This is a genomic window from Natronospirillum operosum (assembly GCF_004768465.1).
Lineage (GTDB): Bacteria > Pseudomonadota > Gammaproteobacteria > Pseudomonadales > Natronospirillaceae > Natronospirillum > Natronospirillum operosum.
Genome location: NZ_SRMF01000005.1, coordinates 115003 through 172673 on the forward strand (window position 1 = coordinate 115003; position 57671 = coordinate 172673).

Here is a 57671-nt window from a genome sequence, read left to right on the forward strand (position 1 = left end):
GTGGCAGGGTTCCTGCTCGGACTCCGGTTCGAAGGTGCCGAACAGGCGGTCCCAGATGATCAGGATACCGGCGTAATTGCGGTCGATATAGCGCGGATTGCTGGCATGGTGGACCCGATGATGCGAGGGCGTGTTGAGCACGGCTTCCAGTGGCCCCAGGCGCCCGACCGCCTGGGTGTGCACGAAGAACTGATAGGCCAGATTCAGCAGCACCACGGTAATGATGGTGTCCGGCGTGAAGCCGACTATGGCCAGGGGAATCCAGAATACCCACATGCCGGCCAGCGGGTACATCAGGCTCTGGCGAAAGGCGGTGGACAGATTGAGCCGCTCCGAGGAATGGTGCACCACGTGCGCGGCCCACATCCAGCGGATCTGGTGACTGAACCGGTGGAACCAGTAGTAGAGAAAATCCTGCAGTACGAAGGCCAGCAGCAGTGACCACCAGGCAAAGGGCAGCTCGAACAGTCGCCAGTCAAAGAAAAACTGGTACACGCTCAGAATGAAGGCCGCTGCAGCCAGTTCGCCCACCTGGTGCAGAAAGGCCAGAGTCGCATTGGAAGCTGTGTCGGCCAGGCTGTAGCGGGCAGAACCCTGATCGGGCCTGCGGCGCAGATACAGAAACTCCCAGCCGATGAAAGCCAGGAAGATCGGCGCCAGTGCCAGCAGTATGAAATGCGGATCAAAGGGTGTCATGAGCGCGCCCGTAATTGACTGAAGTGACACAGCCCTGCAGCGACTGGTCAGTACCCGATTATTCAGCCAGACTGACCTCTCTGCAAGTAACAACATTGACAGCGAACGACGAGGGTCTGTTATGAAACAGTGGCAGCAACTGCAAGCGGAAGACGGCCATGAGTTCGATCTCTATGTCAGCACCCCGGCCGGCGGCGCAGACGCGGCCGGCAAGGGCGTGATTGTGGTGGTGCAGGAGATTTTCGGCGTCAACAGCCATATTCGTTCGGTTTGTGACCGTCTGGCCGAAGCGGGCTACCTGGCGGTCGCGCCGGCGCTGTTCGACCGCTACGGGAAGGGCTACGAGGCCGGCTATTCACCCACGGAAGTCGAACAGAGCCGCGCCTTCCTGCAGGACTTCGATTTCGACGCCGCCTGTCGGGATATCGGGGCCGCAGTCGGCGCCTTTGCGGAGCGGGGGCCGGTCAGTGTGGTCGGCTTCTGTCTGGGGGGCTCACTGGCCTGGCTGATGGCGGCGCGCGATGACCGCCTGGCCGCCAGTGTCGGCTACTATGGCGGGCGCATTCCGGATTTCGTCGCGGAGACACCACAGTGTCCGACCCTGCTGCACTTCGGTGAGCAGGATCAGGGCATCCCGCTGGCGGGTGTGGAAAGCGTGCGCCGCCGACATCCCGAGGTGCCGGTCCATCTCTATCAGGCCGGGCACGGGTTCAACTGTGATCAGCGCGGCTCCTATCATGCACAGAGTGCACAGCTGGCCTGGCAGCGCACGCTGGATTTCATCGCCGCGCAGTCATGAACCGGTGTGAACCGGCCAACGTTCTGTCTACGTACCCCTGAGTTCAATGCCTGACGGGAGGACATCATGAGCCAAGGTGATCAATGGCTTCGTCATGCTGCCGGCGCGGCGGTCCTGACGAGCCTGCTGCTGGCGGGCTGTGCTGCAACGCCTGACGTGGCGGTGGACTATGCCGACATACCGGCCAGCGAATTCGAAATCGACTTTATCGTCGAAGATCTGGACCATGCCTGGGGCATGGCCATTCTGCCTGCACCCTATGCGGACTGGGCCCTGGTGACCGAACGGCCCGGCAGGTTGTCACTGGTGCATCTGGATACCGGCGAGCAGCGTGCGGTGGCCGGCACCCCGGAGGTGGTGGCCGAAGAGCAGGGCGGTCTGCTGGATGTGCTGGTCTGGGACGAGCCGGACAGCGAGCGGCTCTGGGTCTATCTGACCTGGTCCGGTGCCAACCCGGACCAGCCGGAACAATCGGCTACCCATACCGGGCGCGCCCAGCTGGATCCGGATGCCCCGGCCCTGCACGACCTCGAAGTGCTGAATGTGGCCACGCCCTGGGATACCGAAACCGCACACTATGGCTCGCGTATGGTGGTGGGAGCCGACGATCATCTATACATCAGCCAGGGTGATCGCCGTCAGCGCGATGAAGCGCAGGATCTGAGCAGCCACTGGGGCAAGACATTGCGTCTGCGCATGGACGGCAGCATTCCGGATGACAACCCCTTCGTGGATGATCTGGACGCCCTGGATGCCATCTACACCTATGGCCACCGCAATGTGCAGGCCATGGCGGTGGAACCGGTGACCGGCCTGATCTGGCAGGGCGAACACGGGGAACGCAACGGTGACGAGATCAATGTCATCGATCAGCCGGGTGGCAACTACGGCTGGCCCATCGCCACCTATGGGCGTGACTATGTCTTTCGCACCCCGATAGGGGACACGCCGCCGGATCGAGACGACACTGTGAACCCGATCTATTTCTGGACGGCCGACAACTATGACGATGATGTGGAAGGCTTTCCGCCTTCGGGCATGGCGTTCTATCAGGGCTCGGCCTTTGCAGACTGGCAGGGGCAACTGCTGATGGGCAGCCTGTGGCATCAGTATCTGGGCCGCTTTGAACGGGATGATCGCGCGATCCGCTTCGAGCATCGCATGCTGCGCGATCAGGGCTGGCGGGTGCGTGATGTGAATGTGCATCCCGCCACCGGATACATCTATCTGCTGATAGACGCCGAGGACGCACCCCTGGTGCGGGTGCGCCCTCGGCGCTGATTCGACCGGTGCGGGCTGGCCGCGTCAGGTCAGTCCGCGCAGCGCAGTACCCGGGCCTCCCAGGGCCGCAGGGTGGACGGTTGGCCGTTGTCATCCAGGTTGCCCAGCAGCCGTTCGGCGGCTTCCAGATCCACCTTGCAGGCGCTGATGTCCGCTGGCTCATCGCTCAGGTTGGTCAGCACCAGATAGCGGTCGTCGGTACCGGTGCGCGTATAGGCATAGACCTGATCATGAGTTGGCAGCTCGAGATCATAGTGACCATGGACCAGGGAACTGTGTTCTGCCCGCAGCCGGATCAGTTGCTGATAGAAGGCGAATACCGAGTTCGGGTCGCGCCGCTGCTGTTCCGCGTTCAGCCATTCGGTGTTCGGGTTCACCGCCAGCCAGGGCGTGCCTGAGGTAAAGCCGCCATTGGGGCTGCTGTCCCACTGCATGGGCGTGCGGGCGTTGTCGCGCGCACTGTTGCGGATCTGCTCCAGAATGTCCGCTTCGGTCCAGCCGTTGGCCATTTCTTCCGCCGCCAGGTTGCGTACTGCCACATCGTCGAACTGGTCCAGACGCTCGAACGGGAAGTTGGTCATGCCCAGTTCCTGCCCCTGATAGATAAAGGGCGTGCCCTGCATCAGAAAGTACATGGTGGCGATGGCCGTGGCGCTTTCCCGCCAGTACTGCTCCGCATTGCCCCAGGTGGAGACCACGCGGGCGATATCGTGATTTTCCACGAACAATGCATTCCAGCCCTGTCCTTCCAGCCCCTTCTGCCAGCGGGTCAGCGTGTCGCGCAGTGCCGGCAGGTTCAGGGCAGCATCGACATCCGAACCCCACAGCTTGATCTGCTCGAACTGAAACAGCATGTTGAACTTGTGCTGTTCCGGCGCCACCCAGTTGGGTGCATCGTCGACCGAGACGCCGGCGGCTTCGCCCACCGTCATGATGTCGTAGTGGGCAAAGGTATTGGCTCCGAGGTCGGCAATATAGGGCTGGATGCCTTCCACGTTGCGGTGCATGGGCGTGGCATTGACCACTTCCAGCCCCTTGGGGTTGGGCATGTCGGGAAAGCCCTGCTCCTTGCGAATATGGGTGATGGCATCAATGCGGAAACCGTCCACGCCCTTGTCCAGCCACCAGCGAATCATGGTGTAGAGTGCTTCTCGGACGTCCTGGTTTTCCCAGTTCAGGTCCGGCTGCTTGCTGGAAAACAGATGCAGGCAATACTGGTCCCTGTCTTCGTAGTAGCGCCAGGCCGAGCCACTGAAGATGCTCTCCCAGTTGTTGGGCGGGCCGCCGGCCTTGCCGTCGCGCCAGATGTACCAGTCGCTCTTCGGGTTGTCCCGGGACTGGCGGGATTCCTGAAACCAGGCGTGCTCGTCACTGGTGTGGTTGAGCACCAGATCGAGCAGGATGCGGATACCGCGAGCATGGGCTTCTGCCAGCAGGCGGTCGAAGTCGGCCATGGTGCCGAACTCGGCCATGATGGCCTGATAGTCGCTGACGTCATAGCCGTTGTCGTCGTTGGGTGAGCGGAATATGGGGCTCAGCCAGATAACGTTGATGCCCAGTTCCTTCAGGTAATCCAGCTTTTCGATAATGCCCGGCAGGTCACCGATGCCGTCCCCGTTGCTGTCGTTGAAACTGAGGGGATACACCTGGTACACCACGGCGTCTTTCCACCAGGGTTGGGTCATGACTGTCACCTGTGTTCTGAAATTGAAAAATTGCGAAGCTGAGCAGTTGCGAAGCCGAATGCGCTGGCGCCGAACCCGGCTTGGGTAAGCGCTTGCAGTCGAGGGCCTATGCTAGTGAGGCATGGCACGGAGAGAAAATACTTTTTTCACCGAGTGATATAGATAGAATCTATGTCGAAAGTCGAAAGTCGAAAGTCGAAAGTCGAAAGTCGAAAGTCGAAAGTCGAAAGTCGAAAGTCGAAAGTCGAAACCAGAGAGCATCGAGGCAGACCTTGGAAAAATCACTGCGCCAGTTTCTGGCCGTGGCGGAGCTGAAGAGCATCAGCCAGGCGGCCCAGAGGCTGTTCATCAGCCAGCCCACGCTGACTCACAACATGAAGAAGCTGGAAGCCTCGCTCGGGGTCGATCTTTTTGTGCGCACGGCACGGGGCGTGAGGCTGACGCCCTATGGCGACAAGTTGCTGGAGCAGGCCCGCATAATGCAGCGGGTGCATGACAATGCCATGGAAGAGCTGACCCGGCTGAAAGAGCGGCGAGAGCGCGGCATACGCATGGGCGTCGGCATGGCCTGGTGGCATCTGTTCTTTCGCGATCTGCTGCGCCAGTATCGGGCGGATCACCCGGAGGCTCCCGTGCACATCGAACTGGGCAACCACCTGCGCTCCATGGATCAGTTGCTGGCCGGTGATATCGACCTGTTCATGGGGCATCAGATTGTCGGCCTGCATGCCAGCGGCGGCGCCGAGTTCCAGCCCCTCTTTATGTGCTTTGACAGTGCCTGGGTGCGTGCCGGCCATCCACTGCTGCAGCAACCGCACTGTACCCCCGAAGACCTGCTGGCCTTCCCGCATCTGGACATTACCCCGGATGAAACGCGGTATCGGGAAGTGGTGCAGGACCTGGAACAGAAGGAGGCCCAGCGCAGCGCCTATCACCTGCGCGAGCGGGTAGTCTGGTCCTCCAGCTCCATGAGCGCCGGGCTGGATATCCTGCGCGCAAGCGACGCCGTCATGGTCTACACCTCGTCCATGGCACCGTATTTCCGTGCCCAGGGTCTGGAGGAACTGCCCATCGACCTGCCGCAGCCGTTCACGGTCGGTATCTACTGCCTGCAGGAACGCCTGGATGAACCTTCGGTGGACCATCTGATTCGGCTGGTGCGGCATTGGTTGTCCGGTCTGGATCTGGCTTGGCATCGGCTGCAGCCGTTGCCGGATGTCAGCGTTGATTCAGGGGAAGCGTTGACTGTCGAGCAATCAGGTGGGGCTCAAGAGTGATTGTCCTGAGTGGGCTATCCGGGTTTTTGATGCGGTCCAATAGTAAATCCACAGCGTTTGCACCCAAACGTTCCTTGGGCTGCTCAATTGTGCTGAGTGATGGCACCAGATAACTGCTGAGTTCGATATTGTCGTAACCGATCAGGGACATGTCATCAGGTACTCGCAAACCGGCTTCCTGCAGTGCCTTGAGGGCACCGGCTGCCATCATGTCGTTCCCGGCAATGATCGCCGTCGGGCGCTGCTTTGCCTTGAGGATTGTCTGCGCACCGCGATAACCACCAGCCAACTCAAAATCGCCCTCGGCAACCCAGTCTTTCCGAAGCTCAACCCCGGCTTCCTGCAGGGCGTCACAAAACCCTGAGTAGCGTTCATCTGCGGTTCTCTTGCCGCTGGGGCCTCGAAGTACGCCGATGGCCTGGTGGCCGAGGTCCAGGAGATGTCGCGCCGCGAGGTAACCACCGCGCCGGCCCTCTTCCTGAATCAGGTCGACATTCAGATTGGTGATACCCCAGTCGGCGACAACCACAGGCATGACAAGGTCATCCTTGCTCAGGTGAAGCGCTGGGTTGACCTGGGTGCACATCAGTATGGTGCCATCGACCTGGCGCTCCCGCAAAACCTCCAGCGCCTCTTTCAGTCTTTCGGAATTGCCTCGGGTGTTGGCAATAATCAGGCTGTAACCCAGTTCGTAGCAGCGTTGCTCCACAGCTTGCAGCACTTCTGCATAAAAGGGATTGGTACTGGTGGTGACCACCATGCCCAGAGTAAGCGTTCTGCTGGCTTTCAGGCTTCGGGCGACGCCTGACGGCTTATAGCGCAGTTCTGCGGCGGCAGACTCGACTCGAGCCTTGGTCTCCGGTTTCACTGGCCTTTTGTTGTTAAGTACATTGCTGACAGTACAGGTGGAAACGCCTGCGCGTTGCGCCACTTCTTTGATGGTGGGCATAGTGTGCTATTGCTCCAGGAACTTCTTTATATCAGGTGCCCTCGGAATGGCTGGCTGTGCACCAGCCACTGTTACGGCAAGTGCTGCTGCCGCCTGAGCATATCGAATAGCATTCTTGATTGATGTCCCCTGTGCCAGTTGGCTGACGAGAGCTCCGTTGAAGGTGTCGCCTGCGCCTGTAGTGTCCACAGCTGTCACCGTTTTTCCTGGTATCAATACGCCATCTTCATGCTGCTGGCTTAACCAGACGCCACGCGCGCCCAGCGTGACCAGCACCGTTGGTACGCCAGCCTGGTGTATAATCTCGCACGCCGCTGCCAGACTTGTTTCGTCAGACACCGGGATACCGGTAAGCGCTTCCAACTCGGTCTCGTTGGGTGTGAGTATGTCCACATCAGTCAGCATGCTGAGCTCAAAATCACGCATGGGTGCCGGGTTGAGTATCACCTGCCCTCCACTGATCTTGACCTGCCGAATGGCCGCCAGGTTGAGCGCATGAGGTACTTCGTGCTGCACCAGAAGCCAAGAGGTGCGCGCCAGCACGCCCGCCTGTTCGCTGGTCAGTGCCTGGAACTGGCCATTGGCATTGGGCACGATCGTGATGCAGTTTTCACCTTCAGCATTGACTTGAATTAGTGCCACGCCTGTTCTTTCTCCGGATAACTCCAGCACGTGATCAGTGTTTATGCCATCATCCGAGAGCGCTTGAACAAGCGCTCTGCCACCTGCATCCTGCCCAATGGCTGCAAGGAAGTGTACAGGGAGCAGAGCATCACAGGAAACTGATGCGGGCAAGGCTCGTGCGGTGGCGAGGGCCTGGTTGGCCCCCTTGCCACCATGAAATACCTCATAGTGCGTGCCTGTCAGCGTTTCACCCGGTTCGGGAAAATGAGGCACCCTGACGACATGATCCAGGTTCACACTGCCCAGAATTGTAATGCCCCTTGGCATGCTCAGTTCTCCCTCTCCGGTTTCTCTCTGTGGTTGCTGCATTAATCCGCAGTAATGACCTGCAGTGGGACGGGGATGTTGCCTTCAACGGTCTCTCCGTTCAGGTAACGTACAGCAGTTTCAACCGCCACAGCGCCAATTTCATAGGGTTGCTGGGCGACCGTTGCAGCCATGCGACCGGCTTCCACGGCGGCAATCCCGTCGTCCGTACCGTCAAAGCCGACGACCAGGATATTGGGCTGGTTGGAGGCTGCAATGGCACGCAATGCGCCCAGCGCCATTTCGTCGTTCTGCGCAAATACCGCGTCAATGTTGCGATTACCGGTCAGCAGGTTCTCCATGACATTCAGGCCTTCCGTGCGATCAAAGTTGGCCGGCTGTGATGCCAGGACTTCAAAACCGTGAGCTTCAATGGCCTGAGCAAAACCTTCACCACGCTCACGTGCTGCTGATGTGCCGGGAATGCCTTCCAACTGGATGACCCGTGCATTGGCGCCTACCTGCTGGGCAATAAAGTCGCCCGCCATACGGCCGCCCAGCACATTATCCGAGGCGACATGGGAAATATAGTTTCCAGCACTGGCGCCTCGGTCTACGGTAAATACCGGCACATCGCGGTTGTTGGCCAGACGCACGGCGTTGACCACGGAGTCCGAATCGGTGGGGTTGATGAGCAGCGCGTCAATATTGCGCTGCAACAGATCTTCCACATTGGACAGTTCGCGCGCCGGGTCGTTCTGGGCATCCACAATGCGCAGATCATAACCCAGTTCATTGGCCTTATCAGCGGCGCCGTCGCGCAGGGTCACAAAGAATGGATTGTTCAGGGTGGAGACGGATATGGCGAGGGTGCCTTCTGCAACGGCGCTTCCTGTCAATCCGGCCAGGGCAATGGTTGCCACCAATAGCTGCTTCATTGTTTTCATTGTCGTTACCTCACATGGGCTGCTTGTTATTGTGACGGACCAGGCCGTCTTTGGGTTGAGTTACTGCTTGCTTCTGGTATCCACGAGCACCGCCAGCAAAATGACCGAAGCTTTCACGATCATCTGGAAATAGGACGATACATCCAGAAGGTTGAGAGCGTTGTTCAGCACACCTATGATCAGTGCGCCGATGAGTGTGCCGGAGATGAATCCCCGACCTCCCGCAAGACTGGTGCCTCCGATCACGACCGCCGCAATGGCATCGAGTTCATACATGGTGCCGGCGGTGGGCTGCGCGGAGGACAAACGGCTGGTGACTATGATGGCCGCCAGAGCTGACATCAGACCGCTGATGGCGTAGACGCTGATCTTGACCAGATTGACATTGATGCCGGACAGGCGAGCGGCCGCTTCGTTACCGCCCACGGCGTAGATGTATCGCCCGAGTCGAGTATGGTTGAGCAGATACCAGCCGCCCAGAAAGGAGACCGCCATCAACCAGACCGGCACGGGAATGCCCAGCACATAGCCGGTGCCGAACCAGGAGAAGGCTTCTGCGGCGGGCCCGAAACCCATGGATACCGGTCGGCCATCGGTAAATACCAGGGTGACCCCGCGCAGCAAGGTCATGGCTACCAGGGTTGCGATAAAGGCCTGGACCTTGCCCAGGGCAATCACGGTACCGGTAATGCCGCCCAGCACAGCGCCGGCAGTCAACACCAGAATAAACGACAGCGCCACGTTGATATCCAGACCAATGAGTGTGGCAGCAATGGCGCCAGTGAGTGCCAGTACCGAGCCGACGCTCAAGTCAATGCCGGCGGTGATGATGACCATGGTCATACCCACCGCGATGATGGCGTTGATTGAGGTTTGGCGCAGGATATTGAGCAGGTTGTTCATCGTGAAGAACTCGGCATTCAGTATCGAGATCACCAGGACCAGCGCCAGCAACCCCAGAAGTGCCTTCTGAGCCAGCAGGAGGTCCTTTATTTTGCTGCCGGAGAAATAATGGATAAGGGCGTTCATAGTGTTACCTCTGATAAATCTGACCCTACGGCGTGGGTAAGCAGTTTTTCTTGTGTGGCATTGGCTCTGGATTCTTCCGCTACAATGCGTCCCTCGTGCATGACCAGTATCCGGTCGCTCATGCCAAGGACTTCGGGCATGTCGGAGGACACCAGAATGATGGCGAGTCCCTGTTGCTTCAGAGTATTGATGAGCTGATAGATCTCTTTCTTGGCGCCGACGTCGACACCGCGTGTGGGCTCATCCAGAATCAGTATGCGCGGCTGCGTCATCAGACCCTTGGCAATGGTCACTTTCTGCTGGTTGCCGCCGGACAGGTTGAGCATCAGTTGGGTCTGACGAGGTGTCTTGATCCGAAAGGCATCGATGTACTCTGCAACCTTGAGTGCTTCCTGACTGTGCCTGATCTGCCAGCCGGATGAGAGCTCACGCAGACTGGCCAGGGTCATGTTGTGTCGTACTGACAAACCCATGACAAGGCCGTCACCTTTGCGGTCTTCAGAGATGTAGGCAATGCCGGCTCTGAGCGCGTCGCGTGGGTTTCTCAGTCGCAACGGCACGCCCTGAACACTGACCCTGCCTGCTGTGACCTTGACCGCCCCGCTGATGGCCCGCATGACTTCCGTGCGTCCGGCACCAATGAGACCGGAAATACCCAGGATTTCATTGCTGCGGCAGTTGAAGGAAACGTCTTCAAATCCGGGGCCGGACAGGTTGTCCACCGACAGCACCGGCTCGCCTGGTGATACCTCGACATGCGGGTACTGATGTTCCAGTTTGCGCCCCACCATGCGTTCGATCAGAACATCTTCGTTGACTTCGGATACCTTGAATTCGTCGATAAACCGGCCGTCCCGCAGGACAGAGGCCCGGTCACAGACCAGAAATACCTCAGCCAGCCGGTGAGATATGTAGACGATGCCGCAGCCGTTGGCTCGAAGTTCTTGTATGACTCTGAACAGCGCCTTTGTTTCGGGCTCCGTCAACGCATCGGTCGGCTCATCCATGACGATGACGCGGGCATCGAATGACAAGGCTTTGGCAATCTCCACCATCTGCTGGTCACCGATGCCGAGTTCCCCGACACGTTGTCGCGGACTGTGGCGGACACCCAAGCGGGTCAACAGCGCCCCGGCCTGTTTGTAGAGTTGCTGCCACCGAATTTTGCCCAGGGCATTGGTGGGTTCCCGACCCAGGAAGATATTCTCGGCAATGGTCAGCTCGGGCAGCAGATTGAGCTCCTGGTGAATAATCGCGATACCCGCCTCCTGGGAGGCTCTGGGACTGGAAAACCAGGTCTGCTGTCCGTCATATCGAAGGGTGCCCGAATCAGCGGCGTATACCCCTGTGAGTACTTTCATCAGGGTTGATTTGCCCGCCCCGTTTTCGCCCAGCAGTGCCATGACCTCGCCTGGGTATACATTCAGGGACACGTCATCCAGGGCGCGCACACCGGGGAATGACTTGCTGACATGTTGCATCGAGAGAACAGGCTCAGTCATTGCCGACTCCTAAAAGGCCACGCCCGAAATTAATACAATGTTGGCAAAGGGAGTGACTTCCCCGGTGCGGATGACCGCTTTGGACCGACGGGTTCTCTCCTTGAATTGACCATGGGACACATAGTTCCGGGTTACCGCTTGGCCGGATTGTTCGGACAGGGCGTCCAGCCGTGCGCACAGTGCAGCATGGAAGTCCGGACTCTGGTCCTTGAGCTCCTCGGCCAGCAGCACGCCTTCAATCGTCAGTTCTGACAGCACGGCGTCCAGAACATCCAGTAGCCCCGGAAGGCCCGGTATGACCGCCAAATCGATACGGCTCACAGCATCCGGAACTGGAAGGCCGGCATCGCCCAGCGTCAGTTCATCCATATGCCCCTGGCGGGCAATAACACGTGAAAGCTCACTGTTGAGCAGTTTTTGATATTTCATAGCCACTTCTTGTATGTTGTTTTTTTAAAAGTTAATCGATTAACTTGTGGCTGTCAAATGGTTTGGTTTCTTGCGTGTCTGCCTGACACACAAAAGCCCGAGGGCGCCTGTTGAAGCGCGCTCGGGCTCATGGCTATGCAGGTGGTGCAGGCCAGTTCGTGGTCGACTGTGGCACAGGCTCCTGCCAGATCACCCCGCAAGCGGTGACCCCTGTTCAGTTGACGGATATCGTATAGCGCTGCGGCAATCCGTTGGGCGACTGAACTTCAAGCGTGCAGGAGCCGGGATCGTCACCATAATTGATCACAACCGGCCAGGGGCCAAACAAGGCGCCGGGCCGTTCCGGGACTTCACTGTCCAGTGCTGTAGCGCTGGCATCAGTACAGTTGATGGACAGATCGGACCCGGCCGGTGGGACATTGCCGTTCTGATCCACCATCTGATAGATCACAGTGTCGCTGACGCTCACATCAGTGGGTTCAGGATCAAGCCGCAAGTCCGAACCGCTGGCAACCAACACAATATTGTTGAATACCACTGCCCGTTCGTCGCAATGCCCGTGCTCCAGGGCATCCTCCGTGCAGCCAATTCCCTTGTAGTGGGCACCGGGGTCTGCAGGCGTATAGTCACCGGTACCACTGAGGTCCCAAAAGAAGTCGCCCGGGTCAAACTGGCCGGTGCCCTCGGTGTCAACAAAGGGTTCGCCCTGAGGCTCATAGCTCTCACCCAGATCAAACCGGCTGTTGCCATTGGTATCCACAAAGGCGTCGTTGCCATTGGTGCGGGCCAGAATGTCCACTCGGCCATCTCCCCTGGGGTGAGCCGAACGCCATTCTATGGTGCATGCGCCGTTGTCCGTGGTGCATACCGGGTCGACCAGGCCCGTACTGGCGAGGAAATTGACCTGGGTGCCGTCGGCGACCGGGTTGCGATGGATGTCGCCAAGGTGCACCGTAACCTGTACCGGGATACCGTTGTAGTCATAGCCTTCCGGGTTGAACACATCGGCAGACAAACTCATGCCATCGGTAACCGGTGCTGCCGTATGCATGCTCACAGGCTGTGTTGTTGCGACATGGACATCCTGTTCGATAACGTTGCCGTTGCTGTCGAGCAGGTCCATGGAGACTTCGACCTGGGTGGTGCCCTGGACGGTGCCGGAGCGCAGAATGGTGCTGGCGCTGCCGTCGCTTCCGGTCGTAGCGCTATCGCGCGTCAATTCCGGACCGCCCGTGCTGTCCGTGATGGCAAAGGAAACGTCATGCCCGGCCACGGGGTTCAGATCGTTGTCCAGTACCTGCACGGCCAGACGTGTGGTTTCCGGAATCTGACCCGTACCGTAACCGCGCAATGCGATCTGGTTCGGTGCCGGGTCCATGACCAATACAAACCCGACCCCGTAATCAAGTTCTACCAGGTCGCCATTGTTGTCATTCCCGCCGTTGCCGCCGCCTCCGTCTCCATTGCCGTTATCGCTGTTTCCTCCGGATTCGGTTGAGGGGTTGCAAGCGGCGAGGGCGGTGACTGCAAGCAATACAAGCAGGTGTGAGAGCAATGGCTTATGCGTACAAGGGGACATAACTGACTCCTGTCGTGGTCCAAAATCCATTTTTTGGGAAGATTAAACGAGAATGATTGCGCTTGGCACCCGCAGAGCGCCTGCATGAACGCGAAAGTGGGTGCCAATGTTTTAAAATTTGACCCAGTGCTCAATTCAGGGGATGTCATCAGATATTGGCTTGTCGCGAGTGATCATCAAGAGCCAGGCGATCAGCCTGCTGTTCTCCCGAGTCAGGATCACAGGGAAGCGGCCAGCCGGGTATCGATATCACTTCGACAGTGTTTTAATCTGCGTGTATCCGAGCGACCGGGATTGCGCGGGAGTTTGGAGATTGACCCCAATACACAGGTAGACCGATGACAGCTGCGCTGCACAACTGGAACTGGATTCGGGCGTTTCTGTCGGTAGCTGAACATGGATCCCTGTCGGCGGCGGCCGGTGCTCTGGGTCTGTCGCAGCCGGCGCTCAGCCGCCAGATTCAGCAACTGGAAACACAGACCGGGTTGCATCTGTTCAGTCGTTCCACCACCGGCCTGGAGTTGACACCGGAGGGCACTCGGCTTGTAGCTGCCGCTCGAGCCATGGGTGATGCGGCTGACCAGTTTCAGCGCCATCTGACGGGGCAGTCACCAGTACTGGAAGGCGATGTGCGGATCAGCACCAGTGAACTGATTGGGCACTATTTGCTGCCATCGGCAATGGTCGCCTTTCAGCGGCAATGGCCCGGCGTTCGGGTGGACACAGTGCTGACTGATCGCATCAGCAGCCTGAACAAGGGTGAGGCCGATCTGGCACTGCGTATGGTTGAACCCCGGCAACCGGACCTGGTGGTCAGACGACTGGGAAAGATTCCGCTCGGTTTCTATGCGTCACAGGCCTATGTGGACGAGCATGGTCTTCCCTGCTCGGCAGACGAACTGAACCAGCATCGACTCATCGGGCCGGATCAGGACCCCACTTACGAGCGTCTTGCGAAAGAGCAGGGGCTTGCCATAGAGCGCTCTGATTTCAGTTTGCGCAGCGACAGCCTGCTGATGCAGGTTGCTTACACCCGGGCCGGAGGAGGGATCGGAGTTCTGCACCAGCCTCTGGCTGCGCACTGGCCTGATCTTGTGCCAGTGCTGACTGATATAAGGCTACCGATGCTCGACCTGTGGCTGGTCTGTCACGGGGATGTACGCTACAACCATCGAGTCCGGACCCTGCAGCAGTTTTTGATCCAGTGGTTTGAGGCCGATCCCTATGGGCAGGCCCGATTGTGAATGCGCAAGCTGATGCCTTGTATCATGAGTTGTACCACAGGTCGGCGAGCGCTCGGCGAGGTGTTTTGTCCACCGGGTCGGCGTAACCCATACGGTAGAGCATCTGCACCGTGGTGTTCTCTCCGAAGCCGAATTGGCTATGGAGGCGCGCCTGCAAGGATGCCATGTCGGGGTATTCCTGCAGAATCTGACTGTGGGGATGGATGGCGATGCCCAGACGTGTTGCAGCCAGATTGAGGCGCTGATAATGGCGGCCCAGGAGCACCTGATCCCGGCGGGTGTTGCCTGTTGTGCTCAGAGCGCCGAACAAGGGCGCCGAAGCCGCGATTTCGTAATGCTGATCGACCGGAAACTGCGCCCAGCTGGAATCGGAGTCTCTGGCGGATTCCCGGGAATACAGCCGCTCCACCAGCCAGCGGCGCAAACCGGTAATGCCATTGTTGCCATAGCTGAAGCCGTCTCGATAGCGCTCCACTTCCTCTTCGTTGAAGCGGAACAGGCGCCAGGTTTCCAGATGTCGGTCATGGTCGCTGACTTCCACCGCCATGGCCTGACCGATCAATTCCGTCATCGCTTCCCGCTCGGTGTCCGTATCAAACCAGTGCCAGTGTAAGGCGAAATCGGGCTCCGGCCCCCGAGCCAATGGATAGTTTGCCAGAGTCCGCAGGCTGGAGCGTTCGGTTGCTCTCACCGGCTCGTCTGTATAGGGCCGTTTGTTGGTCTGACGATCCAGGATGGCATCAAACAGCGGATCGCTGATGTCGATGTCAGAAGGGCGAAGGTGAACATGGGCGACGGGCAGGTCTTCCAGTGTCGAGTTGTTGTATTCGCCTTCCGGAAACAGCGATATGTCGGCGACATACCCCAGAGCCCCGGCCGCGATACTGACATTTTCCAGAAAGGTACCCTGCCCGATGTGTATCTGTCGGTGCACGGGATCCGTTTCCGGCAGCAGCCGCTCCGGGTCGACAAAAAGACTGAATTGCCGGGGCGCTTCCAGACGGATCAGCCACGGCTGAATATTGTGCGGGTTGGCGGCCAGCAGTCCGTACGACAACGTCTGCAGCCGAATATCCGTTGTGTCTGGATTTGGACCCTGCCAGGGAGCCAGAGCTGATTCGGGTGTGCTCGAACAGCCCGTCAGCAGACTGGGCATCATGATGACGCCAGCGCCGCCGGCCCCCATGATCTTGAGAAAATCGCGTCGTTGCATGGTGGACACTCCTGATCAAAAGTTCATGCCCAGACCGAAGCGGAAAGCGTCGTCGGCACTGACGTCCAGGCTCCAGTCCAGAGTTGATGGAAAAGATGAGTTCGTGCGGTTTTCCAGCCGAGCAAGCGCCCGCTCTGCGGGTGTCGGTATGAGCAGGCTGGCGATACCCGATGCCAGGGAGAACACCCCGGAATACAGCGCGGTGCTGGAACCGGTGTCGTCCAGCAGCAAATAATACGAGGCCACACCGAGGTTGACCGTCCCGGCTGCCAGACGTCGGGCGCGGTTCTGATTTGCAAGCTGAAACAAAGCATCTGCGGACCTCTGTTCACGCTCAGCCGGGTCATCCAGCCTAGCTGCTCGGTCCCTGGCGCGCTCGGTTCGAGAGGGGTAGTGGTGCAACACGAGTCCGGCGCCGCCTGCAAGCGCACCGCCAGCCGCCGCGATCAGGGCGTAGTCGTTTTCTCCATGGGCGTACAGCCCGACGCTGGCTATGGCGAGTGCCCCCGATCCCAGCCCCAGCAGTTGGCTCTGGGTACGCCTTTCCTGGTAGGCAGCGGCGGACAGTTCTTCCAGTGTGCCCCAGGCTGTGGCTGGAAACTCGGTGGCTTCGACATGGGCTGACGCGAGCAGCACTGTCAGAAGCATGGCAATAGGCAACAGATGCCGCGAAGAAGGGTTGGTCATGGGCTATTCCACTCACTCACATATCAGTGAGCAGATTATTCAGGGAACAAACTGTTATGAGAATGGCATTAATTCTTTAATGGATATGCAAAATTCTATAACCAGGCTCGTCTCTGCAGACGGGAGGTTCTGCGGCCAAGGGCCCAAATGCTGAAAAGCAGCAGTTGCTACCGTGAGGCATGCTGTTGCCGGCCCGGCTCCCAGTGCGATTGAAATACGCCCACTGATCATGGAGAAGCCCGCGTACAGGAATGCGGATCCTATGGAAAAGACAACACCGCGCAGGACGTTGCTCGAGTTGACCTGCGAACAGTCAACTTCTCTTATACCTCGCTTGCCACCAGAATATGAGTTGCCCAGATTGGGGGCCATGATCGTGGCAGTTTTTCGCAGCAGAAGGTCAAAGGGTTCGGCCGCTGTGGATGCGATTTCTGACCAAATGATTGAGACCTTGCTGCGCCAGACTGCTGCTGTGTCTCCTGGAGTCAGAACCAGAGGGGCAGAGTATGGGCCTCAGACGAACGCTGTCTCTTTGAAACTTGAATACTTCGAGAAATCAACCAGCCAGTCAGCCAGAAGCGGGTAGTCATTTCCCCATTGCAATGTAGGCAGTCGAAAGTCGATATAACCCAATGCAACGGCCGTAATGATCTGACCCAGGTTAATGTCGGATTTCATAACATCGCTGTCCACCCTGCCCTCCAGCCTCTGAAGGCATCGGACGATGGCATTCCGCCTGCGGATGCCGAGGACCGTACTGTCACTGTCTTGTCCAAAGTGCTTCCGATTGATAACAGTTGTGAAGGCAGCATCGGTAAGGCCCTGGCTCAGACCACAAAGAGCAAGCACATCGGCAAAGTCAGGGTTGCGAAGCAAGCTGCGGGCCGACGAGAGCCCATCCAGATACGCGGCTATAAGAAGGGATTCTGAGATAGACTCCCCCTCATTCGTTACCAGGACAGGGATCTTTCCATTCGGATTGGCGGTGAGCAATGCCTCGTCATCCGCCCAGGGATCTACCCAGTGGAGGTCCAAATCCTGTTCAAGCTGTTTTTCGATGGCACAGATGCGGGCGACTCTTGCGTACGGCGATGTTTGGTTCAGATAGAGTTTCATATCAATTTTTCTCCATCAGGGTGGTTTTTCGGAATGGCAGGTATCGGACTGACAGCAGAAGGCATCCGCTCATCAGGAGAACGGCTCCAATCATGAATAAGGGTTCGTAAGTGCCCAACATGGCGTATACCGATGACAGGGTGTATCCGCCGGTTGCCTGAGACGCGGCGAACAGGGTGGTCGCCACACCCCACATCTTCTTGTGGCCAGCAGGCCCGAGAATTTCAGCGAGCCGCCCTGCAGTGAGCGCTACAATTCCCGGAATCATGGCCCCGACGACCAGCGATGAAATCGTGATGCTGACCATGGATACTGATATCGTCGGCAATGCGGTTGCTATCGTTTTTGCCAGAAAGCCTGACAGCAGGGCCGCGTGCCACCCGAGCTTCCTGGCAGCTCGGCCCGCAATGAAAGGGCCGAGCACAGCACCTATGCCGAGTACAGCCCATTGGTAACTTGCCATGCTCTGCCCCATGCCGACCTCACGAGCAAGATAGTCCACCCAGAACACCGTATGGGGGACGAACCCGATTCCGTCCAGTGCGTAAGCGGCCAGGACTATGCCGACACTCCACTTCTGCGCTGCGGTAATGCCAACTGCCCCATTACCCGACTGCGGAGCAGGCGGTAATGGCTTCAGTCCAACAAGGGCTCGATCACCGATGAAACCTGCAATGGCAGCAAGCATGCCGAGCCCTGCCCAAGCAAAGGTCAGCCCCCAGTTCAGCAACAGCGGAATCACCGTGGCAGACAGAAAGGCGCCCATTCCAATACCGGTAAAAACCATCGCACCGGTAACCGGTCGTTGTGACTCTGGTGTATTGGACAGTGCCAGCGATGGAGCCACGACCATCAGGGTGGCACCGGCAAAGCCGGCCAGAAACCGCCAGATGAAGAACCACATGAACCCGGCCGGGCTTAGACAAAGCAAGAAACTCAGCGCCACCGCGACATACGCCACGCCCAGCACATGACGGGGTTTGTATCGTTCGGAAAGGGGGTGTGCTGCAATGGCGCCACCGAGATAACCAAGCAGATTTGCAGCACCCAGGTATGCAGCTTCAGTAGCTGTAAACCAGTTGGCTTCCACAAGAGCTGGAATGATTGGCGTGTAAGCAAACCGGGCCAGGCCTATCCCCACAAAAGTAGCCATGGCTCCGGCCAGCAATGCAGAGACATTGAGTCTGTTTGCTATCATGCCGATACACTCCTGTGGGTTTCATCCATACCAGCGGTCAAGGTACGCACCCTGCTGATTCATTTGAAGTGATTTGAAATGATGGCTAGTATCACAATTGTAGATATCAGCCACTGAGAAGAGCGCCAGATGCAACTGAAGTCGTTGAGAATATTTCGAGAGGTGGCCCGTACCGGTAGCTTTGTAGCAGCGGCTGAATTGCTACACACAGTCCAGTCCAACGTCACCGCACATATCAAGAAGCTCGAAGAAGAGCTGGATGCCAAGCTGATAGAACGCCACGGCGCTGTTCGACTCACCAGTGCGGGGCAAGCCTTGATTCAGTATTCGGAAAGCATTCTGTCCGCTCACGACGAAGCACTTTCACTGTTCAGGAAAAACGCCTCGCCTCGGGGGCGCCTTCGAATTGGTGCCATGGAAACCACAACGGCTTTGAGGCTCCCGCCCATCCTCGCGAAGTTCCACAAAGCGCACCCTGAGGTCGATATAGAGCTTCACACAGGGCCGACGGCGGATCTGATCAAGGGGATGATGGCAGGACAGCATGACTGCATCTTTGTCGCCGGAAAGGTGAATCATCCACGCCTTCATCAATTCAGAGCGTTCGACGAACAGTTGGTGCTTGTCTCTGGAAGGCACATGGACAAGATGCCTGCGCCCCAGGAATTGCAAACGGCGACGTTTCTTGCCTTTCGCCAGGGCTGCAGCTATCGCCAGCGAATTGAACTGCTGCTGGCGACCCATGGCGTCCATGCAACCCGAATATTCGATTTTGGCACTCTGGATGCGATGCTGGGCTGTGTTGCGGCTGGAATGGGATATGCGATACTGCCGAGCATGACGGTTGAGGCCCACAGGCACCGTTTCGAGGTGCATAGCTACCCGTTGCCTGAGGAGATCGGGCAAGTAACCACTTACTACGCCGTACCTGAAATGGATACCTGGACACCGGCAATGACTGCGTTTGCGGACGTGCTGCGAAGAGCGACTGATGCGCAAGTCTTCACATAGAAAGCGGGTTTGTGCCGGCTGACAGCGCACCAATGATCTTGCAGTCCCTGACTTCTCCCCCCTTGCACTGGTGTACGACAGAGCGCAGTTCGCGGGCCAGCAGTTCGAGGGCCTGGATGCGTTGTTCAATGTCCTCCAAATGGTGCCGTGCAATGCGGTTCACCGGCTCGCAGTCCGAGTGGGGCATCTGATCGACCATGGTCAACAGTTCACGTATGGTCTGCAGGCTCAGGCCCAGTTCGCGCCCGCGCCGTATGAACCGCAGGCGCTGTATATCCTGCTGGCTGTAATAGCGATAACCGTTGTCCGAGCGCGCCGGTGCAGGCAGCAGTTGCAGTTTCTCGTAATGGCGGATGGACTCGGCGGAGCAGCCGCTGATGCGAGCGGCGGCGCCGATGCGATGAGAGGAAGACATGGCTTGACCCTGTAACGATTGCAGGGTTTAGCCTAGCAGAATTCATCCAGGGAGGAGAACCCCATGACGATTCTGCAGAGTACACTGGAACTGGCGCTGACTGCGGCGCCCTGGCTGCTGATCGGCTTGATGCTGGCCGGGCTGATCAAGGCCTGGGTGCCGATGACATTCATTCATCGCTGGGTTGGCGGCAATGGGCTGCTGAGCATTGCACGTGGCGCCGTACTGGGCGCACCGCTGCCGCTGTGTTCCTGTGGCGCCATCCCGACGGCCTTTGCGCTGCACCGCAACGGCGCCGGGCGCGGCCCCATGACGGCTTTTCTGGTCGGTGCGCCGGGCGTGGGTGTGGACTCGATGGCCATGACCTATGCGTTGCTGGGGCCCTTCATGACGGCTGCCCGGGTGCTGGGTGCTCTGGTCACCGCCCTGGCCACCGGGCTGCTGGTCACGCTGAGCCGGGCGTCGTCGCAGCACCAGGAGCCGAGTCGGACAAGCTGCAGTAATGCCTGCGATGACAGCTGCGATGGACAGCCCGATGCTGCCCCCGAAACCCAGTCAGAGAACTGGGGCCAGGGCTCCATGGCCCGGCTGCGCGGTGGCTTGCGCTATGCCTTTCGGGACATTCTGGATGACATCATGCCCTGGGTGGTCGGCGGGCTGGTGCTGGCCGGCGCCATGACGGCACTGGTGCCCGAGGCCTGGCTGGCCACCCTCGGTGACAGCCTGTGGTCCATGCTGTTGCTGGCGCTGGTCGGCGTGCCACTGTATATCTGTGCTGCTGCAGCAACTCCTATCGCCGCCGGCCTGTTGCTTGCCGGTGTCTCGCCCGGGGCGGCGCTGGTGTTCATGCTGGCCGGTCCGGTGACCAGCATGGCGACCCTGGGCGCACTGCGGCAGGAACTGGGTAACTCTGCCCTGACGCTGTACCTGATCGGGGTGGTCGGCACCGTGGTCGCAGTCGGTCTGGTGACCGACTGGTGGCTTGAACACAGTGGTATCGTCGTGCTGGCGCAACTGGGCACAGTGCGCGAGCTGGTGCCGGTGGTTCTGGAGTGGGCTGCTCTGGTGATATTGGCCGGCCTGGCGACGCTGCGGTGGTGGCCGGGAGGGAGGTCTCTGCGATTGATCTGAATCAATGGCCCTGATGACCAGGCATGCTAGGTTGGTAATCGGTCATATTCAGTTCCCGGGGAGCTGTTCAGTACCTCGGTGGCACCAGGAGATGTTGCATGTTTACCGACCTGCCAAAATACGTGTTCTTCACCGGCAAAGGTGGTGTGGGCAAGACCTCTCTGGCCTGCGCCACTGCAGTCAGCCTGGTGGAGCAGGGCAGCCGCGTGCTGCTGGTCAGCACGGACCCGGCGTCCAATATCGGGCAGGTGTTCGAGACGACGCTGGGCAATGAGGTGCGGGCCATCAAGACAGTACCCGGGCTGGATGCCATCGAAGTGGACCCGGAAGCCGCAGCCCAGGCCTATCGTGATCGCATTCTCACGCCGCTGGCCGCAACTGCCAGCGAGGATGAAATACGCAGCGCCACCGAGCAGCTGTCCGGTGCCTGTACTACCGAGATAGCGGCGTTCGATGAATTCACTTCCCTGCTGACCGATCCGGATCTGGTCGACCAGTATGACCACGTCATCTTTGACACGGCGCCCACCGGCCACACCATACGCCTGCTGAAACTGCCTGGCGCCTGGTCCGGTTTTCTGTCCACGGGCAAGGGTGATGCGTCCTGTCTGGGGCCGCTGGCCGGGCTGGACAAGCAGAAGGCGCGGTACGCCGAGGCGGTGGAGCGCCTGTCCGATGGTGAGGAAACCCGGTTGATCCTGGTGGCTCGGCCGCGCACGTCGGCTCTCAAAGAGGTAGCCCGCACCTCGGAAGAATTGGCAGCGATCGGTCTGCGCAACCAGCAACTGGCCATCAATGGCGTCATGCCGGCCATGGAAATGGAAGGAAACGATGCACTGGCGCAGGCCCTGTATGACAAGGACCAGGCCGCACTGGCCGAGATGCCGAAGGTCATTCGTCAACTGCCGCGCGAGGACTTTCCGCTGCGCCCGGAAAATCTCGTCGGCCTGGACGCCCTCAAGCGCTTTGCCCGCAACGAACCGGCACCGACAGGTCAGGCTTCAGACAGCCCTGCAGACGTCGATTACCCGGATCTGAGCACTCTGGTCGATGATGTGGAGCCCCGAGACAAGGGCCTCTTGATGTTCATGGGCAAGGGCGGCGTGGGTAAAACCACCATGGCCGCCGCGTTTGCCGCCGAGCTGGCCCGGTGGGGCCGCAAGGTGCTGCTGACCACCACCGACCCGGCGGCCCATCTGAGTGAAACGCTCGGCGATGCGCTGGCGAATCTGACTGTCAGCCGCATTGACCCGGCGGTGGAGATCGAGCGCTATAAGGACGAGGTGATGCAGCGCAAGGGCAAACACTTGGACGCCGAAGGGCTGGCCATGCTGGAAGAAGACCTGCGCTCGCCCTGTACCGAGGAAATCGCCGTGTTTCAGGCGTTCTCCCGGGTCATTCGGGAAAGCAGCAAGCACTTTGTGGTCATGGATACCGCTCCCACCGGGCATACCCTGCTGTTGCTGGATACCACCGGCTCCTATCATCAGGACATGCTGCGCCACAGCGGCAACGACAAATCTGTGCGCATGGTAACGCCAATGATGCGCCTGCAGGATCCGGATGCCACCCAGGTCATGATTGTCACCCTGGCTGAAACCACACCCATTCTGGAAGCCGAAAAACTGCAGCAGGACCTGCGCCGGGCCGGCATCGAGCCCTGGGCCTGGATCATTAACGCCAGCCTGGCCGCCGCCGACACCCAGCATCCATTGCTGGCGCAACGGGCCCGAGCCGAGCATCCGCAGATCGACAAGGTCGCCTCCGGACTGGCCGCGCGCTATGCCGTGGTGCCCATGCAGGCGGAGGACCCGACCGGGGCCGACCGTTTGCTGTCTCTGGTGAATGTGCAGGGTTGAATCACATCTGGCGCGTGAGGAGTCCTGTTTTCGTGCCAATGGAAGGGATGCTGGACCTGCCTTGGGTCCGCTTGCGGAGCGCCAAGGGTTTCCGTATATTATTCGTCAGTTGGAGCAAGAAGATCACCATCCCCATGAACGGCAGTTTGGCTTTTCAGTATGTGCAGCGATTTATTCACCCCCGGCAGTGTGACGGCGCGGGTGGATGATGATGTGCGCATCATGATAAGCGGAAAACCCCCGGGCCTGCTCCCGGGGGTTTTTTGTTTGTGCGGTTGAAAGTGTGTGCTGGATAGCACACATCGACTGCGCTCGATTTTCCGCCAAAAGTTACTATTTGGAGAAATCGAATCATGGCCAATCTATTGTCAGCCGATGCGCTGTCGCGTTCCCTGTCCCTGCCTGATCTGACCGACCCCGCAAACGGGCCGCATGCATTGCAGCTGTTGCTGCAGAATATCCGACGTGCCCTGGCGAGCCAGTGGCGCTGTCAGCAGCAGATCGTGCGTACCAGTCCGGTTGTATCTGTCGAGAACAACTATGACCGGCTGGGCTATCCGCCCGGCGGTGCCGCCAGAGAAGCGCGCTATACCCGTTATGTGACCCCGCGCTACATTCTTCGCACGCAAACCTCTGCGGCGATTCCGGATCTGCTGGCTGGTCTGAACATTGATCCGCCGCAAGATCTGCTGTTGTTGTTGCCCGGATTGGTGTATCGGCGCGACAGCATCGACCGGCTCCATTGCGGAGAACCTCACCAGCTGGACCTGTGGCGAGTTGTGAGCAATGCGACTGGCCAGACCATGGCCCTGAGTGACCTCATGGAGATGATCAGCATCATCATGCAAGTGGCGCTGCCCGGGATGCGCTGGCGTACTGTCGAGTCACCACACCCCTATACGGAGCAGGGGGTGCAGATTGACGCTCTGTGGCACGACCAGTGGGTGGAAGTCGGGGAGTGTGGACTGGCGTCAACCCAGGTGCTGCGACAGGCCGGGCTCTCCGATCACAGCGGTCTTGCCATGGGTCTTGGTCTGGACCGGTTGCTCATGCTGCGCAAGAACATCCCGGATATCCGGCTTCTGCGCAGCCAGGACCCGCGAGTGTTGAAGCAGATGAATGATCTGGAACCCTATGTGCCGGTGTCCTCGATGCCGGCCGTTCAGCGTGATCTTTCGATCTGCGTGGCTTCTGAAATGGATGAGGAAACCCTGGGGGACCGCGTGCGTGGTCAACAGCAGTGTGCGGAGTACATCGAGGAAATCAGCGTCAAGGCTGAAACCCCCTACGCTGACTTGCCAGCCTCGGCGCGCCGTCGCATGGGTATGAAGCCGCAACAGAAAAACGTGCTGCTTCGGGTAACGTTGCGGCATATGGACCGTACGCTGACCGATCAGCAAGCCAACGAGATACGTAACGACATCTATCGGTTGCTGCACCAAGGTGACAGGCACGAACTGGCGCACAATGGCTAGGTGGACGTGACGCACCACCGCCTCCGGCGGCTGACTCTGCGTGTCAGACAGCCGCCGGAGCTATTTGTGGCAGCGGTTTTCAATCAACCCGACTTTCAGGTCGCTGGCGGACTGGGTCTCCAGCTTCGACAGCCACCTGAGCAGGGTCGCCCTGGATTGCTGCAGCGTCTCAATGTTCTCGTCTATACGCGCCACCTGCTGGTGCAGATGCGCGATCAGGGTGGGGCACTGTGGATCGGGGTCGCGCAAAAAGGGTATGGCCGGTCGAATTTCTTTCAGGGTGAAACCGACCGACTTGGCCAGCCGGATAAACTTCAATTCTTCGAGCACCTGTGGCGTGTAGGCACGATAGCCATTGTCCTGCCTGGCAGGGGGCGTGATCAGTCCTTCCTTCTCGTAATAACGCAGAGTTTCCTTGTTGATGCCGGCAGTTCTGGCCACTTGAGCCGCTTTCATGAATGGAAACCTCATAATTGTCGTCGGGTCTTGACTCTGTAGCATACTCCATACTTTAGACTCTGCCCATATTGCCAACACCGAGGTGTCCAATGACGGTTCAGGGACAGGATTTCACTTTCGAGGCAACCGATGGCTATCCGCTGGCGGGCTGCCACTACCGGGCAAGCGAGGCCAAAGGCGTTATTCTGATTGCGAGTGCGACTGGGGTACCGCAGGGTTTCTATCGCCGTTTTGCCGAGTACGCCACGACCCAGGATTTTTCCGCTGTGACTTTCGACTACAGAGGGATTGGCCGGTCTGCACCCAGGAGCCTGAAAGGCTTCGAAATGGATTTTCGGGATTGGGCGCGCAAGGACCTGAGCGCCCTGGTTGATTGGCTGCAGAATGAAAGCACGCCTCTGTATCTGGTCGGGCACTCCTACGGCGGCCATGCGCTGGGGCTGATTGACAACCATCACGCTATCCGCGCGGCCTGCTTCCTGGGTACCGGTGCGGGCTGGCATGGCTGGATGCCGAGGCTGGAGAGCCTCCGCGTCCGCTTCATGTGGCACGGCATGGCGCCGTTGCTGACCGGGCTGAAGGGCTACCTGGCCTGGAGCAGGCTGGGCATGGGGGAAGACCTGCCGCTTGGGGTCTATCAGCAATGGAAGCGCTGGTGCGGGTTCCCGCACTATTTCTTTGATGATCCCGAGTATACGGAGGTAAACGACCAGTTCTCAGCCGTGAAAACACCCATTCAGGCGATCAATGCCGTGGACGACAAGTGGGCCATGCCCCGGTCGCGGGATGCCTTCATGCAATTCTATGCCGCAAGCGTCGTTGACAGTGTGGATCTTGTGCCACAGGACATCGGGCTGAGGGAAATCGGCCATATGGGCTATTTTCGATCTCGAGCACAGAGCCTGTGGCCCGGCATAATTGCTTACTTCAAAAAGCACGGGTGAGTTGAACAGGCTCCGCCTGCAAGAACTTATGCACGGCTGCTACCGACTCGCTCGGTCAACAGCGCGATACCCTGACCACCGCCGATACAGGCGGCCGCTATGCCATAGCGCGCTCCGGTCTTTGCCAGCCCGCGCACCAGCGTACCGACGAGTCTTGCCCCGGTTGCACCCAGTGGATGCCCCAGTGCCAGTGCTCCGCCATGCATATTGAGCCGTGCGTCCTCTATGCCGAGTTGCTGTTGTGCGTACAGTGGGACCACACTGAAGGCTTCGTTGATTTCCCACAGGTCAATGTCGGCCACGGTCAGATTGGTTTGCTTCAGCAGCCGCTCCACCGCCGGCACGACCCCCTGACCCATGAGTTCCGGCTGGGTGCCCCGATCGACAGAGGCCAGAATGCGGGCCAGCGGCCTGACACCGGTTTGTGCAACTGCGGTTTCGGACATCAGCATGGCCAGAGAAGCACCGCTGGTCAGTGGTGAGCTGTTGCCGGCGGTAATGGCGCCGCCCTCGCTGAAGGCAGGCTTCAACTGAGCCAGTGAGGTCATGTCGGTGTCGGGTCGGATGGCCGCATCCTGATCGAAGGCGTGACCGTCGCTGACAGTCACCGGTTCTATCTCGCCAGCCAGAAAACCCTGCTGCTGGGCCTGGTGCGCGCGGGCATGCGAGCGGCAGGCAAATTCATCCATCTGCGTGCGGGCGATACCGGATTTTGCGGCCAGCCGCTCGGCGGTCAGGCCCATATTCAGCACCACATCCATTTCGTAAGATTTTCCGGTGTGCTCGGGCAATACGGGCACCCCGAGGGTACCCTCCTTGAACAGGGCCGGTCCCATGGGAACGCGCGTCATTTGTTCGTAGCCGCCGGCGAGAGCAATGTCGGCGGCGCCGCAGCCGATACTCATCATGCCGAAGCGCAGCGCCGCCAGACTGGAGCCGCATTGCTGATCGATCATGCGGCTGGCCGCCTGATCACCCAGGCGGCTCTGCAGCAGCGGATAGCGTCCGCCGAAGCTCCATTGCTCCTTGACCGGCAGCGCACAGCCCAGGCTCAGGTCATCCACCTGATCCGGTGCCACCCCGGTGGCGTCCAGGCTGCAGTCGATCAGGTGCGCCAGCAGACGATCAGCCGGCCAGTCGGCCAGCGCATCCACATGCGTCTTCTTCGGGTGCGCCCGGCTGAACGCAGTGCGGCGATAATGCGTCAGGTAAACAGGTTTCATAACGGCTCCAACTGGCCCCAGCGGCTGATGAACAGGGCATAGGCCTTCAGGGTGTGGCGGATGGATTCGATATTGACGCACTCGTCGACGCCATGAATATTCTTCGCCACCGGCCCGTAGCAGGTGCCGCCGGTTCGGTTGTAGAAATGAAAGGCGCGCAGATCGGTGGTGCAGGTGGACCAGTAAGGCTCGGGGTCCGCCCCGGTCAGACTGCGATGGCATTGCGCCAGCAGGTCGATCCCCGGATTGCCCAGATCCACCAGGTGCCCCTCCGAGCGGAAGCCGTGAAAGCGCAGACGGGGTTTCTCCTCCGCGAAGGCCGGATCCTTCTGGCAGGCCATCTCGATGCAGTCACTGACCCGCTGCATGATCTCGTTGGCTGTCATGCCGGGCGGGAACCCGATGCGCCCCTCCATTTCAGCGAAAGCCGGCACGCTGGAGGGCCAGTTGCCACCCTTGATGGTGCCGATGCTCAGGTTGAAGGGGTGGTCTACCTCCAGATAGGGGCCGGTGCGGTGCCGTTCATTCAGTTCGGACTCCAGGTCCTGCAGCCAGGGCAGCAGTCGCTGCAACTGCTCGATGGCATTGACGCCAGTGCCGGCCGCCTGCACATGCACCGGCTTGCCGCGTATGCCGATCTTGAACCAGAGCACGCCCACCTGGCCCGAGTAGAGCGCCGGGCCGAAGGGTTCGGGAATGAGCACGAAGTCGCCGCCATATCCCTGATGCAGGCAGGCCAGGGCACCATTGCCCGAGCATTCTTCTTCCACCACGGTCTGCAGTGTCAGCGGCGAGATGATCCGGTAGCCGGCGTGGCGGATGGCATGCACGGCGTAGATCATGGCGGCGACGCCGCCCTGCATGTCACCGGCACCGCGTCCGTACAGCCAGCTATCGCTCTGCCAGGGCTGATTGGGCGGGCGCGTCCACATGTCGAAGGGGTCGGCACTGACCACATCAAGATGGCCATTGAAGACCAGGGTTTTCCCCGGTGCCCCCGGATTCAGCTGCGTGACCAGGTTGTACTTGTTCTCGTGGTCCCAGGGTACCGGGGTGTAGAGCTCGTGCTGGCTGAGCGTCTCTTTCTGCATGCCGACCCGGGTGACGGGCAGCCCGAGGGCATTCAACTGGTCCTCTACCCGGTGCAGCACCCCCTGTTCCTGCCCCAGAATCGAGTACTCTTTCACCATGTCTTGCAGAAATGAGAGCGCGTCCGGGAACACCGCATCCGCGCTGGCGAGCAAGGCGCTTTCATGTTCATGCAGTGTCATGAGGGCCCTCCCCGGTGGCAAAGTTCAGTTCGGCTTCTGTCTTTTCCTGCAGTTCCGCGTCACTGATGTCGACCAGCTTTTCCCGCACCACCAGGCCATCACCGGTGACGTCGATTACGGCCAGGTCGGTAATGATGCGGCTGACACAGGCCTTGGCCGTCAGCGGCAGGCGGCAGGTATGAAGAATCTTGGGCTTGCCGTACTTGTCGGTGTGATTGGTCAGCACGACGATGCGCCGAGTTTTCTGGGCCAGTTCCATGGCGCCGCCGATACCGGGTGAAAACTTGCCCGGAATCTTCCAGTTGGCCAGGTTGCCCGCCGAGTCGACTTCAAAGGCGCCGATCATGGTCAGGTCCAGGCGTGCGCGGCGAATGATGGCGAAGGAGACAGCGCTGTCGAACAGGCTGGCGCCCTGGCCAAGCGAGACATAGGCCCCGGCGGCGTCGATCAGGAAGGGGTCCATGGCCTCCGGTGCGGCCTGTTTCCAGGCGCCGAGAATGCCGTTTTCCGAATGGATCTGAACGTCAAAATCATCCGGCAGGTAGTGCATGATCCGGGACGGCAGGCCGATACCCAGGTTGACGATGCTGCCCGGCGTGATTTCATTCACCGCCCGGCTCAGGATGCGTTCAGCGACGGACATGATGATCGATAATCCCGTAGTCTGAGGTGAGTTGTGCCAGCGAGACCACGCTGTCGACAAAGGCCCCCGGGGTATGGATATGTTCCGGTCGGAAATGACCCGGTGCAGCCAGGCTGGGGGTTTCCACAATGACGTGATCGGCGGCCATGGCCATCAGCGGGCTGAAATTGATCGCCGAGCCCCGGTAGACCAGATTGCCCAGCCAATCGGCCTCGGCGGCATGGAGCAGGGCAAAGTCCGCGCTCAGCGCCATCTCGACCTTGTAGGTCTGGCCCTGCCAGTCCAGCAGGTCTTCAGGCCGGGTGATTTCCGAGTCCAGGCCGATATCGGTCAGGAAGCCGAAGCTGCCGGCACCGGCGGTGCGAATTTTCTCGGCAAGTATGCCCTGCGGGTGAAACTCAATGTCGAGCTGGCCCTGATTCATCAAGTCGATGGCCCGTTTGTTGAGCCCGATATGGGTGGTGATCAGTCGGCTGACCTGGCCGTTCTCGATCAGCTTGCTGATGCCGTGGCCTGCTTCGTTGGCGTCGTTCTTGATCAGGGTCAGGCCGGTTTGTCCCTGGCGGAGCAGTTCATGGATCAGGCTGAAGGGTGTGCCGGGGTTGCCAAACCCGCCAATCATAACCCGGGCGCCGGACGGAATGGCAGCGATGGCCTGTTCAATGGTTTGATTCTTCTTCATGATTCAGGATCCCTCCCCGGACACCAGTTGCTCGAAGGCGTCCAGGCTCTGGTCCAGCAATGCAATGATGTCGTCGATGTCGGATGCGGTGACCGTCAGGGGCGGGGTGATCAGCACATGGTCGCCCTTGATGCCATTCAGTGAGCGGCGCGGGTAGATCAGCAGACCACGTTCCCTGGCCAGGCGGGTGAGTTTCTCGAACGCATTGAACTCGGCCGGAAAGGGCGTCTTGCTGGTCTTGTCCTGTACTAGCTCCACGCCCTGCAGCAGACCCAGGCCGCGTACATCACCGATGCAGCTGTATTTTTCCGCCAGTTGATCCAGGTGGCTGCGCAGGTAAGTCCCCATTTCAACGGCGTTGCCGAGCAACTGCTCGGTGTCGATGACCTTGATCACGGCCAAGCCAGTGGCACAGGCCAGCGGGTTGCCCGCATACGTATGGCCATGCATGAAGCCGCCGCTGCTATTGACGACATCAACCAGTTCCTCTCGTGCCATCATGGCGGCCACGGGGTAGTAACCGGAGCCGAGGCCCTTGGCCAGGGCCAGGATATCGGGTGCTATGCCGAAATGCTGATAGGCAAACCAGGTCCCGGTGCGACCCATGCCGGTCAGCACTTCATCCATGATCAGCAGGCACCCGTAGCGGTCACAGAGACTGCGCAGACCCTCCATGTACTCTTGGGTGACCATGCGGCCACCGGTGCTGGCGCCGCCGACCGGTTCCAGCGCAATGGCTGCAATGGTCTCCGGGCCGGCTTCCAGTATCGCGGCTTCGGTCTCTTCCAGCACGGCGGTGATGTGGGCTTCGACGCTGTCCTCTTCATGGCGGTAAAGATCAGGGGAGGGCACCTTGATGGAACCGAGAGTGATCTGTCGGTAAGGGGCTTCCAGGGGTTCGTATCCGGTCAGACCCAGGGCGCCGAGGGTGCTGCCGTGGTAGGACGGGCTCAGTGAGACAAAACGACTGCGTTCGGGCTGCCCCTGAGCCACAAAGTACTGGCAGGCCAGCTTCATGGCGCTCTCCACAGCTTCCGAACCGCTGCCGACAAAGAAGACCTTCTCCAGATCGCCCGCCGACAGGTCCACCAGTCGATTGGCCAGATCCAGCGCCACCTGACTTTCGAACTGGGTCCGATAGCTGAAGGCAACCCAGTCGAGCTGGTCGATCATGGCCTGCTTCACGGCGGGATGGTTGTGTCCGACATTGCAGGTGATGGCGCCGGAGCAGCCATCAATATAGCGGCGGCCTTCGGTATCCCAGAGATAAATGCCTTCGGCGTGACTGACCAGGGGCATATTGCCTCCGGTCAGATAGAAAAGTGCGTTGTCGGACATGTGTGAACTGTCCTCGGTCTGAAAGATGATTTTCTGATCGTTTCAGCATTATAGGAACAGCAAAAAAATAATTTCAACGCATAATGTTTTTTCATTATTTGATGATATAAAGTCATATATCAGGATATGCAATGACCGGATATTCAGCATCATGAGCGACATCAACCTCAACTCGTTGAAATCTCTACTCATTTTCAAGACGCTCTACGAGACGGGCACAGCCACCCGTACCGCCAGGGATCTGGGCATTACCCAGTCCGGGGTCAGTCGGTCCCTGGCGCAGTTGGAAGAAAATATCGGCATACCGCTGTTTATGCGGCACAAAAAGCGGCTGATTGCCCTGCCGGAAGCGGAAGAGCTCTATGGTGAGATTCTTGGTCTGCTGAGCAACCTGGACAACATGAAACACAGCATTGTGGCCCTGCGCGAGTTCGGTGCTTCACGATTGCGTATAGCCTCGGCCCCGGCGCTGGGTTTTGCCTATGTCCCGGCGACTATCGCGGGCATCCTGAAAGACAATCCGAAGTACAGCATCTATCTGGATATCATGCCAAGTCCGGATGTCGTGCGTGGTGTAGAGGCCGGGCATTTTGATGTGGGCTTTGTCACGCTGCCGGTGTCCAGTCACAGCCTGATCGTGGATGAATTGCTGACCACAGAGGCCGTCTGTCTGGTCCCGCCCAATCACAGTCTGGCCAGCGCCAGGGTGATCGCAGCTGAAGATCTGAGTGGACAGCATCTGGTGATTCCCAGCCAGCCCAACCTGGCGGCGGACCAGTTGCTGCTGCACCTGTCGGAGAAAAATATCCGCATTGCAGGGAAGACTGAAGCCAATATTGCGGCGGTGTATTCACTGGTCGCCAATGGCGTGGGCATTACTCTGATCAATCCAATTACGGCCTATGATCATCGAACTGCCGGTGACAACCCGTTGATCAAGCCTTTCCGGCCTGCTTTCCATTATCGCTTTGGCCTGGTTTACAAACAGAAGTGGGCGGACAATCGCCTGGTTGGGCTGCTGAAGGAAATGATGCCGGAGTTGCCTGACCATCTGGTGGCCACACGGATGTGAGATGAGCCAGAACGCACCGGGGCAGCAGACGCGCTGGCAGACCGGCCAGGTCCCGGGACCCGGCCGGCTGCGTGATGACGGGTATCAGATGGCGCCGAGTTTATCGGTGGCAGTCTTGAGACGGGTTTCAACGGTGTCGCGCTCGCGGCCCCTGGGGAAGTCGTCCAGGTAGTTCTGGGCCATCTCCTTGATGTCCTCCAGCGCACTCAGGCGCTCGGCCGCCCCTTCGGCTTTCTCGTAATTGGCCCATACACTCTCGATGCGGCCGAAGAAATCCGTGGCCTGGGCGTGACTGATCTCGTCCTGCCAGTGTTGATGCAGGTCCAGCACCTTCTGCGGTGCATTGGGCTGGCGCGCCATCATGCCGAGAGTGTATTCGGCGCTGACCGGGCTGTGATCCGTGCCGGGGCCATAGAGTTTTTCCAGAATGGCAGCCGGTTCGGACAGTGCCACGCCGTAGACCGCATTGGTGTGCCAGCCCAGATTGACCAGAATGACCCGGTCGGTTTCGGTAGGCTGATTCAGGGTGATTTCATACTTGTCGTCGTCCAGCTTGTCGACGCTGAACTGTGCTTCGGCATTCATGCCCAGCGTTTCCACGTGCCGTGTATCGACCCGGGTCCATTCGGCGATGAAATGCTCCGACTGCAGCAGCAGCTTGACCGGCTGCTCGATGTCCTCGATCACCGGCAGGGTGAACAGACGCGTGGAAAAATCGAAATCCAGATGTTCCAGACCGTCGATCTGAATCAGTGGCTTGTAACCGTTGGTGGTTTTGATGAGTGCGGTTGCGTTGCTCATGGTCTCTCCTTGTGGTGTGGTCCCTGTTTGCGGGGTGGCGACACAGAGTGAGTGTCGCCGGTTTGAATTCATTGTTGCGTCTGGCGCGCCAGGTGTGCCGTCCTTGCCGGGCCGAAGCGTGCGAAATGCAGCTCTGCCGGGGTCAGCGGAATCAGCGCCGGGGCAAGAGTGTCGTCGGAGTCGGTGTTTTCCAGGCCGTCTGTGGGCAGGTAGAAACCCTGCTCCCCGGACTGCACAAACAGACCGTCATTCTGCACGGCCCGAACTCTGGGCTGAGACAGCATATTGCCGTCCGGGGTGAGTGGCCGAATCCAGGGCGTCATCTCGCCACTGGTCTCGATGCGCCGCAGGTAGCCCTCGGACCAGGCAAACCACTGCGGGAGCTCGCCGTACCGATAATTGAAATCGCACAGCAGGCCGTGCTCGGTCGCACCGTGGGTGCCGGCGGGTGCGGCCATGCCCTGACGCAGCAGCCAGGGCAGGGCTTCGCCGGTGCCTTCAAAGTCCAGGTCCCGGAGCGGGTGCACACCGACATCGCGTGCTCTCAGGAACCGCTTGCCATGCATGTCATTGGGCCAGAATACGTGCAGGCGAATCGCGGACGGGTTCGACTGACTGCCCGTGGCCACGGGTCGATAGGGCAGGAGGCCAATGCCAATGTCGTTGCGCAGCAGCGGCGGTGTCGCCCCCAGTTGAAGGCGCGGCGGGTGGTCCAGCGGGCTGATTTCCGTGCTGAAACTCTGGCCAATCGGATTGATCGAGTGGTAGCCGTGATACCAGATCTTTTGGCCCTGTCGGCGTTCGCGACCATGGGTATACAGCATCAGGCTGAAGCCTGGTCCTTCCTGCAGGTGTCCGTTGAACAGATGACCGGGCAGGTCGAAGTTGTGAAATATTCTGCCCTCGCTGGCCTTGAGACCGCGCAACTCGGTGCGCCCGTTGCAGCGGAAGACCAGAAAGATCTTGTTGGTCAGGCTGGAAAACTGGACGGCCCGCACGGCACTGTCGGTTTCAACCTGCATCTCGAATTCGGTGGACTGCCGCGGAATGTCCAGCCCGTGAATGCGGCCCAGTCGCTGCACCAGGATGCACTGGTCAGGGGCGGTGAAGAAATAGTGCTCCAGTGGGCCGCTTCTCGGGTCCAGCTCGAGCTGCCAGACGCTGATCGTCTCGCCTTCGTCCCCCAGCGACACAAAGTGCAGCCTGAGCCCGGTCGGGTCCACGATCAGACGATACGGCCAGTCTTCCTGTTTGAGGTCTATCTCCTGCATGCCACTGCCTTGAATTCAGCTGTCATCAGTTGCGCTCGCATCCATGTGCTCTAGATTGTCCTCGTCCGACTCAGCTTCTTCGTCCGGTGTCGGCTCGTAGAAGATCATGCTGCGACGGACACTGCGCGCGACTTCGGCCTGCTGCTCACTGTCCAGACGGGCCAGCTCCCGGTCAAACAGCCGGGTGTGGTTCTGTTCGGCCTGGCTCAGCAGGTCGCGCCAGAAATACACGATGATGCCGGCCCTTGGCTCCGGTGTGCGCACCAGAAACCGGATCAGGGGTTGCAGGCCATCACTGGCATTCAGCCGCAGGAAGCGTACCGGGTGCTGGTACTGCTCCACCCGGGGCTCGTCCGGAATAACCCTGGTACCGTCCGTTCCAAGCAATGCCCAGTAGCCCTGACAGAACACTTCCCAGTCTTCCTCACTGCCGGTCCATTGCGACTTCAGCCGGTACAGGTCAATGCCCGGCATGGGCCAGACCCGGGCCGGCAGTTGCAGACCCCCGGCGGCCAGCCAGTCTCTGATCTGGCGGGCGAACAGGTCCGTGGCCAGGGGCACCAGGGTTTCTGCGTGGTCGGACCAGGCGGGTGCGGTCAGGTCCACGTCCTGCCAGAACAGGCAGAACAGACTGGCCAGTCGGTCCGGCAGCCAGTCGTCTTCAAGTTTGCCTTCCAGCGTCTGCCAGGCATGACCCAGAGCCAGCATGTCCTCCGCGGCCGGCTTGGTGGACTGCCGCATCTGGAACAATGCAAAGGCCTGCACGCTGTGCCTCGGGACCACAGCGCCCGGGCCGTTGCCGAGCAGGTGGCCGGCATCCAGTAACTGGGCGCGCAGCCAGCGCTGTTTGGCCCGGTCCGACAGGACTTCGAGCAGCGGCCACTGGGTATAGCGGACTTTCCAGTCACCCCAGCGATCCCATTGCTTGCCGTCACTGCGTTCTTCTTCCGGCTGAGGGTCGGGCCGGCGCCGACAGTGATCACGCCAGCCGCTGCGCAGCACGTCGAATACGCGTGATTCAAAATGCGGTACGCGCGGGCCAAGTGATTTCACATAGTCCTGCACCTGGCCGGACACACTGCTGCGGTCGTGGCTGAAGCGCTGAATGTAATCCAGGCTGACCTGCACCAGCGACAGGTTGATGATGCGCTGCTCCTGCAGCATGGGCAGTACGGCCTGAGTAATGGGTGCAAACCGGGGATGCATCAGGGACATCTTGCAGTAACGCACCACATCCAGCGCCCGCAGCCCCTGCTGCTGGTAGCCGGCGGTCAGCCAGTCGGCGGCCTGGCTGAAATCGCAGCGCCGCAGGGCCAGGTTGATGAACAGGCAGCGTACCCGGGGCTGATCTTCCGCTCGGGCCTGATCCAGCAGGCGGATATCCAGCGCTATCCAGGCCAGCCGAGGCAGTTCGGACTGCAGCTCGGGGCACAAATGATGGTGCGTCAGGATGAAATCTGTCAGTCCCGGAATGCCCGGTACTATTTCGGTGCGCTCCAGCAGGCGGACCGCTGCCGGCATCAGGGTGGCCGGGTCCACTTCCCTGCGCAGTTGGTGCCACAGGGGGATCAGCGGCGCACTGGCCGGCAGCTCGCTGAAGGCCCGCGCCTTGCTGGCCGCGTCGGGCTGCTCGGCCAGGTGATGCTCTGCCCATTGTTTCGGCGTGCGGGTAAACAGCTCAGTCATGCTGCAGACCTCCCTGTGCCGGTGCCGGTTCTGCGGCCTCCGGTATAGTTAGGCCCATGCGCTCGCTCCAGATGGGCTGGGCCTGCAGAAATTCTGCATGCGCCTGCAGGCTCTGCGGATGGAGCAGTTGCGACTGGCGGTCCTGCAGGGCCTGAACAAGACCGGCTTCGCCGCCCCAGGCGCGCTCCAGGACTTCCCGCAACAACAGGGGATCGGCCTTGCTGATCAGCCCGGGGCGTTCGAATACGCTCCAGAGCAGGTCGCGCACCGGGGTCAGGGCCCCGAGACGCAGCCAGGACAGACGCTGATTCACCGGGCCGGCAGACAAGGCAATCTCCAGCAGTTCGTTCAGGACCCAGCGGCAGGCCCAGGTGGGCAGATGGCCCTGGCCGGCCAGACAGGTCATGATGTCGACGGTATTGATCATGGGCAGATCCAGCCCCGGCTTGCCGTTGACCCCGGGTCGGGTCAGCAGTCTTTCCAGTATGTCAGCCCGAAGCCTGGGCCGACCGGGTGTATACACATGGATCTCGGGCACCACGGCCTGCAGGTTGTGGCTGCCTTCATCCAGGCGTCGCACCATCAGATCCCAGTCCGGTCGATGTCTGTCCGGTTGGTAACCCCGGTGCAGACGAGCCTGTTCTGCCAGATAACCGGGCGGATTGAGATCGGGCAGCATCGGGTCTCGTGGTACCACGGAAGGCAATTGTCGAACCTGGGTATCGATATCCTCGAGGGCGCTGGGTGAGAGGTAATGCAGGCGCCCCATATGCAGCAGATAGCTAGCCCGGGTATGGCGATCCATGGTGCGATGCACATGCGGCAGGCCGGCCAGCAGCAGGCTGTGGTTGTGTGCTGCCAGTGGCAGCCGGTTCAGATACTGGAAGAGCAGCTCGCGCAGGGCGTCATCTTCGGTGGCCAGCAGACTGGGTATATGGGCCCGGAATGCGCTGACTGCCGGGCGGCTTTCGTCGCTCTTCTGCGGGTGCAGCAGGGCCGGACACCGGGTCAGCAGCGACAGCAGGTCTGCCTGGTGTTCTGCGCTCTCGGCTACCTCGAAGGCCACCCAGAGGCCATCAACCAGAGCATCCGTATAGGGTACGGCGGGTTGCAGCAGATTTATGGCATGGTGCCAGGCCTCGGGCTCCAGGCCCCACTGCAGGCTGGCAGTCAGAAGCTGCAGTACCAGTTCATCTGCCGCCGCGATACTGTCGCGGTCGTTCAGTGCCGGCTCGGGCTGCTGCAGACTCAAATGCAGAATATGGCGATTGAGTGTCTGCACCGCAGTCAGTTCATGCCCGTTCACCACAGTCTGCAGTGGCGCCCAGGGGCCCGCCAGCAGGCTGGCCAGTCTGGGCCGGGTCAGGCGATAGCCGGCGGGTTTCTGGTCAGCCACTGACTGCTTCCTCCACGTCCTCGGGGGTATAGGCTTCCCAGGGCAGGCGCACCCAGGGGGAGTCCGGATGCGTCAGCAGGGTGGTCAGATGACTGCGGTAGCGCTGAATGCTTTCGGCGTTGAAGCGCTGGCTGCGGAAGTACTGGGCCCCAATGGCATAGGACATACCGAACTCGGCCCAACTGTTGAACGCCCGGGCGATGCGGTTGCCATTCTCGGTCAGCAGCTTCCAGGCGTCGTCTTCGTCGATGTAACCGACCTGGCAGGCGCTGCGCACTACCCAGGCGCAGCGGCCCAGATGCCAGGCCAGGTCACCGGCGGGCATGCTGCAACCGTATTGCTCGACCATGGTCAGCAGATTCTTGAGGCTGTCAGGCCAGTCACCCTGATGCAGCACCTGATATTCATCACTGCTGTAAGGGTGCCAGCCCTGCATGGCCTGCCAGAGTGGCGGCGCCTGGTGCAGAAATTCCACCGTTTCGGCCAGGGTCTTGGCGTCGGTAACGTCCCAGTCCTGATCCAGGCAGCGTTTGGTGTCGGCACGATCTTCCGGTGTGTCCTCGTCCCGCAGCGGGAACAGCATGTCATGCCGCTGGGCGTTCAGCACCGTCAGCATGGCGGAAGGGGCGAGCAGCCAGAGTTGCGTGTCACTGAGCTTGTCGGAGTTCAGATAGGGGGTCATCCGTTCGTTCATGACAGGGCTCCTTTCGGTGACTCGGTGATCAGGCTGCGCGACTCTTCGACAAAGTCCTCGAATTCGCCCGGGTAGTAGGCCGCATATTCCAGACACAGCCGGTGATAGTGCTCACCGCGTTCCGGGTTATCGAGTGCCATGTGGGCCTTGCCCATTTCACAGCACACCACCAGATGGAAGGGCCCCAGGGTGCGGACTTCCTCCAGGTAGGCATTGCCGGCGCGGATCACCAGTTCGCTGTTGCCGGCCATCCGGGCCGCGTCGAGATATACCCCCAGAAAGCTCTCTGCCCAGTCGGCAAAGGCTTCGGTATCCTTGCCGAACTGGCGGCGTCGGGCTTCCAGAGCGTGCATCTGCCAATGATGGGCCTGTTCGACATCGCCCAGATACAGCAAGGCATCGCCCAGCAATTCACTCTGATTCAGCGTGGACTGTGCATCCGGAGCGGACTCCAGCGCTTCTGTGGTGGGGGCCAGCAACAGGTCCACCACATCCTGGTACAGCCCGAGGGCCAGGTTGCACCTGCCCTTGAGCCGGCGGTACCTGGCCAGCCAGTCCGGGTGCAATTCTGCAGCGTCGAGCTCGCCCAGCAGCATCAGGGCCTGGGCTGGCCTGTTGATCAGGTCATGAATCTCGGCCGTGCAGAGCTGGCAGAACTGGCCCTCCCGGTGCTGGAAGAAATCGTCCGGCCTGGGCCAGCGCTCAAACAGATCCATGGTCCCCTGAACACTTTCCAGGATGTCGGTCCGCTCCGGGTCGTGCCGTTGTTCCATCGACAGTTCGGCCAGTGCATTGACCATCGCGAGCAGATAGCCGCGCATATCGGCCAGGGTGGTGCGGGACATGGCCTGGGTTTCGATCAGCAACTGGTAATACCAGTAGGCTGCAAAGTGCTCGCCCTTGCGCACGTAGGTCAGGGCCATCAGACGCAGTGTGGGCAGGTGGGTGGCTGCCAACTGCCGACAGGAGTCCAGCCGCTCCAGTGCGGTATCGTATTCCTGGAGGTTGAAGCGACACTGGGCCGCCCGAAACAGGCAGTCGAAATAGTCGGCTTCCACTGTCAGCGCCTTGTCGAAGTGATCGACCGCCTTGTTGTGGTTGCCCTTGAGCTGCTGCTGCATGCCGAGGTGATAATTGATCAGGAAGCTGTCGGGAAACTCCAGATAACACTCGAACAGCTTCTTGTGGCGCTCGGCCAGATCTTGCAGTGTCCAGCCGTAGTGCAGGTATTCACGCCACAGGGCCAGCCTGACGGTGGGGTTCTTTGCGGTATCCAGCGCTTGCAGCATCAGGGCTTCGTCGGGCTGCTCCAGATTGACCCGGGCCTGCTGGGCCTGCAGTGCCCACTGCAGCGCCTGCACATCAGGCTCCTCGGCCAGGGCCGCCGGTATCTGCAGCGGCCGATTGAAACTGTTCAGGTCCAGCAGTCTCTGCAGCAGGTCACAGGCGTCTTCAAGCGAGCCTGAGCGGGCCAGGCGCTGCTGGCGCTGTTCCAGTTCCCGCGCCTGACAGACGGCCAGCCAGGTGTCGCACTCGAGATTCAGGGGTTCCCAGCTCTGCAACTGCTGCAGCACCAGTGTGGCCTGCTCGAATTTGTCGCTCGCCAGCAGGGCCCGCCCCAGCCAGAGCAGTGAGCGTCTGTAGTCGGGAGCCTGCACCAGCGCCTCAATGGCGGTAGCACGCGCCACCTCGGGCGGCTGGGTGTGGAAGTCGAAACCGGCGCGCAGAAACCAGAGTTGGCCGTCCTGCGGGAAAAAATGCAGCGCCATTTGGGCGATCTGAGAGAATGCCGCGCGGCCCTGTTCCGCCCCTGCGGGTATGCAGCCATGGAACATCAGCTTGAGGGTGCGTTGCCAGAACAGCAGCGGCTTGTGTTCATGGGGCACCTGATTGATCAGGGCATCAAAGGCTTGCTGCTGCTCTCCCTGCTGCAGGGCCTGACCGGATTGCTGGACCAGTGCCATCAGGGTATCGAACTGCTGCGTGGTCACGTCAAGCGGGCGCAGCAATGTCAATGCGGTTTCGATGCTGGGCACGCCCCGCATCAGCAGCGCCTGGAAGAAATTGCCCTGGGGCCAGTCTTGCAGCGCCTGCTGCCAGTGTTCGGAGGCAAAAAAGGCTTCGCACGGGAGCCGGTCACGAATGAGGCGCAACACGTTCAGGGGCAGGAAGTGGCGCTGTTGCAGGCTCTCCATGACGGCGCCGCACCAGGCTTCGGGTGCGGCTTCTGCCGCCGCAGGGTCGACGGCGGACAGCATTGAATTCCACAGCACCGGGTCGAAACGCGCAGGCAGATGGTCATGCAGCTTGATAAAGCGGGCCGACAGCTCGGCCGGCGTCAGACAGGGGTTGGATATCTGCTGTGCCAGGTCGGGGTCGATGTCCTCCGAGCTGGTCGTTGTGGCTTCCAGCGGTGGCGGCGTGTCGGCACTGCGAAGGCGATCCAGCAGTGAGAGAGCCTGCGGCAGATCATTCTGCCAGTCGAGTTCTGCCAGTTGGTGGCGGGTCTCGGCTAAGGTGGCAGCCCGGTCGGGTGATTCGGGTTTGGCAATCATATACAGTCCTTGATATTCGGCAAATGTCCCTGTCATTGCGCCGGCTAGGGTAGCCGCCTTTTGGTAGGGTGAAAAGGATTACATGGCGTTGAATTGAACTGTGTCACAGTCCGCGCCAGAGGGTGTCTTCAGGAGGGTCGTCTGTGGTTCAAATAGTGGGAAAACTGCCGAATACGCAGGAATTATCAAGTCGGCATTCGTTACCTTTAGGCTGGAGGTCAGCATATGAATCGACGCACAACCCTGAACAGCTATCGTGAGCGCATTCAGCGTGTGGTGGACTATTTGTGGGAAAACCCGGAGCGTGAGTGTACCGCCATGGAATTGGCCGACATTGCGCACTTCTCCCACTGGCATTTTCACCGCATCTACCACGAACTGGCGGGTGAGACGGTCTATCAGACGGTCAGGCGTGTGCGCCTGCATCGTGCCGCCACCCGCCTGCTGCGTACCGACGACAGCATGGAACAGATCGCAGCCAGCGCTCACTATGGCAGTGTGGAAGCCTTTACCCGGGCGTTCGGCGTTGCCTATGGCGTGACGCCGGCCCGGTTCAGGGCTGAGCGGCGCCGGGCCTCCCGACCCAACCAACCATTGCCGCAGAAGAAGGAATACCCCATGGACTACAAAGTGGAAGTGATTGATCTGCCCCGGCTCACACTGGGGACCATAGCGCATCAGGGCGACTACAATGGCATCGGCCAGGTGTTCGACAAACTCTTTGTCGTGGCCCAGACGCACCAACTGATAACGCCGGATACCCGCGCCTTCGGTATCTTCTATGATGACCCCTATACGGTGGAGGAGAGCAACCTGCGTTCGGAAGCGGGCATTACGGTGACCGAGGCCCAGGCCCGGGATGCCGGTCTGACTGTGCGGGAAATCGGCGGTGGCCCGCATGCGGTATTGACCCATGTGGGGTCCTATGCCGAGCTGGACAAACCCTATCAGTGGCTATACGGCGAGTGGCTGCCCACCTCCGGCCATGAAGCCGCCGACAGCGCCCCGTTCGAGGAATACCCCAATGACCCCAGGGAGACCCCGGCCTCGGAATTGATCACCAGGGTCTATCTGCCACTGCAGGGTTAGCCGGGGTGGGGTGGCCACCCCGGCGGCCTATCCGGTTTCAGCCACCGGGTCGCCGTGGCGTGAGAGCTTGTGTGCCATGTCGATGCCGAGAATGTTCTGCATGGCATTTTTCAGATTGGGGTGTTTGAGGTACAGGCGCTCCAGATCTTCCCGTTGCCAGACCAGATACTGTACCGGCTCGGTCGCCACGACATCGGCACTGGTCGGGTTGCCGGTGGCAAAGCTCATTTCGCCAATGAAGTCACCGGGCCCGACGTTGGCCCGGAAAACCCCGTGCTTTCTGACCTCAGCCCGGCCCTGATGGATCAGCATCAGTTGCCCCAGGCGCACGCCGTGCTCGATCAGACGGTCTCCCGGCTGTGCTTCCGCCCACTGGGCTGGTTTGAGTACGCGCAGCATCTCGCGCGGGGTCAGGGTGCGAAAAGTCGAGATATGCAGCTGTTGCTCCGCCTCGGTCATGCGGATGGGCCGCCGTTCCAGCAGCAGTACCGTCAGGTTCACGGTGTTGATCACGATGAACGCCACCTGCCAGCCCATGGCCGAATACAGCGGTTCGGACTGGGCGAAGAAATAGGGCAGGGTCAGACTTGCAGCCAATATGGTGATGGCACGCAGCCAGGCCATGTCCCGAACCACATAAGCCACACAGAACAGCAGATTCGCAACAAAAAACAGACCAAGATAGAACATGATTACAACCTTCTGACCCGCACCGAGCGTCCCTTGATCTTGTCCTGGCTCAGCTTGGCCAGCGCCTGTTTGGCGCTGGCGCGCTGCACCGCAACAAAGGCAGCCTGGTCAAAGAGGGCGATCTTGCCGACGGCCTTGCCGTCAATGCCGCCGTCTCCGGTCAGGGCGCCGAGAATATCGCCCGGGCGGATTTTCTGCTTGCGGCCGGCATCAAGCTGCAGGGTTACCATGGGCGGCTTGGGAATGACGCCCGGCTTCACCTCGGGTACCGTTCGCGGCTCAATAGGTGTGCCGAGATAGGTCTCCAGATCCGCCAGCCGCAGGCGTTCCTTGTCACTGAACAGGGTGCAGGCCTTGCCTGCCTGGTCGGCGCGGCCGGTGCGGCCAATGCGGTGCAGGTGGACTTCAGTATCAAGCGCCATATGGTAGTTGATGACCAGATCCAGTGCCTCGATGTCGATACCGCGGGCGGCCACATCGGTGGCAACCAGAACCGATACACTGCGATTGGCAAAGCGCACCAGCACCTGATCACGCTGTTTCTGCTCCAGATCGCCGTTCAGCGCCACAGCACTGAACCCGGCTGCCTTCAGGGCATCCGCAACGTCACCGGTGGCTTCCCTGGTACGGCAGAACACAAGGGCACTCTCCGGCAGCTCGGCATGCAGCAGTTTCAGCAGGGCCTGCTGTCTGTCGTCTTCATTGGCTACCCAGTAGAAAGCCTGTTCAATGCGCGGCGCGGTCTCTGTCGCGGCAACTCTGGCCATGACCGGCTGCTGCATGACGCGCTGGGCCAGTTGTTCAATGTGTTTCGGGTAAGTGGCACTGAACAGCAGCGTCTGCCGCTGGGCGGGCACATGCTCCAGAATGGCTTCCAGCGAAGGCTGAAAGCCCATGTCCAGCATGCGGTCGGCTTCATCCAGTACCAGCAGGCGCAGATGACCGAGATCGAGCTTGCCCTTGCGCACATGCTCCTCGACCCGTCCCGGTGTGCCCACAATGATGTGCGCGCCATGCTCCAGTGAACCGACCTGGGGGCCGAACGGCATGCCGCCACAAAGGGTCAGCACCTTGACGTTGTGCTGGGTGCGCGCCAGAGTGCGCAGGCTCTTGGTGACCTGATCGGCCAGTTCACGGGTCGGGCACAGTACCAGGGCCTGCACGCGCCAGAAAGACACATCCAGCCGGTTCAGTATGCCCAGCCCGAAGGCGGCCGTCTTGCCGGACCCGGTTTTACCCTGACCAATCACGTCCTTGCCGGCCAGCACCGGAGGCAGGCTGAGTGCCTGAATGGGCGTCATCCGGTGGTAGCCGAGGCTCTCCAGATTCTGCAGCAGTTCGGGCTTGAGGGGTAATTGGGTGAAGTCGGTCGAGGTCAAGAAGGGAACTCCGATTAGTGGTGGCTGCAGGCAGTTGGATATTGACGCTGGTCAGCCCATTCCTTGCCAAAAACGCAGGCTACATTATTCTACATTGGACAGATAGCAGGCCGAGACCCCAATCTGGCCGATGACGATGGAGTCTGGTGCCGTTGAGGTACAGAATTCCTCCCGGAGAAGAACCGTGGAAAGCAACAACAAAGACACCCTGATCAAACTGGCCGAGCGGCTGCCAAAAGCCGAACTGCACCTGCACATAGAAGGCACTCTGGAGCCGGAGCTGATGTTTGCGCTGGCCCGGCGCAACGGCGTACCTCTGCCCTATGACGATGTCGAGGCGGTGCGCGCTGCCTATCAGTTCAGCAACCTGCAGGAGTTTCTGGACCTCTATTATCAGGGCATGTCTGTGCTGCAGACCGAGCAGGATTACTACGACCTCACCATGGCCTACCTGCAGCGGGTGGCGGCCGATAATGTGGTTCATACCGAAATCATGTTCGACCCGCAGGCGCATCTGGAACGCGGCATTGCCTTCGACACCCTGTTTTCCGGTATCGAGCGGGCTCTGCAGGACGGCGAACAGCAACTGGGCATCAGCTACCGCCTGATCATGTCGTTTCTGCGCCATCTGTCGGAAGAGAGTGCCTTTGAAGCACTGAAAACTGCCGAGCCCTGGCTGCACCGGATAGATGCCGTTGGCCTGGATTCGGGCGAACAGGGCAATCCGCCGGACAGGTTCGAGCGCGTGTTTGCCCGCTGCCGGGAACTGGGCCTGAAACTTACCGCCCATGCCGGCGAAGAAGGCCCGCCGGACTATGTCTGGCAAGCCATCAAGGGGCTGCAGGTGGAGCGCATTGACCACGGCAACCGCGCACTGGAAGACGCTGAACTGGTCAAGGCCCTGGCCGACCGGCAATTCACGCTCACCGTCTGCCCCCTGTCGAACCTCAAACTGTGTGTCGTGAATGACCTGAAAGAGCATCCCATGCTCACCATGCTGGAGAGCGGTCTCAATGCCACCGTCAACTCCGATGACCCGGCCTATTTTGGCGGCTACGTGAATGACAACTATCGGGCCCTGATCGAGCACCTGCCGATAACACGGGAGCAGCTCCATACCCTGGTCCGAAACGGCTTTGCCGGGTCATGGTTGTCTGACCGGGAAAAACAACATCACCTGGCCGTGCTCGACAGCATGTTCAATGGGCGGGGCTAAGCCCGACGCATTCGTCCTTTCCTTTACGGAACCTGACCGGCCTGAGATGATCAGAAGCTGGAACCGCACCGGAGTACAGGCTTATGAGTCCGCAGCGCCAGAAACTGACGTTCGAGAATGCACAGGGGCAGGCCCTTTCCGGGTTGCTGGAGCTGCCCGCCGGGCCGGTTCTGGGTTATGCGCTCTTTGCCCACTGCTTTACCTGCGGCAAGGATATTCGATCGGCCTCGCGTATTGCCCGCACTCTGGCCGGGCAGGGCATTGCCACCCTGCGTTTCGACTTTACCGGGCTCGGCAGCAGTGACGGCGACTTCGCCAATACCAACTTCTCCTCCAATGTGGAGGATCTGGTCGCGGCGGCAGACTACCTCAAGGCCCATCATGAGGCACCGACGATGCTGATCGGCCACAGTCTGGGCGGCGCTGCCGTGCTGGCGGCGGCGGCACAGGTGCCCTCGGCAAAAGCCGTGATCACAATAGGCGCTCCCTCGGAACCGGGCCATGTGGCGCACCTGTTCGACGGCGCCCGGGAAGAGATCGAACAGGAAGGCGAGGCCAACGTCAGTCTTGCCGGTCGGCCGTTTCGTATCCGCAGGCAGTTTCTGGAAGACATCGAGGCCCACAACCTGGCCCGGCATATTCGCAACCTGCGCCGCCCACTGCTGATCTTCCATGCGCCCATGGACCAGACGGTATCAATCGACGAAGCCGCTGTGATCTATCAGCACGCCATGCATCCCAAGAGTTTCGTGTCGCTGGATGATGCCGACCACCTGGTGACCCGGGATGCGGATGCCGCCTACATTGCCGATACGCTGGCCGCCTGGGTGAAGCGCTACCTGGAAGTGGACAGCACCCCCGGCGACAGGCCGGTCGTGCAGCAGGGGCATGTGCTGGTGACCGAACAGGACGAGGCCTTCACCCGCCATGTCTATGCCGACGAGCATCACTGGCTGGCCGATGAACCCACCGCCATGGGCGGCAAAAATCTGGGGCCGGACCCCTACGAGCATCTGCTGGCCGCGCTCGGCACCTGCACTTCCATGACCATCCGCATGTATGCCAATCGCAAGCAGTGGCCGGTGGAAGATATTCAGGTATCCCTGACCCACGATCGTGAGCACTGTGCCGACTGCGAAGCCTCCGGCCTGCCCACGGACAGCCAGGGCAGAATAGACGTGATTCGGCGCACGGTGCAGATCAACGCCCCGAAACTGAATGAGGAGCAACACCAGCGCCTGCTGGAAATCGCTGACCGTTGCCCGGTGCACAAGACGCTGACCAACACCATCCGCATCGAGACCAACGTCGGCGCCTGACCGACTGCTCGGTGATCGGCATCATGCTGCACCCGAGAACATCCGATGCACCACTCAGGTGGTGAATCGGGCGACCATTTGGTCCAGCGTGGATGCCAGCTGATTGATGCCGGTACCCGCTTTCAGAGACTGTTTGGCGCCATCGGATGCCTGTTCGGACAGGTCTCGGATGTCAGTCAGATTCTGGTCGATTTCCCGAGTGACCTGGGCCTGCTGTTCTGTCGCACTGGCTACCGATTCGTTGCGCTCACTGGTGCTGGCGGCAAGTTCAGAGATCTCCAATAATGCCGCTTTCGCCTGTTGCGCGACGGACATGGCGTTATCTGATTCCTGCACGCTTGAATTGATGGCTTGAATGACATCGTCAGAGCTGCTCTGGGCGGCGGCAATCAGTGTTTCAACCTGCTGGAGGGATTGTTCGGTTCGATGTGCCAGCGACCTGACTTCATCCGACACCACGGCAAAGCCTCTTCCTGATTCGCCGGCGCGGGCTGCCTCAATAGCGGCATTCAGGGCAAGCAGGTTGGTTTGCCCCGAAATATCTCGAATGACATCAAGGACAGTGGATACTTCCTCCACTCGACTGACCAGATTGTCTGCGTCTCTTGATGCGGTGGAGATCTTTTCGGCGACGGCACCGATGGCCTGTGCCGACTGCTCCACATGTTGGGCCCCGGTGGTGGACAGGCGCTCGGATCGAGCGCTTTCCGTTGCCGTTTCAGCGGCAAGGGCCGCGACATTCGAAACCGCCGTTGACAGCTCGTTCATGGCAGTGGCGGCCTGGGCTATTTTCTCGTTCTGCTCTTCGATGGTTGCGGTTGAATCGGTATTCACACCAGTGAGCTCGCCGGCAGTGTGGCTGAGTTGGTTGGAGGACGTCTTTATCTGGTTCAGAATATCTCTGAGGTTCGACTGCATTTCACCCAGGCCATTGCAGACATCACCCAGTTCATCGTGCCGAACGACCTGAATGGTCTGGTCGAGTTTACCGACACTGATATCCTGCAAAGCGGTCTTGATGTGACCCAGTGGTCTGTTGATGATGCGGGTGAGATAGGTGCTGATGCCGATGGCAAGCAGCAAGGCCATCCCCAGAGTCATGGTCAGTCCAATGATCAGTGAATCGAAGCGTTTGGCTGCCTGGGTGCGCTGGCTCGACGCGAATGCCATCCGCGCCTGTATGAGCTCTGAGGTCAACTCGTTGAGTGTTGCAAACATGCCCTGAATGGGGTCCTGAATGTAATTGGATGCGGTAATCAGGTCACGGTTCAGTATCAGTCTGGTCGCTTCCTGCACGCCATCGGTCAGGTAAACGTCCATTGCACTGCCGATCTCATCAGCCGTTGCTCGTTCACCTGGTGACAGATCGAGCTGACTGATGGTTTCCCAGTGCCCTGATATAGCGGTATTGCGATTTTCCATTCGTTCACGCCGTGCATTGACCTGTTCTTCGGTAAACCGGGTTCGCGGATCCAGAGTCTGGGCTTCAAGCAATTCGATATAACTTTCCTGAATGAGGCTGGAAAAGGTTGCCATTTCAGCCAGCCCGACGACGGACTGACTGTACATGGTTTCGAGGTCGTTGTTACTCATACCCTTGCCCAGAGCACCAACGACACCAATGACGATCATCAAAAGAGATACGACTGAGAATGCGATGTATAAAATGGCCTTGATGCTCATTGTTTTCATTGTGTGCACCTGATGAATTTGTTGTCCGGGCGTTAGTCGTTATATCGTTTAATCATCTCCAACAGAGGAATGGGCTTCAGTTTGGAGGCCTGTCCCGCACTGCCGAAAGCTTCGAACCTGGCTTCACAGACGGATTGCATCGCCTGAATGCTGGCCTTGAGATACTGGCGTGGGTCGAAGGCACTGGGGTTTTCGGCCAGGGATTGTCTGATCGCGGCCGTACTGGCCAGACGAAGGTCCGTATCGACGTTGACCTTACGCACCCCGTGGCGGATGCCCTTGACGATGTCCTCAACCGGCACGCCATAGGTTTCTGGGATCTCGCCGCCAAACTGGTTGATCAATGCCACCAGTTCGGCGGGTACGGAGGACGAACCGTGCATGACCAGGTGGGTATCGGGCAGCTTCTGATGAATTTCCTGAATACGGCCCATGGCCAGTGTCTCGCCCGTGGGTGGCTGCGAGAACTTGTAGGCGCCATGGCTGGTGCCGATCGCCACCGCCAGGGCATCCACCTGGGTGGCATCTACAAAGGCGACCGCTTCATCCACGTCGGTCAGCAACTGCTCCCTGCTGAGACTGTCGTGATCCTGTTCCAGCGAGCCGAGACAGCCGAGCTCACCTTCTACAGAAACACCGCAGGCATGGGCCGCGCGTGTCGCTTCGGCAGTGACGCGAACGTTGTACTCGAAGTCCGCAGGTGTTTTGCCGTCCTCCAGCAGTGAGCCGTCCATCATGACGGAACTGAATCCGGATTGAATGGACCGCAGGCAGACGGCGACACTCGCCCCGTGATCCTGATGCAGACAGATCGGAATGGTGGGGAATTCCGCACTGGCAGCTTCCACCATCTTTTGCAGGAAATTGGGCCCGGCATAACGGCGGGCACCTGCTGATGCCTGCAGTATCACCGGTGAATCCATGCGCCTGGCCGCCTGCATGATGGCCCGCACCTGCTCCAGATTGTTGATGTTGAACGCTGGCATGCCATAGCTGTTCTCAGCGGCATGATCCAGCAGCTGTCTGAGTGTGATTAGCGCCATAATGTCTTAGTCCACTCTGTGCTCGAACTGTTCTCAAGGTATGATCAAATGATCATTCATAGATCAGATGTTAGTTATCACAGGTGCTTAAGTCAATGCCTGAGTCGGAGTGCCTGACTGGCGCTGGGTATCTGTTGATCAGCCCCTGACAAAATGAATATCGCGGCATTGTGCGCTATGCTGTGGCTCGAAATCACGGCTGAGATGAGTCCTCATGAACGACCCCATAAACGATCCTGAAATTGCGCTGATGACCGAGATTGCCAGCCTGTACTACGTGGAGGGAGAGACTCAGGAGGTGATTGCGAAGAAGCTGCACATTTCCAGGATCAAGGTTGGGCGGCTGCTGAAGAAGGCGCATTCCGCAGGCATTGTCGATGTTCGAGTCAGGCACCATCCCTCTGTGAGCGGTGATATTGAATCGAGCCTGGTGAAAAAATTCGGCATAAAGAGAGCCTTGATCGCCCCTGATTTCTCGGATGCTCAAAGTCAGCGTCACGCGGTGGCAGGGTTGGTAGCCGATTACCTGACGCGACGTCTGACCGATAACAAGATTGTGGCAGTGGGCATGGGGCGCAATGTGGGCGCTGTCGCTGACAACGTGTTTTCGCAGCACACCTGCAAAGCCTCATTTGTCTCGGCAATCGGAGGCTCGCTGCGGGCGGGTGAGTACATGAACCCCGACCATATCTGTCGTCGCCTGGCTGCCAAGTTTGGCGGGGAAAGTGAAACCCTTTATGCGCCGGCGCTGGTACAGGATCAGGTGCTGCGAGAAGCCCTGCAGGAAAACCCCACGGTCAAACAGACCCTGGATCGGGCGCGCCGGGCTGACCTGGCTCTGGTCGGTGTCGGAGACATGAGTGAAGACAGCAATATGGTGCGCATGGGCTGGTTTTCGCCGCAGGAAATTGCCGAAGCCCGCCTGGCCGGGACGGTGGGTGATGTGATGGGTTATGACTTCATCGACATACATGGCCGGGAGTCTCAGGCGGCCATGCGAGGGCGCGTCATCGGGCTGGATATCCATGACCTGAGGCGAATTCCGGATGTGGTGGCCATCGCCAGCGAGAATACCAAGGCGTCCGGCATCCTGGGCGCTCTGAGAACGGGTGTTATTGATACGTTGGCAACCAGTACCACCAACGCGATGACAGTGCTGAGCCTGGCGGATGCCACTCAGGGCCCGGGCGAGAACTCGAACTGAACAGGCCTGTGGCAGCCCGCCATAATCTCCCTCTTCTCTCTGGCACGCAATGTGTCTTCTGTGCTGTAACCGCCTTGATCATACGGCTCGAATGTCCTTGTTCATCGTCGACCTGAGGGGTGTCTGCCTGTCAGGCGGTTCATTCTGGATGAACAGTTGATCAGCGGGTGTATATTTGTTGTTTGTGGTGCTACAATTGTTCAGTGTTCGCTCATATGATCGAACAGTTCACCGGCTACATGTGGAGAAGACAATGAACACCAAGCCAACAATCGCGATTGGATGTGATGACGCTGCTGTCGAGATGAAAGAGCAATTGAAGAGCCATTTAACAGGCAGTGGCTTTGAGGTAACTGATTTTGGTGTGCAGGCAGGTGAGAGTGCCCTGTATCCCGATGTGGCCCATGTGCTGGCGACATCGGTAAAAGAAAAGAAACAACAGTTCGGCGTGCTGTGCTGCGGCACCGGTATCGGCATGGCGATGACCGCGAACAAGGTACCTGGTATTCGCGCTGCTCAGGCGCATGACAACTACTCGGCCGAACGGGCACGCAAGAGCAACGATGCGCAGATCATAACCCTGGGAGCTCGGGTGATTGGCATCGAACTGGCGAAAAGTATAGTGGATTCGTTTTTGGCGTCGGACTTTGACAGCCAGAGGTCCGGAGACAAGGTCGAGAGAATTCGCCACTATGAGTCACTGGAACACGGCAAGGCGTGAAGCAGGCGCTGAATCTCAACGGTAGGGCTATGAAGAAGTATCCGGTGGTAGCCCCGATTCGGGGAGCATCAGGTCCAGATTGCTGGTTGGTCCATGGGGGTCATGAACGCTTTGGCGTTGAACGGAAGTGAGGGCGGGTTGCCCTGTACAAGGGTCGCTCCGCCGCTTCGTTCCTGTTTTTCCTGGTGTCTTTCGGGTCACAGTTCTCTCGCGCAACGCTGGAGGATGTCAATGTAGCCTGCGGCCTGCCATGCGGATCGACCAATGAACAGACCGTCGATATGTGTTTCCCGGATCAGGTCGGTGGCATTGTCCGGATTGACGCTGCCGCCATAGAGGCAGGGAACAGGGACTGCCGTGATCTCCTGGGCAAGGGCGCCAATGAACTGATGTTTCTCGTTGGCGTATTGCGGTGTAGCGGGCTTGCCGTGCTCCCCTATGGCCCAGACCGGCTCATAGGCAAACAGGATGGGCGCCTTCATCTGAGTGGCGTCAAGCAGTGACAACGCGCCGCGCACCTGTTGTTCCAGCACCTGATCTGCTCGTCCGGCGTCCTTTTCCTGCTCTGTTTCGCCGACACAGATCAACGGGATCAGGCCGTGGCGAATAGCGGCTTCGGTCTTCCTGCCAATGGCTTCGTCTGTTTCTCCAAAATGTGTGCGCCGTTCCGAGTGCCCGAGCTCTACCATGTCGAGTTGACAGTCCGTGAGCATGGTGGGGGAGATCTCCCCGGTCCAGGCGCCGTGCTCTGCCCAGTGCATGTTTTGCGCACCCACTCGAACCCTGGTTGATTGCAGAGCCGCCTTGACTTGTCTGGCCGAGGTAAATGGGGGAATCACGAACGGGACCAGTCTGTCGTCAACGGGTGCGCTCTTGAGTTGTTCTGTATAGCTAAGTGCCTCCGTGAGGGTCTTGTTCATCTTCCAGCTGGTGCCGATCCAGTATTGTTTCGTCATTGTGTTGGTCCTCGGTGAAATGGAGTCGTACGCCTTCCTGACGGAGGTTCCGGACAGTTTCTGTCGGTAATTGGGGGCTCACAATCACCCCGTCAAACTCGCTCAGATGCGAGAAAACATGCAGGGCGGTTTTGCCGAACTTTTGGTGGTCAACCATCAGATAGGCCTTGCTGGCGGACTCGATCATCTGTCGCTTGACGGCGAGAATTTCCTGGTCCTGGTGATAGGCTGTGGCGTTTGTGATGGCCGACGTTGAAAGCAACGCAATGTCTGCTCTGAGCGTTGAGAGTGCGTTATGAGTCAGTACACCAAAGAAGCCGTTGAACTTCTTGGCATAGCTGCCCCCCAGCGTGATCAATGTAATACCGGGCCTGCCTGACAGCTGTTTTACTATTTCCAGATTGTTCGTGATAACAGTCAGTGGTGTTTTCTTCAGGAGGTAGGGGATGATGGCCAGCGACGTTGAACCATCGTCAATCATCACACTGGTTCCCGGCTCAATGAACTGCGCTGCTTTTTCTGCGATCTCTCTCTTTTCCTCGGTTGCGATTCGAACACGGTAGCGGAAGTCGCTCTCGAACTGGCCGCTGGCTTCGATGGTCGCGCCTCCACGAACCTTTCTCAGCAAACCTTCATCCTCCAGGAAATCAAGATCTCTGTGGATGGTCATTTTCGAGACGGCAAAGGTGTCAGCAAGTTCATCTACAGCTGCTGAACCGTTCTCAATCAGGAATTCAACGATGTCGTCACGGCGGTCTTCGGGTCTCATGGTTCAGCTCCTGTGGCTCAGCTCCTGTGGCTCAGCTCCTGTGGCTCAGCGCGCCCTCAGTTTATAACATTAAATTTATCAAAAGTAACATAAAAATGTTATTTAAGGGATTTTCATGTTAATATTAATTCAGGTCGAGCTTTAACTATAACGGAGAACAGACGATGACCGAATTGATTGATGCCATCGACACCGCGATGAAAGAGCCCACCTTGTTTGAACTGGCGAACTGTATACGCAGCCTGTCTTTTGATGCCGTCGAGCAAGCCAATTCAGGACACCCCGGTGCCCCCATGGGCCTGGCAGATGCTGCAACGGTGCTGTGGACCAGGCATCTGAAGTTTGACCCCAAACAGCCGGATTGGCCGGATCGTGACCGTTTTGTGTTATCCAATGGCCATGCCTCCATGTTGCAGTATGCCTTGCTGCACCTGACCGGTTTCGAGTCAATGCCATTGACCGAATTGCAGAATTTCCGTCAGTGGGGGTCTGTGACTCCGGGTCATCCCGAGTTCGGACATACGCCCGGGGTCGACATAACAACGGGCCCTTTGGGTCAGGGGCTGGCCGGTGCTGTAGGCATGGCCATCGCCGAAAGCTCGTTGAGAGCAAGGTTCGGCGAGGACTTGGTGGATCACCGTACCTGGGTCATCTGTGGTGATGGTTGCCTGATGGAAGGTGTGAGCCAGGAGGCAATATCACTGGCCGGACACCTGAAACTCGACAAGCTGACCGTACTCTATGACGACAATGGCATCTCGATCGATGGGTCTACCGATCTGGCGTTCACGGAAGACGTCGCCGGCAGATTCGTCGCTGCAGGCTGGCATGTCATCCAGTGCGATGGGCATGATCATCAGGCCATCGACGACGCACTTAAGGTGGCCAGGCAGCAAACTGATCGACCCACGCTGATCGCACTGCGCACTGTGATCGGGTTCGGCTCACCGAACAAGTCCGGAACAGCGTCTTCGCACGGCGCGCCGCTGGGCACCGAAGAGCGTGAACTGACGCGACAGTCACTCAATTGGACCCGCAGCGCATTTGACATTCCTGAGGCACTGCTCGACCAGTGGCGACAGTATGGCGGGCGTGGCATCGGCGCGCGCCAGGACTGGGAATCCAGAGTTGCAGCGTCCGATCCTGCGGTTCGGGCTGAGTTTGAACGTCGCATGGCAGGGCGCCTCCCTGAACCATTGACCGCTGCGGTCGCCAGGGCCCGACAGGAGTTGGTTGCCAACCCGGTCAAGGTGGCGACCCGGAAGGCAAGCCAGCAGGCGCTGGATATTCTGGCCGAGCATTGCCCGGAGCTTATTGGGGGGTCTGCCGACCTCTCCGGTTCGAATCTCACTCGCGTCAAGGCGCTGGGGCAGGACTACACCAGTGCGCACCCGGAAGGCCGCTATATCTCGTATGGTGTACGGGAGTTTGGCATGGCGGCCATGATGAATGGCATGGCCGTTCATCGTGGTCTGATTCCGTACGGCGGGACCTTTCTGGTGTTTTCGGATTACGCCCGCAATGCCATTCGGCTGTCCGCCCTGATGAACGTGGGCGTGGTCTACGTCATGACCCATGACAGCATCGGTCTGGGCGAAGACGGACCTACGCACCAGCCGGTTGAGCATCTGGCGAGTTTTCGGGCCATGCCGGGTGTGACGGTGCTCAGGCCAGCCGATGCGGTCGAGACACTGGAGGCCTGGGAGGTCGCGCTGCAGAGTCGTCAGACACCGACCTTGCTGGCCCTGTCCCGGCAGGGTGTGCCGCAACTGCGGTTGCGGGATACGGGGGAGAACCTGACTGCCCGGGGCGGATACATCATCCGTGAATTCGGGGCCAGGCGTGATCTGACCCTGCTGGCAACCGGCACGGAGGTATCCCTGGCGGTGGGCGCTGCCCATCGGCTGCACGAACAGGGTGTGAATGTGGCGGTAGTTTCAATGCCGTCCTGGGAGCTGTTTGAACAGAATCCAGCGGGCTATCGGCACGGTGTGCTGGGTGATGCACCACGCATTGCCATTGAGGCGGCCAGCACATTCGGCTGGACGCGCTATGTAGCCAGCGAAGAGAACGTCATCGGCATGACAACCTTTGGTGCCTCGGCACCGGCGGAGACGCTGTATGAGCAGATGGGCATCACTGAAGAGGCCATCATTGAGCGGGCCAATACTCTGTTGCAGAGCAGTGTGTCATGAGTTCCCTGCTGAAGATGCCGAATGACCGCGAGATCAGCGGCACGGATGTCTGTACTCATCTCGCGGCCGGACTTTCCGAGAGTTCCCGGAATACTGCGCTCATCGAGCTGATTGATGCCATCACCCAGGCGGCAATCCCGTTGGGCAGGCGCCTGGCTCTGGGGCATCTGCCGGGTAATCCGGCAGACGTTGTCGGGGTGAATGACAGCGGCGATCGACAAAAGGCTCTGGACTTCGGAGCCCATCAGCATCTGCTCTCTGCGGTTTCCGCCTGTTCTGTCAGGTCAGTACTGTCCGAAGAGGCCGAGGAGGTGATTGCCATCTCGGCACAGGGGGAGTTCGATCTGGCTATAGACCCCATTGATGGGTCGGGCAGTATCGGCATCGGCGCTCCGCTGGGGCTGCTGTTTGCCATATTCCCGGCGGGGGAGTCTTTCTTGCGTTCAGGCCGGGACACGGTGGCGGCGGGTTACATCTCCTTCGGCCATTCGACCGACCTGGGTGTCAGCGTTGGACGGGGACTGTCCCTGGCCACGCTGGATATGTACAGCAATCGCTTCCGCGTGACCAGGGAGTCAGTCACCTTGCCCAGACAAACCACCATGGTGGCATACAATGCATCCAATATTCGGCACCTGCCGATCGGACTGCAGCAATATCTGGGGGATTTGATTGCGGGCTCCGAGGGGCCCGCCGGCAAGAACTACAATATGCGTTGGCTGGCAGCCGCTGTCGGCGAGCTGCACCGAATCGTGCTTCAGGGCGGTATCTTCATGTATCCCGGTGACTCGCGCCCGGGCTTTGAAAACGGCCACTTGCGGCTGATCTATGAGGCGTTTCCCATTGCCTGGTTGATTGAGCAAGCCGGTGGATTGGCAACCGATGGTCTTGGTTCAATCCTTGATAAAGTGCCGGCAAGTCTGCATGAGAAAACGCCCTTGCTGTTCGGCTCTGCAGAAGAAATTCAGCGCATCAAAGGCTACTTCTTGGACGCACCATCGGCAGGAAACCGCAACAGATAACGCCACAGGATATACGCTACCAGACACAAGGACGCGAACAGCCAGATTTCCGAGCCGAAAACCAGTTCTATGGCTACCCAGACAAGCGCCGTGCCGAGCAGGGTCAGTCGGCGCCAGAGTGGCTTGAAAAACCGAATTTCAGACTCTTTCATCGCTAGTGCCCTGGCGCGACCATCACTTGCACGCCGCGCGCCCGGAGATCCTGGATGGCATCCTCGTCAGTCTGGCGGTCGGTGATGATGATGTCGAAATCGGATAGCGGGGCCAGATGATGCAAGGCCCGTTTTTGGAATTTGCTGTGATCTGCCAGCAGCACCCGTCTGGTTGCGGCCCGAAACATGGCCTGTTTGGTTTCTACCATTTCCGGATATTGATGATAGGCCACTCCGTCCACAATCGCGGATGTTGAGATCATCAGTGTATCGGCATGCAGGCCCTTGATTTCATTGATGGTCATATGACCCAGAAAGGCGTTGCACCAATTGTGGTATCGGCCACCCAGACCAATCAGGTTGATATGATCCATTTCACGCAGTGCATTCATCAAGGTGATGGAATTGGAGATGATAGTCAGAGATAGTCTGTGATGCAGGAAAGGCACCATTTGCAGCACGGTGGTCGAGTCATCAAGAAACACCGTCTCGCCGGGCTCCAGCAAGTCCGAGGCCATTTTGGCAATTTGCTTCTTTTCTCCACTGTGCTGTTTGACGCGATAGGCATCACTGGACTCTGTCAGGCTGGTCGGCGTTACCGTGGCTATGCCCCTGTCCTTGCGCAACAGGCCGCGGTGTTCCAGTTCGTCCAGGTCACGGTGGGCGGTCATCAGGCTGATGCTGAATTGCTCTGCTATCTCCTCGATTCGCACACTGCCAGCGGCTATAACAGCTTCTGCAATTTGCTGTCGCCGCGTCAGTTGTCGCATTTGGCGAGTGTCTTTTAGAGTGGCTTCTTTGAAAAGCTGTTCCAGAGCTGTGTCCACGGCCGGTCGTATACCTCTGATATTTCTGCTAATTGTATCATTCTATTGATATAACACATCAACAGGCCTGTTACGAAACTCTGCCTCTTTCTGGACCAGTGGTCGAACAATCAGCCGCATTGCCAACGCTCAATCCGGTTTTTTGCTGATGCCTGGTGCCCATCGGAAAAAAGGGGGCAGCAGGCTGCCCCCAAGGCTGACACATTACCCTTCGAAAACGAACGGCCCCGTCATCTGGTCGACATTCTCCGGAGTGATCAGAATGCAATCAAACAGTTGCTTTTCTTCGTCAGCACCGGTTTCGCCGGTTCTGATAAAACGGTCGGCCTGGATGACTGCTTCCCGAGCAAAAACAGCGACTGGCTGCAGTACGGAATACGCCATTTCGCCGGCCTTGATGGATTCAATCGCATCAGGGTTGCCGTCAAAGCCACCAACGATCACGTCGTTGAAGCGTCCCGCTTCTTTCAGTGCAGAGATCGCACCCAGTGCCATCTCGTCGTTGCCAGAGATAACACCCGCAATATCCGGGTTGGCCTGCATCAGGTTCTGCATACGGTTGTAACCTTGCGTGCGGTCCCAGTTGGCAACCTCAGAACCGACCTGGTTCAGGTCCGGATACTGGTTGATCACAGTGGTGTAACCGTTCGAGCGCGTCTGCGCATTGTTGTCTGAAGGTGCACCGAACATCTCGACATAGTTGCCGCCATCACCCATCAGTTCTACCCAGTGTGCTGCCCCCAGGGCCGCGCCCTGAGCGTTGTTGGATACCAGCTGTGCCTCTGCCAGACCGGTTTCGTTGATCTCTGCATTGACCAGCAAGACCGGAATGCCTGCGTCAACGGCACGACGAACAGCACCGATCGAACCATCGGCATTGGCCGGGTCCAGAATGATGGCAGCCGCATTG

General features: G+C 59.3%; 52 protein-coding genes (2 of these 52 only partly in view). 17 read left to right on the plus strand and 35 right to left on the minus strand.

All coding sequences use genetic code 11. The features are described 5' to 3' along the window. Positions 1-696: the 5' portion of a sterol desaturase family protein gene (locus tag E4656_RS13130; protein ID WP_135483748.1), read on the minus strand. The gene continues 186 nt to the left of window position 1, outside the view; 696 of the gene's 882 nt are visible here — the first part of the coding sequence; its start codon is at positions 694-696; the stop codon falls past the left edge of the window. A 121-nt stretch (positions 697-817) separates the two neighbouring features. On the opposite strand from E4656_RS13130, the gene E4656_RS13135 reads away from it, so the two are divergent. Beyond that, a complete protein-coding gene (locus E4656_RS13135; protein WP_135483749.1) occupies positions 818-1495 on the plus strand; it encodes a dienelactone hydrolase family protein in 678 nt (225 codons plus the stop codon). 66 nt (positions 1496-1561) lie between these two features. Next, positions 1562-2776 carry a PQQ-dependent sugar dehydrogenase gene (locus tag E4656_RS13140; RefSeq protein WP_135483750.1) on the plus strand — a complete coding sequence of 405 codons (1215 nt, stop codon included), beginning with the start codon at positions 1562-1564 and terminating at the stop codon, positions 2774-2776. A gap of 29 nt (positions 2777-2805) precedes the next feature. Here the strand turns inward: E4656_RS13140 and E4656_RS13145 are convergent, their stop codons facing one another. After that, positions 2806-4461: an alpha-glucosidase gene (locus tag E4656_RS13145; RefSeq protein WP_135483751.1), complete on the minus strand. Its 1656-nt coding sequence runs from the start codon at positions 4459-4461 to the stop codon at positions 2806-2808. Positions 4462-4733: 272 nt separating this feature from the next. On the opposite strand from E4656_RS13145, the gene E4656_RS13155 reads away from it, so the two are divergent. Beyond that, positions 4734-5738, plus strand: coding sequence for a LysR family transcriptional regulator (locus E4656_RS13155; RefSeq protein WP_135483752.1), 1005 nt, complete (start codon positions 4734-4736; stop codon positions 5736-5738). On the opposite strand, the gene E4656_RS13160 is transcribed toward E4656_RS13155, so the two are convergent. The 7 genes from E4656_RS13160 to E4656_RS13190 all read right to left on the minus strand — a co-directional run bounded on the left by E4656_RS13160 (position 5680) and on the right by E4656_RS13190 (position 13103). Beyond that, positions 5680-6687, minus strand: coding sequence for a LacI family DNA-binding transcriptional regulator (locus E4656_RS13160; protein ID WP_135483753.1), 1008 nt, complete (start codon positions 6685-6687; stop codon positions 5680-5682). The genes E4656_RS13155 and E4656_RS13160 overlap by 59 nt on opposite strands. Positions 6688-6693: 6 nt before the next feature. Continuing rightward, positions 6694-7638: a ribokinase gene (gene rbsK, locus E4656_RS13165; protein ID WP_135483894.1), complete on the minus strand. Its 945-nt coding sequence runs from the start codon at positions 7636-7638 to the stop codon at positions 6694-6696. A gap of 41 nt (positions 7639-7679) precedes the next feature. After that, a complete protein-coding gene (gene rbsB / locus E4656_RS13170) occupies positions 7680-8564 on the minus strand; it encodes a ribose ABC transporter substrate-binding protein RbsB (protein WP_135483754.1) in 885 nt (294 codons plus the stop codon). Positions 8565-8624: 60 nt separating this feature from the next. Next, positions 8625-9593: a ribose ABC transporter permease gene (gene rbsC, locus E4656_RS13175; RefSeq protein WP_135483755.1), complete on the minus strand. Its 969-nt coding sequence runs from the start codon at positions 9591-9593 to the stop codon at positions 8625-8627. Next, positions 9590-11095 (minus strand): ribose ABC transporter ATP-binding protein RbsA, encoded by a 1506-nt coding sequence (gene rbsA / locus E4656_RS13180; protein WP_135483756.1) that lies wholly within the window; start codon positions 11093-11095, stop codon positions 9590-9592. The genes rbsC and rbsA overlap by 4 nt, the downstream gene beginning before the upstream one ends. A 9-nt stretch (positions 11096-11104) precedes the next feature. Continuing rightward, positions 11105-11524: a D-ribose pyranase gene (rbsD, locus tag E4656_RS13185; RefSeq protein WP_135483757.1), complete on the minus strand. Its 420-nt coding sequence runs from the start codon at positions 11522-11524 to the stop codon at positions 11105-11107. A gap of 214 nt (positions 11525-11738) precedes the next feature. Then, positions 11739-13103, minus strand: coding sequence for an Ig-like domain-containing protein (locus tag E4656_RS13190; protein ID WP_135483758.1), 1365 nt, complete (start codon positions 13101-13103; stop codon positions 11739-11741). A 338-nt stretch (positions 13104-13441) separates the two neighbouring features. On the opposite strand from E4656_RS13190, the gene E4656_RS13195 reads away from it, so the two are divergent. After that, positions 13442-14347 carry a LysR family transcriptional regulator gene (locus E4656_RS13195; protein ID WP_135483759.1) on the plus strand — a complete coding sequence of 302 codons (906 nt, stop codon included), beginning with the start codon at positions 13442-13444 and terminating at the stop codon, positions 14345-14347. Positions 14348-14369: 22 nt separating this feature from the next. On the opposite strand, the gene E4656_RS13200 is transcribed toward E4656_RS13195, so the two are convergent. The 4 genes from E4656_RS13200 to E4656_RS13215 form a co-directional block, all read right to left on the minus strand. Beyond that, positions 14370-15560 (minus strand): Acg family FMN-binding oxidoreductase, encoded by a 1191-nt coding sequence (locus E4656_RS13200; protein WP_135483760.1) that lies wholly within the window; start codon positions 15558-15560, stop codon positions 14370-14372. 15 nt (positions 15561-15575) lie between these two features. Beyond that, positions 15576-16247 (minus strand): hypothetical protein, encoded by a 672-nt coding sequence (locus E4656_RS13205; protein WP_135483761.1) that lies wholly within the window; start codon positions 16245-16247, stop codon positions 15576-15578. 513 nt (positions 16248-16760) lie between these two features. Continuing rightward, entirely contained in the window at positions 16761-17363 is a 603-nt protein-coding gene (locus E4656_RS13210) for a glutathione S-transferase N-terminal domain-containing protein (protein WP_135483762.1), read from the minus strand. 1 nt (position 17364) lies between these two features. Further along, positions 17365-18561, minus strand: coding sequence for a YbfB/YjiJ family MFS transporter (locus E4656_RS13215; protein ID WP_135483763.1), 1197 nt, complete (start codon positions 18559-18561; stop codon positions 17365-17367). Between the two features lie 129 nt (positions 18562-18690). Here E4656_RS13215 and E4656_RS13220 point away from each other — a divergent pair, with 129 nt between their 5' ends. Next, positions 18691-19572 carry a LysR family transcriptional regulator gene (locus E4656_RS13220; protein WP_135483764.1) on the plus strand — a complete coding sequence of 294 codons (882 nt, stop codon included), beginning with the start codon at positions 18691-18693 and terminating at the stop codon, positions 19570-19572. Here the strand turns inward: E4656_RS13220 and E4656_RS13225 are convergent. Continuing rightward, complete coding sequence (locus E4656_RS13225; RefSeq protein WP_135483765.1) at positions 19565-19987, minus strand: MerR family transcriptional regulator; 423 nt, start codon at positions 19985-19987, stop codon at positions 19565-19567. The two genes, E4656_RS13220 and E4656_RS13225, sit on opposite strands and share 8 nt — an antisense overlap. Positions 19988-20050: 63 nt before the next feature. Between E4656_RS13225 and E4656_RS13230 the strand changes: the two genes are divergently transcribed. The 3 genes from E4656_RS13230 to srmL all read left to right on the plus strand — a co-directional run bounded on the left by E4656_RS13230 (position 20051) and on the right by srmL (position 24452). Beyond that, positions 20051-21118, plus strand: coding sequence for an SO_0444 family Cu/Zn efflux transporter (locus E4656_RS13230; RefSeq protein WP_135483766.1), 1068 nt, complete (start codon positions 20051-20053; stop codon positions 21116-21118). A gap of 98 nt (positions 21119-21216) precedes the next feature. Further along, entirely contained in the window at positions 21217-22977 is a 1761-nt protein-coding gene (gene arsA / locus E4656_RS13235; RefSeq protein WP_135483767.1) for an arsenical pump-driving ATPase, read from the plus strand. Positions 22978-23330: 353 nt separating this feature from the next. After that, positions 23331-24452: a PheS-related mystery ligase SrmL gene (srmL, locus tag E4656_RS13240; RefSeq protein WP_135483768.1), complete on the plus strand. Its 1122-nt coding sequence runs from the start codon at positions 23331-23333 to the stop codon at positions 24450-24452. 60 nt (positions 24453-24512) lie between these two features. Here srmL and E4656_RS13245 read toward each other — a convergent pair whose 3' ends face one another. Beyond that, the gene (locus E4656_RS13245) at positions 24513-24908 is read right to left on the minus strand and encodes a MerR family transcriptional regulator (protein WP_167856060.1); all 396 of its coding nucleotides are present in this window, start codon (positions 24906-24908) and stop codon (positions 24513-24515) included. A 92-nt stretch (positions 24909-25000) separates the two neighbouring features. Between E4656_RS13245 and E4656_RS13250 the strand changes: the two genes are divergently transcribed. Continuing rightward, a complete protein-coding gene (locus E4656_RS13250; protein ID WP_135483770.1) occupies positions 25001-25855 on the plus strand; it encodes an alpha/beta hydrolase family protein in 855 nt (284 codons plus the stop codon). Between the two features lie 26 nt (positions 25856-25881). Here the strand turns inward: E4656_RS13250 and E4656_RS13255 are convergent, their stop codons facing one another. The 5 genes from E4656_RS13255 to E4656_RS13275 are packed head-to-tail and all read right to left on the minus strand — an operon-like array spanning position 25882 to position 31012. Beyond that, complete coding sequence (locus tag E4656_RS13255) at positions 25882-27078, minus strand: acetyl-CoA C-acyltransferase (protein ID WP_135483771.1); 1197 nt, start codon at positions 27076-27078, stop codon at positions 25882-25884. Next, positions 27075-28349 carry an ArgE/DapE family deacylase gene (locus tag E4656_RS13260; protein WP_135483772.1) on the minus strand — a complete coding sequence of 425 codons (1275 nt, stop codon included), beginning with the start codon at positions 28347-28349 and terminating at the stop codon, positions 27075-27077. The genes E4656_RS13255 and E4656_RS13260 overlap by 4 nt, the downstream gene beginning before the upstream one ends. Then, complete coding sequence (locus tag E4656_RS13265) at positions 28336-28992, minus strand: 3-oxoacid CoA-transferase subunit B (protein WP_205849203.1); 657 nt, start codon at positions 28990-28992, stop codon at positions 28336-28338. The genes E4656_RS13260 and E4656_RS13265 overlap by 14 nt, the downstream gene beginning before the upstream one ends. Continuing rightward, the gene (locus E4656_RS13270; RefSeq protein WP_135483773.1) at positions 28979-29674 is read right to left on the minus strand and encodes a CoA transferase subunit A; all 696 of its coding nucleotides are present in this window, start codon (positions 29672-29674) and stop codon (positions 28979-28981) included. The genes E4656_RS13265 and E4656_RS13270 overlap by 14 nt, the downstream gene beginning before the upstream one ends. 3 nt (positions 29675-29677) lie before the next feature. Then, complete coding sequence (locus E4656_RS13275) at positions 29678-31012, minus strand: aminotransferase family protein (protein WP_135483774.1); 1335 nt, start codon at positions 31010-31012, stop codon at positions 29678-29680. A 151-nt stretch (positions 31013-31163) separates the two neighbouring features. Between E4656_RS13275 and E4656_RS13280 the strand changes: the two genes are divergently transcribed. After that, positions 31164-32084 (plus strand): LysR family transcriptional regulator, encoded by a 921-nt coding sequence (locus E4656_RS13280; protein ID WP_135483775.1) that lies wholly within the window; start codon positions 31164-31166, stop codon positions 32082-32084. An 84-nt stretch (positions 32085-32168) separates the two neighbouring features. Here E4656_RS13280 and E4656_RS13285 read toward each other — a convergent pair whose 3' ends face one another. The 6 genes from E4656_RS13285 to E4656_RS13310 form a co-directional block, all read right to left on the minus strand. Further along, positions 32169-32885 carry a hypothetical protein gene (locus E4656_RS13285; protein WP_135483776.1) on the minus strand — a complete coding sequence of 239 codons (717 nt, stop codon included), beginning with the start codon at positions 32883-32885 and terminating at the stop codon, positions 32169-32171. Between the two features lie 68 nt (positions 32886-32953). Then, positions 32954-34156, minus strand: coding sequence for a hypothetical protein (locus tag E4656_RS13290; RefSeq protein ID WP_135483777.1), 1203 nt, complete (start codon positions 34154-34156; stop codon positions 32954-32956). Between the two features lie 15 nt (positions 34157-34171). Next, positions 34172-35842, minus strand: coding sequence for a hypothetical protein (locus tag E4656_RS13295; protein WP_135483778.1), 1671 nt, complete (start codon positions 35840-35842; stop codon positions 34172-34174). After that, positions 35835-37238, minus strand: coding sequence for a hypothetical protein (locus tag E4656_RS13300; protein ID WP_135483779.1), 1404 nt, complete (start codon positions 37236-37238; stop codon positions 35835-35837). Before E4656_RS13300 ends, E4656_RS13295 begins: the two co-directional genes overlap by 8 nt. Beyond that, complete coding sequence (locus E4656_RS13305; RefSeq protein ID WP_135483780.1) at positions 37231-37932, minus strand: DUF1266 domain-containing protein; 702 nt, start codon at positions 37930-37932, stop codon at positions 37231-37233. Before E4656_RS13305 ends, E4656_RS13300 begins: the two co-directional genes overlap by 8 nt. Beyond that, on the minus strand, positions 37929-40487 hold the full coding sequence (locus E4656_RS13310; protein WP_135483781.1) for a tetratricopeptide repeat protein: 2559 nt from the start codon (positions 40485-40487) through the stop codon (positions 37929-37931). The genes E4656_RS13305 and E4656_RS13310 overlap by 4 nt, the downstream gene beginning before the upstream one ends. A 225-nt stretch (positions 40488-40712) precedes the next feature. On the opposite strand from E4656_RS13310, the gene E4656_RS13315 reads away from it, so the two are divergent. Further along, positions 40713-41576, plus strand: coding sequence for an AraC family transcriptional regulator (locus E4656_RS13315; RefSeq protein WP_135483782.1), 864 nt, complete (start codon positions 40713-40715; stop codon positions 41574-41576). A gap of 27 nt (positions 41577-41603) precedes the next feature. Here E4656_RS13315 and E4656_RS13320 read toward each other — a convergent pair whose 3' ends face one another. Together E4656_RS13320 and dbpA are read right to left on the minus strand one after the other, a co-directional pair. After that, the gene (locus tag E4656_RS13320; protein ID WP_135483783.1) at positions 41604-42266 is read right to left on the minus strand and encodes a cyclic nucleotide-binding domain-containing protein; all 663 of its coding nucleotides are present in this window, start codon (positions 42264-42266) and stop codon (positions 41604-41606) included. 2 nt (positions 42267-42268) lie between these two features. Beyond that, complete coding sequence (gene dbpA / locus E4656_RS13325) at positions 42269-43645, minus strand: ATP-dependent RNA helicase DbpA (RefSeq protein ID WP_135483784.1); 1377 nt, start codon at positions 43643-43645, stop codon at positions 42269-42271. Positions 43646-43829: 184 nt separating this feature from the next. Here dbpA and E4656_RS13330 point away from each other — a divergent pair, with 184 nt between their 5' ends. Further along, the gene (locus E4656_RS13330) at positions 43830-44861 is read left to right on the plus strand and encodes an adenosine deaminase (protein WP_240753988.1); all 1032 of its coding nucleotides are present in this window, start codon (positions 43830-43832) and stop codon (positions 44859-44861) included. Positions 44862-44944: 83 nt separating this feature from the next. After that, complete coding sequence (locus E4656_RS13335; protein WP_135483785.1) at positions 44945-46180, plus strand: bifunctional alpha/beta hydrolase/OsmC family protein; 1236 nt, start codon at positions 44945-44947, stop codon at positions 46178-46180. 54 nt (positions 46181-46234) lie between these two features. Here the strand turns inward: E4656_RS13335 and E4656_RS13340 are convergent, their stop codons facing one another. Both E4656_RS13340 and fba read right to left on the minus strand, forming a co-directional pair. After that, positions 46235-47872, minus strand: a complete 1638-nt coding sequence (locus tag E4656_RS13340; RefSeq protein ID WP_135483786.1) for a methyl-accepting chemotaxis protein — start codon at positions 47870-47872, stop codon at positions 46235-46237. Positions 47873-47904: 32 nt separating this feature from the next. Further along, on the minus strand, positions 47905-48915 hold the full coding sequence (gene fba / locus E4656_RS13345; protein WP_135483787.1) for a class II fructose-bisphosphate aldolase: 1011 nt from the start codon (positions 48913-48915) through the stop codon (positions 47905-47907). 214 nt (positions 48916-49129) lie between these two features. On the opposite strand from fba, the gene E4656_RS13350 reads away from it, so the two are divergent. Beyond that, entirely contained in the window at positions 49130-50119 is a 990-nt protein-coding gene (locus E4656_RS13350) for a sugar-binding transcriptional regulator (protein ID WP_135483788.1), read from the plus strand. 253 nt (positions 50120-50372) lie between these two features. Then, a complete protein-coding gene (gene rpiB, locus E4656_RS13355) occupies positions 50373-50840 on the plus strand; it encodes a ribose 5-phosphate isomerase B (RefSeq protein ID WP_135483789.1) in 468 nt (155 codons plus the stop codon). A 197-nt stretch (positions 50841-51037) separates the two neighbouring features. On the opposite strand, the gene E4656_RS13360 is transcribed toward rpiB, so the two are convergent. Beyond that, entirely contained in the window at positions 51038-51796 is a 759-nt protein-coding gene (locus E4656_RS13360) for a triose-phosphate isomerase (RefSeq protein ID WP_135483790.1), read from the minus strand. Further along, the gene (locus E4656_RS13365) at positions 51732-52565 is read right to left on the minus strand and encodes a DeoR/GlpR family DNA-binding transcription regulator (RefSeq protein WP_135483791.1); all 834 of its coding nucleotides are present in this window, start codon (positions 52563-52565) and stop codon (positions 51732-51734) included. The genes E4656_RS13360 and E4656_RS13365 overlap by 65 nt, the downstream gene beginning before the upstream one ends. A 164-nt stretch (positions 52566-52729) precedes the next feature. Between E4656_RS13365 and tkt the strand changes: the two genes are divergently transcribed. Both tkt and E4656_RS13375 read left to right on the plus strand, forming a co-directional pair. After that, entirely contained in the window at positions 52730-54760 is a 2031-nt protein-coding gene (gene tkt / locus E4656_RS13370; protein WP_167856061.1) for a transketolase, read from the plus strand. Next, positions 54757-55782: a class 1 fructose-bisphosphatase gene (locus tag E4656_RS13375; RefSeq protein WP_135483792.1), complete on the plus strand. Its 1026-nt coding sequence runs from the start codon at positions 54757-54759 to the stop codon at positions 55780-55782. The genes tkt and E4656_RS13375 overlap by 4 nt, the downstream gene beginning before the upstream one ends. On the opposite strand, the gene E4656_RS13380 is transcribed toward E4656_RS13375, so the two are convergent. The 3 genes from E4656_RS13380 to E4656_RS13390 all read right to left on the minus strand — a co-directional run. Continuing rightward, positions 55740-55934 (minus strand): DUF3329 domain-containing protein, encoded by a 195-nt coding sequence (locus E4656_RS13380; protein ID WP_135483793.1) that lies wholly within the window; start codon positions 55932-55934, stop codon positions 55740-55742. The genes E4656_RS13375 and E4656_RS13380 overlap by 43 nt on opposite strands. Before the next feature lie 2 nt (positions 55935-55936). Then, positions 55937-56704: a DeoR/GlpR family DNA-binding transcription regulator gene (locus tag E4656_RS13385; RefSeq protein WP_135483794.1), complete on the minus strand. Its 768-nt coding sequence runs from the start codon at positions 56702-56704 to the stop codon at positions 55937-55939. Positions 56705-56965: 261 nt separating this feature from the next. Then, positions 56966-57671 carry the 3' portion of a D-ribose ABC transporter substrate-binding protein gene (locus E4656_RS13390; protein ID WP_135483795.1) on the minus strand. Its footprint extends 251 nt past the window's final position, so 706 of the gene's 957 nt are visible here — the last part of the coding sequence; its start codon lies beyond the right edge, outside the window; the stop codon is at positions 56966-56968.

Coding starts and splice junctions, on each gene's coding strand:
- E4656_RS13135 (WP_135483749.1), top strand. CDS start 818: ATGAAACAGTGGCAGCAACTGCAAGCGGAAGACGGCCATGAGTTCGAT.
- E4656_RS13140 (WP_135483750.1), top strand. CDS start 1,562: ATGAGCCAAGGTGATCAATGGCTTCGTCATGCTGCCGGCGCGGCGGTC.
- E4656_RS13145 (WP_135483751.1), bottom strand. CDS start 4,461: ATGACCCAACCCTGGTGGAAAGACGCCGTGGTGTACCAGGTGTATCCC.
- E4656_RS13160 (WP_135483753.1), bottom strand. CDS start 6,687: ATGCCCACCATCAAAGAAGTGGCGCAACGCGCAGGCGTTTCCACCTGT.
- rbsK (WP_135483894.1), bottom strand. CDS start 7,638: ATGCCAAGGGGCATTACAATTCTGGGCAGTGTGAACCTGGATCATGTC.
- rbsB (WP_135483754.1), bottom strand. CDS start 8,564: ATGAAAACAATGAAGCAGCTATTGGTGGCAACCATTGCCCTGGCCGGA.
- rbsC (WP_135483755.1), bottom strand. CDS start 9,593: ATGAACGCCCTTATCCATTATTTCTCCGGCAGCAAAATAAAGGACCTC.
- rbsA (WP_135483756.1), bottom strand. CDS start 11,095: ATGACTGAGCCTGTTCTCTCGATGCAACATGTCAGCAAGTCATTCCCC.
- rbsD (WP_135483757.1), bottom strand. CDS start 11,524: ATGAAATATCAAAAACTGCTCAACAGTGAGCTTTCACGTGTTATTGCC.
- E4656_RS13190 (WP_135483758.1), bottom strand. CDS start 13,103: ATGTCCCCTTGTACGCATAAGCCATTGCTCTCACACCTGCTTGTATTG.
- E4656_RS13195 (WP_135483759.1), top strand. CDS start 13,442: ATGACAGCTGCGCTGCACAACTGGAACTGGATTCGGGCGTTTCTGTCG.
- E4656_RS13200 (WP_135483760.1), bottom strand. CDS start 15,560: ATGCAACGACGCGATTTTCTCAAGATCATGGGGGCCGGCGGCGCTGGC.
- E4656_RS13205 (WP_135483761.1), bottom strand. CDS start 16,247: ATGACCAACCCTTCTTCGCGGCATCTGTTGCCTATTGCCATGCTTCTG.
- E4656_RS13210 (WP_135483762.1), bottom strand. CDS start 17,363: ATGAAACTCTATCTGAACCAAACATCGCCGTACGCAAGAGTCGCCCGC.
- E4656_RS13215 (WP_135483763.1), bottom strand. CDS start 18,561: ATGATAGCAAACAGACTCAATGTCTCTGCATTGCTGGCCGGAGCCATG.
- E4656_RS13220 (WP_135483764.1), top strand. CDS start 18,691: ATGCAACTGAAGTCGTTGAGAATATTTCGAGAGGTGGCCCGTACCGGT.
- E4656_RS13225 (WP_135483765.1), bottom strand. CDS start 19,987: ATGTCTTCCTCTCATCGCATCGGCGCCGCCGCTCGCATCAGCGGCTGC.
- E4656_RS13230 (WP_135483766.1), top strand. CDS start 20,051: ATGACGATTCTGCAGAGTACACTGGAACTGGCGCTGACTGCGGCGCCC.
- arsA (WP_135483767.1), top strand. CDS start 21,217: ATGTTTACCGACCTGCCAAAATACGTGTTCTTCACCGGCAAAGGTGGT.
- srmL (WP_135483768.1), top strand. CDS start 23,331: ATGGCCAATCTATTGTCAGCCGATGCGCTGTCGCGTTCCCTGTCCCTG.
- E4656_RS13245 (WP_167856060.1), bottom strand. CDS start 24,908: ATGAAAGCGGCTCAAGTGGCCAGAACTGCCGGCATCAACAAGGAAACT.
- E4656_RS13250 (WP_135483770.1), top strand. CDS start 25,001: ATGACGGTTCAGGGACAGGATTTCACTTTCGAGGCAACCGATGGCTAT.
- E4656_RS13255 (WP_135483771.1), bottom strand. CDS start 27,078: ATGAAACCTGTTTACCTGACGCATTATCGCCGCACTGCGTTCAGCCGG.
- E4656_RS13260 (WP_135483772.1), bottom strand. CDS start 28,349: ATGACACTGCATGAACATGAAAGCGCCTTGCTCGCCAGCGCGGATGCG.
- E4656_RS13265 (WP_205849203.1), bottom strand. CDS start 28,992: ATGTCCGTCGCTGAACGCATCCTGAGCCGGGCGGTGAATGAAATCACG.
- E4656_RS13270 (WP_135483773.1), bottom strand. CDS start 29,674: ATGAAGAAGAATCAAACCATTGAACAGGCCATCGCTGCCATTCCGTCC.
- E4656_RS13275 (WP_135483774.1), bottom strand. CDS start 31,012: ATGTCCGACAACGCACTTTTCTATCTGACCGGAGGCAATATGCCCCTG.
- E4656_RS13280 (WP_135483775.1), top strand. CDS start 31,164: ATGAGCGACATCAACCTCAACTCGTTGAAATCTCTACTCATTTTCAAG.
- E4656_RS13285 (WP_135483776.1), bottom strand. CDS start 32,885: ATGAGCAACGCAACCGCACTCATCAAAACCACCAACGGTTACAAGCCA.
- E4656_RS13290 (WP_135483777.1), bottom strand. CDS start 34,156: ATGCAGGAGATAGACCTCAAACAGGAAGACTGGCCGTATCGTCTGATC.
- E4656_RS13295 (WP_135483778.1), bottom strand. CDS start 35,842: ATGACTGAGCTGTTTACCCGCACGCCGAAACAATGGGCAGAGCATCAC.
- E4656_RS13305 (WP_135483780.1), bottom strand. CDS start 37,932: ATGAACGAACGGATGACCCCCTATCTGAACTCCGACAAGCTCAGTGAC.
- E4656_RS13310 (WP_135483781.1), bottom strand. CDS start 40,487: ATGATTGCCAAACCCGAATCACCCGACCGGGCTGCCACCTTAGCCGAG.
- E4656_RS13315 (WP_135483782.1), top strand. CDS start 40,713: ATGAATCGACGCACAACCCTGAACAGCTATCGTGAGCGCATTCAGCGT.
- E4656_RS13320 (WP_135483783.1), bottom strand. CDS start 42,266: ATGTTCTATCTTGGTCTGTTTTTTGTTGCGAATCTGCTGTTCTGTGTG.
- E4656_RS13335 (WP_135483785.1), top strand. CDS start 44,945: ATGAGTCCGCAGCGCCAGAAACTGACGTTCGAGAATGCACAGGGGCAG.
- E4656_RS13340 (WP_135483786.1), bottom strand. CDS start 47,872: ATGAAAACAATGAGCATCAAGGCCATTTTATACATCGCATTCTCAGTC.
- fba (WP_135483787.1), bottom strand. CDS start 48,915: ATGGCGCTAATCACACTCAGACAGCTGCTGGATCATGCCGCTGAGAAC.
- E4656_RS13350 (WP_135483788.1), top strand. CDS start 49,130: ATGAACGACCCCATAAACGATCCTGAAATTGCGCTGATGACCGAGATT.
- rpiB (WP_135483789.1), top strand. CDS start 50,373: ATGAACACCAAGCCAACAATCGCGATTGGATGTGATGACGCTGCTGTC.
- E4656_RS13360 (WP_135483790.1), bottom strand. CDS start 51,796: ATGACGAAACAATACTGGATCGGCACCAGCTGGAAGATGAACAAGACC.
- E4656_RS13365 (WP_135483791.1), bottom strand. CDS start 52,565: ATGAGACCCGAAGACCGCCGTGACGACATCGTTGAATTCCTGATTGAG.
- tkt (WP_167856061.1), top strand. CDS start 52,730: ATGACCGAATTGATTGATGCCATCGACACCGCGATGAAAGAGCCCACC.
- E4656_RS13375 (WP_135483792.1), top strand. CDS start 54,757: ATGAGTTCCCTGCTGAAGATGCCGAATGACCGCGAGATCAGCGGCACG.
- E4656_RS13380 (WP_135483793.1), bottom strand. CDS start 55,934: ATGAAAGAGTCTGAAATTCGGTTTTTCAAGCCACTCTGGCGCCGACTG.
- E4656_RS13385 (WP_135483794.1), bottom strand. CDS start 56,704: ATGCGACAACTGACGCGGCGACAGCAAATTGCAGAAGCTGTTATAGCC.